Annotated in this window: 57 protein-coding genes; 27 read left to right on the top strand and 30 right to left on the bottom strand. The window is 75.7% G+C overall.

Annotated features, from left to right (window positions below; genetic code table 11):
* Positions 1 to 55: 55 nt before the first annotated feature.
* Together H7K62_RS18305 and H7K62_RS18300 are read left to right on the top strand one after the other, a co-directional pair.
* Positions 56 to 559, top strand: a complete 504-nt coding sequence (locus tag H7K62_RS18305; protein WP_370591843.1) for a MarR family winged helix-turn-helix transcriptional regulator — start codon at positions 56 to 58, stop codon at positions 557 to 559.
* Positions 560 to 636: 77 nt separating this feature from the next.
* Positions 637 to 1710 (top strand): alkene reductase, encoded by a 1074-nt coding sequence (locus tag H7K62_RS18300; RefSeq protein ID WP_186721285.1) that lies wholly within the window; start codon positions 637 to 639, stop codon positions 1708 to 1710.
* A gap of 69 nt (positions 1711 to 1779) precedes the next feature.
* On the opposite strand, the gene H7K62_RS18295 is transcribed toward H7K62_RS18300, so the two are convergent.
* Both H7K62_RS18295 and H7K62_RS18290 read right to left on the bottom strand, forming a co-directional pair.
* Complete coding sequence (locus H7K62_RS18295; protein ID WP_186721283.1) at positions 1780 to 3333, bottom strand: AAA family ATPase; 1554 nt, start codon at positions 3331 to 3333, stop codon at positions 1780 to 1782.
* Between the two features lie 35 nt (positions 3334 to 3368).
* A complete protein-coding gene (locus tag H7K62_RS18290; protein WP_186721281.1) occupies positions 3369 to 4358 on the bottom strand; it encodes a squalene cyclase in 990 nt (329 codons plus the stop codon).
* 299 nt (positions 4359 to 4657) lie between these two features.
* Here H7K62_RS18290 and H7K62_RS18285 point away from each other — a divergent pair, with 299 nt between their 5' ends.
* From H7K62_RS18285 to H7K62_RS18275, 3 genes are read left to right on the top strand one after another with little or no spacing between them, the layout of a single operon-like run.
* Entirely contained in the window at positions 4658 to 5134 is a 477-nt protein-coding gene (locus H7K62_RS18285) for a GntR family transcriptional regulator (RefSeq protein ID WP_186721280.1), read from the top strand.
* Positions 5131 to 6072: an ABC transporter ATP-binding protein gene (locus H7K62_RS18280; protein WP_186721278.1), complete on the top strand. Its 942-nt coding sequence runs from the start codon at positions 5131 to 5133 to the stop codon at positions 6070 to 6072. The genes H7K62_RS18285 and H7K62_RS18280 overlap by 4 nt, the downstream gene beginning before the upstream one ends.
* Entirely contained in the window at positions 6069 to 6839 is a 771-nt protein-coding gene (locus tag H7K62_RS18275; RefSeq protein WP_222437848.1) for a hypothetical protein, read from the top strand. The genes H7K62_RS18280 and H7K62_RS18275 overlap by 4 nt, the downstream gene beginning before the upstream one ends.
* Before the next feature lie 170 nt (positions 6840 to 7009).
* On the opposite strand, the gene H7K62_RS18270 is transcribed toward H7K62_RS18275, so the two are convergent.
* The 3 genes from H7K62_RS18270 to H7K62_RS18260 form a co-directional block, all read right to left on the bottom strand.
* A complete protein-coding gene (locus H7K62_RS18270; RefSeq protein ID WP_186721276.1) occupies positions 7010 to 8704 on the bottom strand; it encodes a bifunctional 3'-5' exonuclease/DNA polymerase in 1695 nt (564 codons plus the stop codon).
* Positions 8705 to 8795: 91 nt separating this feature from the next.
* Positions 8796 to 10466: a methyl-accepting chemotaxis protein gene (locus H7K62_RS18265; RefSeq protein ID WP_186721274.1), complete on the bottom strand. Its 1671-nt coding sequence runs from the start codon at positions 10464 to 10466 to the stop codon at positions 8796 to 8798.
* 28 nt (positions 10467 to 10494) lie between these two features.
* Entirely contained in the window at positions 10495 to 11787 is a 1293-nt protein-coding gene (locus tag H7K62_RS18260) for an MFS transporter (protein ID WP_186721272.1), read from the bottom strand.
* Positions 11788 to 11932: 145 nt separating this feature from the next.
* On the opposite strand from H7K62_RS18260, the gene H7K62_RS18255 reads away from it, so the two are divergent.
* Positions 11933 to 12775: a class I SAM-dependent methyltransferase gene (locus tag H7K62_RS18255; protein ID WP_222437847.1), complete on the top strand. Its 843-nt coding sequence runs from the start codon at positions 11933 to 11935 to the stop codon at positions 12773 to 12775.
* A 24-nt stretch (positions 12776 to 12799) separates the two neighbouring features.
* On the opposite strand, the gene H7K62_RS18250 is transcribed toward H7K62_RS18255, so the two are convergent.
* Together H7K62_RS18250 and yczE are read right to left on the bottom strand one after the other, a co-directional pair.
* On the bottom strand, positions 12800 to 13135 hold the full coding sequence (locus H7K62_RS18250) for an MmcQ/YjbR family DNA-binding protein (RefSeq protein WP_186721270.1): 336 nt from the start codon (positions 13133 to 13135) through the stop codon (positions 12800 to 12802).
* 88 nt (positions 13136 to 13223) lie between these two features.
* A complete protein-coding gene (gene yczE, locus H7K62_RS18245; RefSeq protein WP_186721268.1) occupies positions 13224 to 13904 on the bottom strand; it encodes a membrane protein YczE in 681 nt (226 codons plus the stop codon).
* A gap of 60 nt (positions 13905 to 13964) precedes the next feature.
* Between yczE and H7K62_RS18240 the strand changes: the two genes are divergently transcribed.
* From H7K62_RS18240 to H7K62_RS18230, 3 genes are all read left to right on the top strand, one after another.
* A complete protein-coding gene (locus H7K62_RS18240) occupies positions 13965 to 15425 on the top strand; it encodes an aminotransferase-like domain-containing protein (protein ID WP_186721266.1) in 1461 nt (486 codons plus the stop codon).
* Between the two features lie 128 nt (positions 15426 to 15553).
* On the top strand, positions 15554 to 16747 hold the full coding sequence (locus H7K62_RS18235) for a benzoate/H(+) symporter BenE family transporter (RefSeq protein ID WP_222437846.1): 1194 nt from the start codon (positions 15554 to 15556) through the stop codon (positions 16745 to 16747).
* Entirely contained in the window at positions 16744 to 17604 is an 861-nt protein-coding gene (locus tag H7K62_RS18230; protein WP_255480727.1) for a YoaK family protein, read from the top strand. The genes H7K62_RS18235 and H7K62_RS18230 overlap by 4 nt, the downstream gene beginning before the upstream one ends.
* A gap of 46 nt (positions 17605 to 17650) precedes the next feature.
* Here H7K62_RS18230 and H7K62_RS18225 read toward each other — a convergent pair whose 3' ends face one another.
* On the bottom strand, positions 17651 to 19375 hold the full coding sequence (locus tag H7K62_RS18225) for a GAF domain-containing protein (protein WP_186721258.1): 1725 nt from the start codon (positions 19373 to 19375) through the stop codon (positions 17651 to 17653).
* Between the two features lie 262 nt (positions 19376 to 19637).
* Between H7K62_RS18225 and H7K62_RS18220 the strand changes: the two genes are divergently transcribed.
* Genes H7K62_RS18220 through H7K62_RS18205 form a run of 4 tightly spaced genes read left to right on the top strand, consistent with a single transcriptional unit; the run spans position 19638 to position 23525 of the window.
* On the top strand, positions 19638 to 20441 hold the full coding sequence (locus tag H7K62_RS18220) for an N-acyl homoserine lactonase family protein (RefSeq protein ID WP_186721409.1): 804 nt from the start codon (positions 19638 to 19640) through the stop codon (positions 20439 to 20441).
* The gene (locus tag H7K62_RS18215; RefSeq protein WP_186721256.1) at positions 20441 to 20878 is read left to right on the top strand and encodes an FmdB family zinc ribbon protein; all 438 of its coding nucleotides are present in this window, start codon (positions 20441 to 20443) and stop codon (positions 20876 to 20878) included. Before H7K62_RS18220 ends, H7K62_RS18215 begins: the two co-directional genes overlap by 1 nt.
* A complete protein-coding gene (locus H7K62_RS18210) occupies positions 20875 to 22038 on the top strand; it encodes an alcohol dehydrogenase catalytic domain-containing protein (RefSeq protein WP_186721254.1) in 1164 nt (387 codons plus the stop codon). The genes H7K62_RS18215 and H7K62_RS18210 overlap by 4 nt, the downstream gene beginning before the upstream one ends.
* On the top strand, positions 22035 to 23525 hold the full coding sequence (locus tag H7K62_RS18205) for an NAD-dependent succinate-semialdehyde dehydrogenase (protein WP_186721252.1): 1491 nt from the start codon (positions 22035 to 22037) through the stop codon (positions 23523 to 23525). Before H7K62_RS18210 ends, H7K62_RS18205 begins: the two co-directional genes overlap by 4 nt.
* Before the next feature lie 89 nt (positions 23526 to 23614).
* On the opposite strand, the gene H7K62_RS18200 is transcribed toward H7K62_RS18205, so the two are convergent.
* From H7K62_RS18200 to H7K62_RS18185, 4 genes are all read right to left on the bottom strand, one after another.
* Positions 23615 to 24640: a hypothetical protein gene (locus H7K62_RS18200; RefSeq protein ID WP_186721249.1), complete on the bottom strand. Its 1026-nt coding sequence runs from the start codon at positions 24638 to 24640 to the stop codon at positions 23615 to 23617.
* Positions 24641 to 24643: 3 nt separating this feature from the next.
* Complete coding sequence (locus H7K62_RS18195; protein ID WP_222437844.1) at positions 24644 to 24964, bottom strand: PadR family transcriptional regulator; 321 nt, start codon at positions 24962 to 24964, stop codon at positions 24644 to 24646.
* 74 nt (positions 24965 to 25038) lie between these two features.
* Entirely contained in the window at positions 25039 to 25935 is an 897-nt protein-coding gene (gene yidC, locus H7K62_RS18190; protein WP_186721247.1) for a membrane protein insertase YidC, read from the bottom strand.
* A 63-nt stretch (positions 25936 to 25998) separates the two neighbouring features.
* Entirely contained in the window at positions 25999 to 26334 is a 336-nt protein-coding gene (locus H7K62_RS18185) for a hypothetical protein (protein ID WP_186721245.1), read from the bottom strand.
* A gap of 69 nt (positions 26335 to 26403) precedes the next feature.
* On the opposite strand from H7K62_RS18185, the gene H7K62_RS18180 reads away from it, so the two are divergent.
* The 5 genes from H7K62_RS18180 to H7K62_RS24250 all read left to right on the top strand — a co-directional run bounded on the left by H7K62_RS18180 (position 26404) and on the right by H7K62_RS24250 (position 31174).
* Positions 26404 to 26889, top strand: a complete 486-nt coding sequence (locus H7K62_RS18180; RefSeq protein WP_186721243.1) for a GNAT family N-acetyltransferase — start codon at positions 26404 to 26406, stop codon at positions 26887 to 26889.
* Positions 26890 to 26953: 64 nt separating this feature from the next.
* Positions 26954 to 27811 carry an ABC transporter permease gene (locus tag H7K62_RS18175; protein WP_222437843.1) on the top strand — a complete coding sequence of 286 codons (858 nt, stop codon included), beginning with the start codon at positions 26954 to 26956 and terminating at the stop codon, positions 27809 to 27811.
* Entirely contained in the window at positions 27804 to 28619 is an 816-nt protein-coding gene (locus H7K62_RS18170) for an ABC transporter permease (RefSeq protein WP_186721235.1), read from the top strand. The genes H7K62_RS18175 and H7K62_RS18170 overlap by 8 nt, the downstream gene beginning before the upstream one ends.
* Positions 28616 to 29584: an ABC transporter ATP-binding protein gene (locus H7K62_RS18165; RefSeq protein ID WP_186721227.1), complete on the top strand. Its 969-nt coding sequence runs from the start codon at positions 28616 to 28618 to the stop codon at positions 29582 to 29584. The genes H7K62_RS18170 and H7K62_RS18165 overlap by 4 nt, the downstream gene beginning before the upstream one ends.
* 81 nt (positions 29585 to 29665) lie before the next feature.
* Complete coding sequence (locus H7K62_RS24250) at positions 29666 to 31174, top strand: GGDEF domain-containing protein (protein ID WP_186721219.1); 1509 nt, start codon at positions 29666 to 29668, stop codon at positions 31172 to 31174.
* A gap of 39 nt (positions 31175 to 31213) precedes the next feature.
* On the opposite strand, the gene thpR is transcribed toward H7K62_RS24250, so the two are convergent.
* The 6 genes from thpR to H7K62_RS18130 form a co-directional block, all read right to left on the bottom strand.
* A complete protein-coding gene (thpR, locus tag H7K62_RS18155; protein WP_255480738.1) occupies positions 31214 to 31777 on the bottom strand; it encodes an RNA 2',3'-cyclic phosphodiesterase in 564 nt (187 codons plus the stop codon).
* A gap of 51 nt (positions 31778 to 31828) precedes the next feature.
* Entirely contained in the window at positions 31829 to 33328 is a 1500-nt protein-coding gene (locus tag H7K62_RS18150) for an NCS2 family permease (protein WP_186721209.1), read from the bottom strand.
* A 131-nt stretch (positions 33329 to 33459) separates the two neighbouring features.
* Positions 33460 to 34536 carry an isopenicillin N synthase family dioxygenase gene (locus H7K62_RS18145; RefSeq protein ID WP_186721207.1) on the bottom strand — a complete coding sequence of 359 codons (1077 nt, stop codon included), beginning with the start codon at positions 34534 to 34536 and terminating at the stop codon, positions 33460 to 33462.
* A 61-nt stretch (positions 34537 to 34597) separates the two neighbouring features.
* A complete protein-coding gene (hisD, locus tag H7K62_RS18140) occupies positions 34598 to 35920 on the bottom strand; it encodes a histidinol dehydrogenase (RefSeq protein ID WP_186721403.1) in 1323 nt (440 codons plus the stop codon).
* A 175-nt stretch (positions 35921 to 36095) separates the two neighbouring features.
* A complete protein-coding gene (locus tag H7K62_RS18135) occupies positions 36096 to 36431 on the bottom strand; it encodes a hypothetical protein (protein WP_186721204.1) in 336 nt (111 codons plus the stop codon).
* 72 nt (positions 36432 to 36503) lie between these two features.
* Entirely contained in the window at positions 36504 to 37427 is a 924-nt protein-coding gene (locus H7K62_RS18130; RefSeq protein WP_186721202.1) for an ArgP/LysG family DNA-binding transcriptional regulator, read from the bottom strand.
* Positions 37428 to 37509: 82 nt separating this feature from the next.
* On the opposite strand from H7K62_RS18130, the gene H7K62_RS18125 reads away from it, so the two are divergent.
* Positions 37510 to 38136: a LysE/ArgO family amino acid transporter gene (locus tag H7K62_RS18125; RefSeq protein ID WP_370591842.1), complete on the top strand. Its 627-nt coding sequence runs from the start codon at positions 37510 to 37512 to the stop codon at positions 38134 to 38136.
* Between the two features lie 29 nt (positions 38137 to 38165).
* Here H7K62_RS18125 and H7K62_RS18120 read toward each other — a convergent pair whose 3' ends face one another.
* The 6 genes from H7K62_RS18120 to H7K62_RS18095 all read right to left on the bottom strand — a co-directional run bounded on the left by H7K62_RS18120 (position 38166) and on the right by H7K62_RS18095 (position 44332).
* Positions 38166 to 38621, bottom strand: coding sequence for an HIT family protein (locus tag H7K62_RS18120; protein ID WP_186721190.1), 456 nt, complete (start codon positions 38619 to 38621; stop codon positions 38166 to 38168).
* A gap of 23 nt (positions 38622 to 38644) precedes the next feature.
* A complete protein-coding gene (locus H7K62_RS18115; RefSeq protein WP_222437841.1) occupies positions 38645 to 40291 on the bottom strand; it encodes a DUF2252 domain-containing protein in 1647 nt (548 codons plus the stop codon).
* Between the two features lie 83 nt (positions 40292 to 40374).
* The gene (locus H7K62_RS18110) at positions 40375 to 41388 is read right to left on the bottom strand and encodes a FecCD family ABC transporter permease (protein WP_222437840.1); all 1014 of its coding nucleotides are present in this window, start codon (positions 41386 to 41388) and stop codon (positions 40375 to 40377) included.
* Between the two features lie 5 nt (positions 41389 to 41393).
* Entirely contained in the window at positions 41394 to 42476 is a 1083-nt protein-coding gene (locus H7K62_RS18105; protein ID WP_186721188.1) for a FecCD family ABC transporter permease, read from the bottom strand.
* Positions 42476 to 43453: an ABC transporter substrate-binding protein gene (locus tag H7K62_RS18100; protein WP_222437839.1), complete on the bottom strand. Its 978-nt coding sequence runs from the start codon at positions 43451 to 43453 to the stop codon at positions 42476 to 42478. Before H7K62_RS18100 ends, H7K62_RS18105 begins: the two co-directional genes overlap by 1 nt.
* A 93-nt stretch (positions 43454 to 43546) precedes the next feature.
* The gene (locus H7K62_RS18095) at positions 43547 to 44332 is read right to left on the bottom strand and encodes a metallophosphoesterase family protein (RefSeq protein WP_186721186.1); all 786 of its coding nucleotides are present in this window, start codon (positions 44330 to 44332) and stop codon (positions 43547 to 43549) included.
* A gap of 242 nt (positions 44333 to 44574) precedes the next feature.
* Between H7K62_RS18095 and H7K62_RS18090 the strand changes: the two genes are divergently transcribed.
* The 5 genes from H7K62_RS18090 to H7K62_RS18070 all read left to right on the top strand — a co-directional run bounded on the left by H7K62_RS18090 (position 44575) and on the right by H7K62_RS18070 (position 49059).
* Positions 44575 to 45585 (top strand): aminoglycoside phosphotransferase family protein, encoded by a 1011-nt coding sequence (locus tag H7K62_RS18090; RefSeq protein WP_186721184.1) that lies wholly within the window; start codon positions 44575 to 44577, stop codon positions 45583 to 45585.
* A 241-nt stretch (positions 45586 to 45826) separates the two neighbouring features.
* The gene (locus H7K62_RS18085; RefSeq protein ID WP_186721182.1) at positions 45827 to 45997 is read left to right on the top strand and encodes a hypothetical protein; all 171 of its coding nucleotides are present in this window, start codon (positions 45827 to 45829) and stop codon (positions 45995 to 45997) included.
* A gap of 195 nt (positions 45998 to 46192) precedes the next feature.
* Complete coding sequence (locus H7K62_RS18080) at positions 46193 to 46828, top strand: cysteine hydrolase family protein (protein WP_186721180.1); 636 nt, start codon at positions 46193 to 46195, stop codon at positions 46826 to 46828.
* 5 nt (positions 46829 to 46833) lie between these two features.
* Positions 46834 to 47868: a phosphotransferase gene (locus H7K62_RS18075; protein WP_186721178.1), complete on the top strand. Its 1035-nt coding sequence runs from the start codon at positions 46834 to 46836 to the stop codon at positions 47866 to 47868.
* 120 nt (positions 47869 to 47988) lie between these two features.
* On the top strand, positions 47989 to 49059 hold the full coding sequence (locus H7K62_RS18070; RefSeq protein ID WP_186721172.1) for a GGDEF domain-containing protein: 1071 nt from the start codon (positions 47989 to 47991) through the stop codon (positions 49057 to 49059).
* Here H7K62_RS18070 and H7K62_RS18065 read toward each other — a convergent pair.
* The 6 genes from H7K62_RS18065 to H7K62_RS18040 all read right to left on the bottom strand — a co-directional run bounded on the left by H7K62_RS18065 (position 49049) and on the right by H7K62_RS18040 (position 53620).
* Positions 49049 to 50149 (bottom strand): hypothetical protein, encoded by a 1101-nt coding sequence (locus H7K62_RS18065; protein WP_186721171.1) that lies wholly within the window; start codon positions 50147 to 50149, stop codon positions 49049 to 49051. The genes H7K62_RS18070 and H7K62_RS18065 overlap by 11 nt on opposite strands.
* 61 nt (positions 50150 to 50210) lie before the next feature.
* The gene (locus tag H7K62_RS18060; protein ID WP_186721170.1) at positions 50211 to 50735 is read right to left on the bottom strand and encodes an AAA family ATPase; all 525 of its coding nucleotides are present in this window, start codon (positions 50733 to 50735) and stop codon (positions 50211 to 50213) included.
* 40 nt (positions 50736 to 50775) lie between these two features.
* Entirely contained in the window at positions 50776 to 51171 is a 396-nt protein-coding gene (locus H7K62_RS18055; RefSeq protein WP_186721169.1) for a hypothetical protein, read from the bottom strand.
* 3 nt (positions 51172 to 51174) lie between these two features.
* Complete coding sequence (locus H7K62_RS18050) at positions 51175 to 51936, bottom strand: methyltransferase domain-containing protein (RefSeq protein ID WP_222437838.1); 762 nt, start codon at positions 51934 to 51936, stop codon at positions 51175 to 51177.
* 252 nt (positions 51937 to 52188) lie between these two features.
* On the bottom strand, positions 52189 to 52506 hold the full coding sequence (locus tag H7K62_RS18045) for a putative quinol monooxygenase (RefSeq protein WP_186721167.1): 318 nt from the start codon (positions 52504 to 52506) through the stop codon (positions 52189 to 52191).
* 79 nt (positions 52507 to 52585) lie between these two features.
* Positions 52586 to 53620, bottom strand: a complete 1035-nt coding sequence (locus H7K62_RS18040) for a substrate-binding domain-containing protein (RefSeq protein WP_186721166.1) — start codon at positions 53618 to 53620, stop codon at positions 52586 to 52588.
* A gap of 223 nt (positions 53621 to 53843) precedes the next feature.
* Between H7K62_RS18040 and H7K62_RS18035 the strand changes: the two genes are divergently transcribed.
* The 3 genes from H7K62_RS18035 to H7K62_RS18025 all read left to right on the top strand — a co-directional run.
* A complete protein-coding gene (locus tag H7K62_RS18035; RefSeq protein WP_186721159.1) occupies positions 53844 to 55181 on the top strand; it encodes an NAD(P)H-dependent oxidoreductase in 1338 nt (445 codons plus the stop codon).
* Between the two features lie 113 nt (positions 55182 to 55294).
* The gene (locus H7K62_RS18030; protein WP_186721157.1) at positions 55295 to 56359 is read left to right on the top strand and encodes a sugar ABC transporter substrate-binding protein; all 1065 of its coding nucleotides are present in this window, start codon (positions 55295 to 55297) and stop codon (positions 56357 to 56359) included.
* Positions 56360 to 56401: 42 nt separating this feature from the next.
* Positions 56402 to 56865 (top strand): ATP-binding cassette domain-containing protein (locus H7K62_RS18025; protein ID WP_186721155.1); only part of this gene is annotated, 464 nt, incomplete at its 3' end.

Here is a 56865-nt window from a genome sequence, read left to right as displayed (position 1 = left end):
CCTGATCGGTTGTGTACAACCAGATGGTACGCCACTGGTCGGTAGGCTGGCCCCTGTGACGACCAGCGCGCCCGGTGCCCAGCCGGCCCCGACGGAGCCGACGGACCTGCTCGCCCTCGACCAGCAGGTCTGCTTCGCGCTGGCGGTGGCCGCGCGCAGCGTCATCGCGCTCTACCGGCCGGTCCTGGAGCCGCTGGGCCTCACCCACCCGCAGTACCTGGTGATGCTGGCGCTCTGGCAGCACCGCCGCCTGACCGTGAAGGAGCTCGGCGGACTGCTCCAGCTCGACTCCGGCACCCTCTCGCCGCTCCTCAAGCGCCTGGCCGGCACGGGCCTGGTCACCAAGGCCCGCGACGAGCGGGACGAGCGCGTCGTCGTCGTCGAGCTCACCGAGCGGGGGGCGGCACTGCGCGAGGAGGCGCTGGCCGTGCCGCGCGCGGTGATGGCGCGACTGGGGATGGACGTCGGCGACCTCGTGGCCCTGCGCGACTCCCTCACCGCGGTGATCTCCGCGGCCACGGCCGCCGGGCCTCCCCCGCCGGGCCGGCCCCAAACCTGACGACGCCGATCTGTGGCGATCGCCACTGTCGTTGAACGTTGGAACACATCGCCCACGGCCGGTCGTTGGCACACACCGTGGATCTCTTCACCCCCGCCGTGTTCGGCGACCTCAAGCTGTCCAACCGCATCGTCATGGCGCCCCTGACGCGCCTGCGCTCCGGCGAGGCCGGGGTGCCGGGTGACCTGGTGGCCGAGATGTACGCGCAGCGCGCGAGCCTCGGCCTGATCGTCACCGAGGGCACCTACCCCGCCAAGGAGGGCCAGGGCTACCCCGGTCAGCCGGGCATCACCACCGACGAGCAGCAGGACGCCTGGGGCCGCGTCGCCGAGGCCGTGCACGAGGCCGGCGGCACCATCGTCATGCAGGTCATGCACGCCGGCCGCGTCTCGCACGTCGACATCACCGGCACCGACCGGATCGTGGCTCCCAGCGCGGTCGCCATCGACGGCGAGGTGCACGGTCCCCACGGCAAGCAGCCGTACCAGGCGCCCCACGCGCTGACCCTCGACGAGATCGAGGAGGTGCGCGAGCAGTTCGTGACCGCCTCGAAGCGCGCCGTGGCCGCCGGCCTGGACGGCGTGGAGGTGCACGGCGCCAACGGCTACCTGCTGCACGAGTTCCTCTCCCCCGCCTCCAACACCCGCACCGACCTGTACGGCGGCTCGCCGGAGGCCCGCGCACGCTTCGTGGTGGAGACCGTCCGCGCCGTGGCCGAGGCCGTCGGCGCCGGCCGCACGGGGCTGCGCATCAGCCCCGCCCACAACATCCAGGACGTCTGGGAGAAGGACGCCGACGACGTCGCCGCCACCTACGCGGCGCTCGCCACCGGCATCGCCGACCTCGACCTGGCGTACCTGTCCGTGCTCCACGCCGACCTCGGCGGCCACCTCGTGCAGGACCTGCGCCGCCGCGTCGGCGCCCCGCTCGTGGCCAACAACGGCTTCGGCGCGCCGAGCACCCGCGAGACCGCCCAGCAGCTGGTGGCGGACGGCGTCGCCGACGCCGTGGCGGTGGGCCGCCCCGTCATCGCCAACCCCGACCTCGCGGAGCGCTGGCGCGTGGGGGCCGACGAGAACGAGCCTGACAGCTCCACGTTCTACGGCGGCGGCGCGCAGGGCTACACCGACTACCCGCGCCTCGCCCTCTGACCCACCTCCCCGTCCGTGATCATGGGCGTCGTGCGCACTCCTGCGCACGACGCCCATGATCACGTGGGGTCAGTGCGGGTCCTGGCGGGGCCCGGCCGCCCGCGAGCGCTCCTCCTGCTCCGTCACGACGTCGTCGACGGCGGACACCAGGCCGTCCCGCGCCGGTGACAGCGGCTGCGCCCCCTCACCGACGGGGACGCCGAGCAGGGCTCGGGTGAGGGTCTGGGTGGAGTCCAGCAGGTCGTCCAGGGCGTTGCGCAGGTTCTGGCCGCTGACCTCGCGGACGGCGGCCCCTCCGCTCGCGGCGTCTTCGTGCGCCAGCGCCGCGTCGAGCACCGCCCGGCGGACCAGCTCCTTGACGAAGGACGCGGTCACGCCCTCGGTGCGGGACACCACCTCCTCCACCACGTCGTCCGCCGCCGTCAGCGGCACGGAGCGGGCGTAGAGGCGCAGCAGGCGCCGGCGTGCGTCCGCGTCCGGCAACCCGATCTGCAGCGCCACGTCCACGCGCCCCGGTCGCGCCGCGAGCGCCCGCTCGAGGGCCTCGGCGCGGTTGGTGGTCAGCAGGAACAGCAGGTCCGCGTCGGCGGCGGCGCCGTCCATCGCGTCGAGGAGCTCGAACAGGACGGGGTTGGTCTCGCCGCCGTAGGAGCGGTCCTCGGCGACGAGGTCGACGTCCTCCAGGACGAGCACCGCCGGCTGGAGCTCGCGGGCCATCTCCGCCACCGCCCCGATGAGGTGCAGGGCGCGTCCGGACAGCAGCAGCGCCGTGGTGCCGGGCAGGTGCGTCACGACGTAGCGGGTGGTGTGGGTCTTGCCGGTGCCCGGCGGCCCGTAGAGCAGCAGACCGCGCTTGAGGTGCTGGCCGCTGGCCCGGAGCACCTCGCGGCGGGCGGCGACGGCGAGCGTGTGCCGCTCCACCCGCGCGAGCACCGCGTCGGGAAGGATCACGTCGTCGCGCTCGGTGCGCGGCAGCTCGGGGAAGCGGACCGTGAGGCAGCCCTGGGGGTCCGCTCCCAGCTCGAGCACCTGGCCGCGGTAGACGTTCCTGGAGGAGCGCAGGGCCTCGAGCTCGCCCAGCAGCGCCTGCGCCTGGTCCGTGGGCAGCCCGGCGACCTCCACCGTCAGCGACTGCTGCCCGTGCCGCGCGTCGGGCGCCCTGACGTGCACCACGTGGCGGCCCCGGTGGTCGTCCACCAGCAGGAGCACCGCGCTCCACACGGCCGTGGTGCGACCGGGCCCTGACGGGAGGTCGTCGACGGCGGGCGCCGTCGCGCGCATCGGCGGCAGGTGCGCGCCGTGCAGGATCTGCAGGACGTCGACCTCGGCCCAGCCCGGCGGCATCGAGTAGCCCAGGACCTCCACCGAACGGGCGGGCTCGGCGAGCCACTGGTCCAGCGCCAGCTGCAGGTTGACGCGCTCGAAGGCGGACAGGTCCTTGGTGACCACCGGTTGGTCGAGCGCCCCCTCGCCCACGTGGTCGCGCAGGCGCCGCACGAGGGGCTGCAGCCGCTGGCCGCTCGTCTCGTGCGCCCACTCGATGAAGCCGACGACGGCGCGGGCGAGGTCGGCGCGGTCGTCGCTGGGGCTGGCCGTGCTGTCGGGGCTGTCGGCGTCCGTCACCCCTGCATGGTGGGGGCGGTGATCACCTCTGCGCGTCATCCCCCAGCCGGATGCTCCTCGACGACCGGCCCGTCCCACCACGCCAGCAGCCTCAGCGCGTGGAACGTCAGCCACCGCGACGGCTCACCGACCCCGCTGTCGACGTCGAACCACACGCGTCCGGGATGGCGTCCCTGCTGGTGCCAGGTGCCGTCGTCGTCGCGCGCGGCACGGACCACCGCGATCGCCTCGGAGAGCCGCGGGTCGGGAGTGCGCCCGTCGCGCAGGGCCGCCGCGCGCAGGTGGTCGGCGGCGCGCAGGGCGCTGTAGGTCCACCGGTACGGGTAGGCGAAGTGGGTGGCCCAGGGCCCCAGCGGCTCCCCGGTGCTGAGCCGACGCAGGAGGTGGCGGTCGAGCAGGTACTGCTCGCCGCGGTGGCGGGCGGCCCGCAGCGCGTCGGAGCCGCCGGTGCGCTGCTCGTGGTCGAGCAGGCCGACCACCGCGTTGAGGGTGGAGTGGAAGGAGCCGTGGGTCGAGCCCTCCACCCACTCGCAGTTCCACCCGCCGTCGTCGAGCTGGTGGGCGGGGAACCACGCCTCGACAGCGGAGACGTCGGCGCCGAGCCACGCCCCGTTGGCGAGGGTGAAGGCGTTGATGCACACGTCCACCTCGCCGCCCCAGAACGGCAGGTCCTCGTACTCCCAGCGCACGGCGGCGAGCAGCTCGGCGGTGCCGGGCCGCAGCGCGGAGGCGGGCACGCCCCACTCCCGCAGCTGGTTCAGCGACCACGTGGTGGCGGTGTAGGGCTGGCCGGGCTCGTCGGGGAAGGTGCCCTCGCGGACCTCGCGGGGGAAGAAGGGTCCGCCCGCCCACTGGCCGTCGTCGTCCTGGAGGGCCAGCAGGCGGGCGCCGAAGCCCTCGGTGGCCGTGCGGGCGCGCGTGGCCTCCCAGACCTCCTGGGGCTCGCCGGCGAGATCGCGCTGGACCTGCCAGCGCAGCGCCGGGTCGGAGTCGAGCAGCCACGTGAGGACCTCGTCGTCGGTCACACCCACCGACGCTAGACCCGCACGGTGACAGCGGGCCGCTGCGCGCCCAGCAGCACCTGCGGCGGCAGTGCGGGCCGGCCGGCGGGTGGCGGCCGGCGGGTGGCGGGCGCGATCTGCCGAGTCGCTGTCAGGAGGTGTCGGAACCCCGTCGCGTCGTGCCGGAACGGGGCCCGGGTTCCGACACCTCGCGACGGGGTTCCGACACGTCGCGGCAGCGCACACCAGAGAACGCACCGCGGGGTGTTGACGCCGCCCCGGTTACCTGGTTAGTTACTCGACTAACGAACCAAGGAGGCAGTGTGATCGACGACGGACGACCGATCTTCCAGCAGATCGCCGACCAGGTCGCCGACGGCATCGCCGCCGGCGCCTACCCCGAGGGCGCGCAGGTGCCCTCCACCACCGAGCTCGCGGCGTTCCACCGCATCAACCCGGCCACCGTCGGCAAGGGCGTGAACCTGCTGGTGGAGAGGGGGCTGCTGCACAAGCGCCGCGGGCTCGGGATGTTCGTCAGCGAGGGCGCGCGCGCCGCGCTCCTGGCCGACCGCACCGCCCGGTTCTCCGACGCCTTCGTCGCACCGCTGCTCGACGAGGCCCGGGCGCTGGGCCTGGGCCTCGACGAGGTCCAGCGGCTCATCACCGAGCGCGCAGCGCAGCCCGCAGCCCAGCCCGCAGCCCAGCCCGCAGCCCAGCCCGCCGCAGCGCCGGTCCCGCCGTCCTCAGGAGCCCCCCAGCAGCGAGGGCCCGCCACCACCCGCGAGAGGAGTCCCCTGTGACCACCGACGAGCCAGCCCTCCGCCTCCGCGGCGTCAGCCGGACCTTCGGCCAGACCGCGGCCCTGAGCGACGTCAGCCTCGAGGTGCCGCACGGCACGGTCTGCGGCCTGCTGGGGCGCAACGGCGCCGGCAAGACCACGCTGATGTCGCTGGCCGCCGGGCACGACAGGCCCACGGCCGGACGGGTCGAGGTGTTCGGGCGGGACCCGTTCACCCACGCGCCCACCACCAGCGCGGTGAGCCTGGTCCGGGACGACCAGCGCTACCCCGACGACTTCCGCCTCCGGCACGTCCTGGCCGTGGCCCCGCGCTTCCACGAGCGGTGGGACCGCGAGCGCGCCGCCGAGCTGGTCGACGCGTTCAGGCTGCCGGCGCGCACCGACGTCAAGAAGTACTCCCGCGGTCAGCTGTCCGCGCTGGGCATCGTGCTGGGGCTGTGCTCGCGGGCGCCCCTGACGGTCTTCGACGAGCCGTACCTGGGTCTGGACGCAGGCGCGCGGCGCACCTTCTACGCCCAGCTGGTGGCAGACCTCGCCGAGCACCCGCGCACGGTGCTGGTCTCCACCCACCTGGTGGACGAGATGGAGGCGCTGCTCGACCACGTGGTGGTGCTCGAGGGCGGCCGCGTGGTGCGCGACTGCAGCCTCGACGAGGCGCGCAGCGCCGCGTACACGGTCAGCGGCCCCGCCGTCGTCGTCGACGGTCTCACCGCGGGGCTGCCGGTGCTGACGAGCAGCCGGCTGGGCGGGCTGCGCTCCACCACCGTGGAGGCACCGCTGACGCCGGAGGCAGCAGCAGCCGCACGGACCGCGGGCGCGCAGGTCGAGCAGGCGAGTCTGCAGGACGTGGTCGCCGCCCACGGCGCCGACCAGGACGACGACGACCCCACCCACCGCACCGCGCACCCGACCCTCGAGACGGCAGGAGCCCGCGCATGACCACCACGGCAGCCCCCGACCTCGACACCCCGGCGCAGGCTCCCACCGCGGTGCGGGCGGTCTCCGCGCTCGACGTGGTGGCCCTGCAGACCACCAAGCGCTTCATGACCTTCGCGGTGCCGCTCGTGACGCTGGGGCTGGTGCTCGTCGTCTCGGCGGTGATCGCCGGGTTCTTCTACCAGCTGGGGTCGCGGCCGGGCACGCCCGAGTGGGTCAGCAACAGCCGCAACAACCCCGGTGTGCTGTGGGCGCTGCCTGGCTTCCTGGGGTACTACGGCGTCCAGTCGGTGGCCACCACGTTCCCGCTGGCGCTCGCGCTGGGCACCGGGCGGCGCGCCTTCACCACGGGCACGCTGGCGTTCCACGGGCTGCTGTCGGCGTACGTCGCCGTCGCCGGCCTGGCGCTGCTGGGGGTGGAGCGGCTGACGGGGCAGTGGTTCGTGGGGCTGTACCTCATGGACGTGGTGGTCCTCGGTGGCGGTGACCCGCTGCGGCTCGTCGCGGTGCTGTTCCTCGGCAGCCTCGCCGTGCTCTCGCTGGGCGCGCTGTTCGCCGCGGCGTGGGTGAGGCTCGGGGCGCGGGGGCCGCTGCTCCTGGGGCTCGGGAGCGGCGCCCTGCTGGCTGTCAGCGCCCTGCTGCTCGCCCCGCACCTGGGCGAGCTCGCGGTCAGCTTCCGACCGTGGTGGCTCGCAGCGCTGGCCGCGCTGGTCACGGCCGTGGCCTGCACCGGCGAGCTGGTGCTCCTGCGGCGGGCCTCGGTGCGCTGACGCGCTGCACCTGCCGCACCTGCCGCACCTGCCGGCGAGCTCCGCCCCGCGGGACGCGCTTCCGCCCCATCGCGCGGCTTTCCGCCCCATCGGCCGGCCCGATGGGGCGGGAGCTCGCGTGATGGGGCGGAAGCTCGCGTGATGGGGCGGAACTGCGCGTCGTCCACCTCTCAGGCCGGCGCACCGGCGTCGGCGTCGTCGGCGGCGTCCGCCCAGGAGCTGCCCACGTGCACGTCCAGCGGGAACGCGATCGGGAACTCCCCGTAGAGCAGCCGCCCCGCGCGCTCAGCGGCGCCGCGCACCGCGTCCGCCACCTCCTCCGCCAGTGCGGCGGGGGTGTGCACGAGCACCTCGTCGTGCAGGAAGAGCACCAGGTGCGGCCGCTGTTCCACCCGACCGGCACCGCCGATCCGCCACAGCTCCTCGCGCAGCAGCGCGATCCAGCTGGCGGCCCACTCGGCTGCCGAGCCCTGCACCACGAAGTTGCGGGTGAAGCGCCCCCACGAGCGCCGCTCGCGCAGGTCCGCCTCGCTGACCGGGACGTCGGGGGCCTGCTGCGTCCACGCGCCGCCCGGCCGCGGCGACCCCCGGCCGAGCCACGTGCTCACCACCTCGCCGCACTCTCCCGCGGCCGCGGCCAGCTCCAGGTGCTCCACGGCGCGCGGGTAGCGGCGCGCGAGGTGCTCGACCATTCGCCCGCCGCTGCCGGCGGTGGCGCCGTACATGGCCCCGAGCACCGCGAGCTTGGCGTCGGAGCGGGTCGCGACCGCGCCGCTGTCCACCACGCCCTGGTACAGGTCGCCGCCGGCCGCAGCGCGGGCGAGGTCGACGTCCCCGGAGACCGCAGCGAGCACGCGCGGCTCGAGCTGGGCCACGTCGGCCACCACCAGGCGCCACCCCTCGTCGGCGGCCACCGCCGGGCGCAGCACCGCCGGCACCGACAGCGCGCCCCCGCCCTGCGCGGCCCAGCGCCCGCTGACCACGCCGCCGGGCAGGTGGTCGGGGCGGTAGCGGCCGTCGTGCACCCACTCGCGCAGCCAGCGCCAGCCGTTGGCGGCGTGCAGCCGGGACAGGCGGCGGTGCTCCAGCAGCGGCGCCACCGCGGGGTGGTCGAGCTGCGAGAGGGTGCCGGAGCGGGTGTCCGGCGGCTCCAGCCCCACCCGCCGCAGGGCGCGCAGCAGGTCGGCCGGGCTGTCGGGGTTGAGCGACGGCGCCCCCAGCGCCTCCCTCGCCCGCGCGAGCAGAGCGGCCAGCACGGCCGGTGGCTCCCCCGCGGGCGGGCGCGGCCCGAGCTCGGCGGCGAGCAGCGCCTCGTGGACGTCGGCGCGCCACGGCAGCCCGGCGTGCGTCATCTCCGCGGCCACCAGCGCGGCGGCGCTCTCAGCGGCCACCAGCAGCTGGAGCCGGCCCCGCTGCAGCGACGCCGCCAGGGCCGCCTGCTGGGCCGCGTGCTCGGCGGCGGCGTCGAGGGCCGCGACGTGCACGTGCAGGTCGAACAGCCCCTCGGCGCCCCCACCGGCGGACCCCGCGGCCGCGGACGTGGCGCTGCGCGGCACCAGCTCGTCCCACGCCGCGGTCTCCGGGCCGGTCAGCAGTCCCTGGTCGACCAGCGGCGAGCGCCGCAGCAGTCGGTGCACCAGCCGCAGGTCGAGGCAGCGCCGCACCCGCAGGCCGGCGGCCAGCAGCGCCGGGTACCAGCGCGTGGTGTCGTCCCAGACCCAGCGCGGCCCGGCACCCGCGGCCTCCAGCCGAGCGACGAACCGGGACAGGTCCGCCTCCTGCAGGTGCTCCGGCGCACCGTCCACCAGCGCCACCACGGCGTCGGGACCCCGGCGCTGCAGCAGCACCTGCCGGGGTCCCGTCACCCCTCCAGTCTCGGCGCCCGCACCGCCCGCCGCGGTGGCGGGGCGGCGGCGGGCGGTGCGGGGCGTGGCGGTGAGGTGCGGTGCGAGCGCCTCAGATCCTGAACCCACCGACCAGGTGGTCCAGCTCGCGCGACATCCGGGCCAGCTCGGAGGCCGCCTCCTGGGACTCCTTGACGCTCGCGGTGGTGTCGCGCGCGCTGGTGGCGACCCCCTCGATGGTCGCCACCATCTCGTCGGTGCCTCCGGCGGCCTGGGCCGCGCCGCGGGTCATCTCCTGCGTGGTGGCCGTCTGCTCCTCCACCGCCGACGCGATGGTGGTCTGGAAGTCGCTGATCTTGGCGATGACCTCGGTGATGCGCGCGATCGCGTCCACGGCGCTGCTGGTGTCCCCCTGGATCGCCTGCACGCGGCGGGCGATGTCGTCGGTGGCCCGCGCCGTGCCCTGGGCGAGGTCCTTCACCTCGGTGGCGACCACGGCGAAGCCCTTGCCGGCCTCTCCCGCCCGGGCGGCCTCGATGGTCGCGTTGAGGGCCAGGAGGTTGGTCTGCTCGGCGATGCTCGTGATGACCTTCACCACCGCACCGATCTCCGACGACGAGCGCCCCAGCCTGTCGACGGCCTCGGACGACGTGGTGGCCAGGGCGACCGCCTCGGAGGCCACGCGCGCGGCCTCCTGGGCGCTGTTGCTGATCTCCAGGATGGAGGCGCCCATCTCCTCGCTGCCGGCGGAGACGGTGGCGACCTCCCCGGCCACGCTGGAGGCGCTGGCGGTCAGCTGCACCGCACGACCGGCGGTGGCGTCAGCGGCCTCGGCGATCGCGGAGGAGGAGGCGGTGAGCTGGGCGGAGGCGCTGGCCAGGGACTGGGCGGACTCGCGGACCCGGCTCATGCTGGTGCTGAGGGCGCTGGTGGCGCGGTTCAGCGAGGACGCCATGAGCGCGGTCTCGTCCGTGGTCCGCACCGCGACGGTCTGCGTGAGGTCGCCCGCAGCGAGCGCCGCCAGTGCGGCGGTGACCTCGCGCACCGGCCTGACGATCTTCCGGATCACGAGGGTGCCGCCCACGGCCAGCACCGCCACGACCACGAGCCCCCCACCGACCTGCAGTCCCTGCGCCAGGGCCGCAGAGCGGTCGCTGGCGGCGTTGCGGGTGACCAGCAGGCCCTCCTCCTGTCCGGAGACGTCGGCGAGCAGCTGAGCGATCTGCCGGCCGGAGGCCGCGCCCGCATCGGTCAGGACGATGCTCTGAGCGGCGGTGAAGCCGCCCTCGCCGCGGCGGGCGTCGATGGTCGACTGCATCTCCGCGAGCTTGGCGGTCAGCAGCGGTCCGAGCTGGTCGAGGCGCTGCTGCTGGGCCGGGTTGTCGGCCGTGAGCTGGCGCAGCTCCTCCTGCGCTGCCCGCAGGTCGCTGGAGGCGCCGGAGAACCCGGTGAGGTACTCGTCCTTGCCGGTGATGACGAAGCCGCGCTGGCTCGACTCCGCGCGCGCCAGCAGCTCCGAGGTCCGCGAGACCTCCTCCAGCACCCGGTGGGTGTGGTCGACCCGGCCGTTGGCCACCCCGAGCTGCCGCTGGGTGCTCACCGCACCGGCGACCAGCAGCACGACGGCCACTCCGACGGCCACGAGCAGGGCGCCCAGGGTGCGTGCGATGGTCCAGCGCTGGGTGGTGACCGGCCCCGTGACGTCCATGCTGCTGCGCTCCTTCGATCGAGGTGTGTTCGCGCCGTGCGGCGGCGACGTGTCCTTGATCGACGCGGTGAGCACCTTCGTGATCCTTCGCTCCAGACATTGTTCAGTGATGTCGCTCACTCGGGTGACACGGGCGCTGCGCCTGCGCTCCCGAGACCACCCCCGCCAGCAGGACCGCGACGACGACGAGCGCCGACGCGCCCGCCCCCGCTCCCGCGGCGTCCACCACCCGGCCCACCGCCACCGCCCCCACCGCGCTGCCCGCGGCGCTCGCCGAGCTGGTCCAGGCCAGCGCCTCGGTGAGCACCGCGCGCGGCACCTCCCGCTCCAGCACCACGCCCACCTGGACCACCACCACGGGGACGACGACGCCGGCCAGCGCCAGCCCACCCACCAGCAGTGCGGAGGAGGCGGTCCCGGACACGCGCTCGGCAGGTGCCGCGAGGGCAGCCGCGCCGCAGCCCACGGCGAGCGATCCGGCAGCGACCACGACCTGCACCAGCGGCGGCGTCCGCCAGCTGCGCAGCCCGAAGACCCACGCGCCGAGCAGCCCCGCCCCGCTGCTGACCGCCACCAGCGGAGCGGCCGACGCCGGGCCGCCGAGCACGTCCCCCCAGGCGGCCGTGACGATCGGCAGCCCGCCGAAGTGCACCCCCAGCAGGCAGCTCGCCGCGACGAGCAGCAGCGGCACCGGCCTCGCGAGAGACCGCCGCGCAGGCGCAGCCGACGACGGACCGGGAGGCCGTCGTCGTCCTGCTCCCGCGGCCGGCGCCGTGCGGCGCTGCAGCGAGAGCAGCGCCCCGCCGCCGAGCACCACTGCCAGCGCCGCCGCGCTGCCCGCCCAGGGCGCGCCCCGCGCGGCCAGAGCGCTGACGAGCACCGGCCCCACGAGGAACGCGACGGCGTTGGCCAGCGACTCCAGGGCGAACGCCCGCGGCAGATCCTCGCGGTGGTCGTGGAGAAGCACCGTCCAGCGCACCGCGGACAGGGCGCCGAGCTGTGGCGCGCTCGCCCCGGCAGCGGCCGCCGCGACCACCACTGCTGCCCCCCGAGCCCCCGGAGCCCCCGCGGTGGCCAGGGCCACCACGGCGACGACGGCGGCCGCGTGCACGGCCAGCACACCCGGGAGCACCGCGGTCTGGCCCCACCGGTCCACGGCGCGGGCCACCTGCGGACCGGCCAGCGCCTCCGCCACGGCGAACGCCGCGACGGTCGCCCCCGCCGCCCCGAAGGACCCGCTGGTCCCGTGCACGAGCCACACCAGGCCCAGGCCGGTGGCGGCCACCCCCACCCGTCCGGTGCTCGCCGCCGCGAAGAAGGCGGCGGCCCCCGGCAGGGCCAGCAGCTGGCGGTACGACTGCGGGCGCTGCGGCGCGCCCGGCGTCCTCGTGGTCACGAGGGTCCCTCTCGCGGCCGGACCGCGGAGAGCTGCTCACGCGGACGGGCGTCTCGGTGCGGCCGGGCAGGCGCCTCGACGAGCACCACCCTGCCACAGCCGACCGGCTGGACGCCCTCGGCGGCGGTCGCCCAGGGTGGTGGTCGTGAGTGAGCGCGACGACGTCCCGGCTCTGCCGACCGAGCTCCGCCTGCACCGGCGCACGACCTTCGACGACGACGCCGAGCGCTACGCCCGCACCCGCCCGACGTACCCGGCGGCGCTGTTCGACGCCTTCGCAGACGCCGCCGGTCTCCGGAACGGCTCGCGGGTGCTGGAGGTCGCTCCCGGCACCGGGCAGGCGACGGTGTCGATGGCCGAGCGGGGTTGGAGCGTCACGGCGGTGGAGCTCGGGGCGCAGATGGCCGCGCTCGCCCGCCGGACGGTCGGTGCCGTGCCGGGTGCTCAGGTCGAGGTGGTGGTGTCGCCCTTCGAGGACTGGCCGCTGCCGGCGGATCCGTTCGACGCGGTGCTCTGCGCCACGGCCTGGCACTGGCTCGACCCGGCCGTGCGGGCGCGCAAGGCCGCCGCGGCGCTGCGTCCCGGCGGGGTGCTGGCGGTGGTGTGGTCCTCGCACGTCGCGGGAGGCTCGCAGGAGTTCTTCGACGCCGCGAGCGCCTGCTGGGAGCGGTTCGGCCAGCGGGGCCGCAACGGGGGCACGCGCTTCACGCTGACGCCGGAGACCGAGGTCTCACCGACCACGGCCGAGTTCGAGCGCCACGACGCCTTCACCGAGGTGAGCCACCAGGGCTTCCCGGTGGAGGTCGAGTACTCCACCGACCAGTACCTGGACCTCATCAGCACCTACTCGCAGGTCGCCGTGCTGGAGCCGGAGGCGCGGGAGGGTCTGCTGGCCTGCCTGGGCGACCTCGCCGACCGGCGCTTCGGCGGCCGCATCAGGCACCGCTACCTGTTCCAGGTGGTGCTCGCGCGCACCCGGCAGCGCTGAGCGGCCGGACGACCGCTCGCGCCGTCAGCGGGTCTGCTCGCGCAGGCGGGCGGGCGCCTGCACCTCCCAGGCCTCGCGGAGCACCTCGGCGAGCTCGTCCACCTCGAGCTCCGCGAGCCGGGCGAGCACGTACGGGTACCCGGCGTAGTGGGGCGTGCGGAAGAAGGCGACCGGGTCAGCGGCGGCGAGCTCCTCGGCGTCCTCGACGCTGGGTCGCCGCAGCACGAGCACGCCGGGCTGGTCGTGCAGGCGGGCGAAGAGCTTGTCGTGCACGCGGAACCCCGGGGTACCCCAGGAGGACTTCTCCGTGGTGTCGGGGAGGGCGAGCGCGAGCCGCCGGACGTCGTCGTCATCAGCCACGGCCAGCAGGGTGCTCCTCCGGCGGCCGCAGCGGAACACCCGTCACCCCCACCGCAGCCGGGCGCGCGGCTGCGACCGGGAGGGGCGGTCAGTGCGCGGGTGCGGCGGCCGGTTCCGGACCGCCGGCGCGCTCGGCGGGGGTGCGCAGGCGGAACGCGGGGATCGTCCGGTGCACCAGCGGGCCGATGGCCAGGGCGTAGACCAGCGTCCCCCACCCGACCGTGCCGCCGAGGGCGAAGCCGATGCCCAGCACCAGCAGCTCCACCCCGGTGCGCGCCACGCGCAGCGGCAGGCCCTTGCGGGCCAGGCCGATGCTGAGTCCGTCGCGCGGTCCCGGGCCGAGGCCGGCCCCCACGTACACGCCGGTGGCGAGGGCGTTGAGGACGACGCCGGCGAGCAGCAGCGACCAGGCGGCCACCGCGCCCTCGCCCGCGCTGGCCGGGACCAGCGCCAGCGTGGCGTTGATGGACAGGCCCACGAGGACGACGTTGGCGAGCGTGCCGACGCCCGGGCGCTGCCGCAGGGGGACCCAGCACAGCAGCACGACAACACCGGTGAGGATCGACCAGGTGCCGACCTCGCCGCCGAAGGTCCGGGACATGCCCTGGTCGAGCACGCTCCACGGCATGACGCCGAGGTCGGAGCGCAGCATGAGGGCGATGCTGGCGCCGTAGCCGGCCAGGCCCACCGCGAGGACGAGGGCGCGCAGCGGCCGGCGGTCGGGGACGACGGGCAGCAGCACGCGGGAGAGGAGGCGGGGCGTCGGCACCCAGCCACTGTCTGCCACTTGGCCCTGCCGCAACAGGGCCAAGTCCGCCACGATGGACGGGTGGACCCCGGCCGACTCTCCTCCCTGCTCGCGCCCTGGCTCGGCGCCGGAGCCGCCTACACGGCGGTCGCCGACGGCGTGCGCGGCCTCGCGCTGGACGGCCGCCTCCCCGTGGGCGCCCGGGTGCCCAGCGAGCGAGCGCTGGCCGCGGCGCTCGGCGTCAGCCGGACCACGGTGAGCGCCGCCTACGACGTCCTGCGCTCCGAGGGGTACCTGCGCAGCGCCCACGGGGCCGGCAGCCGCGTGGCGCTGCCGACCAGCGGCAGCCCCCTGGAGCGGCCCGACGTCGACCCGGGCGGCGAGCGCGAGCCGGAGGGCGTGCTGGACCTGACCATGGCCGCGCTGCCCGCGCCGGCCGCCGTGCTGGACGCGGTCACCGCCGCGAGCGCGGACCTGCCGCTGCAGCTGGCGCACCACGGCATGCACGCCTTCGGGCTGCCGGTGCTGCGCGACGCCGTGGCGGCCCACCTCACCGCGCGCGGCCTGGCCACGCGGCCGGAGCAGGTGCTCGTCACGAGCGGGGCGCTGCAGGGGTGGAACCTGCTGCTGGGGGCCCTGTCGCGCCCTGGCCAGCGGGCGCTGGTGGAGCAGCCGACCTACCCCGCCGTCGTCGACGCCGTCCGCGCCCACCACGTGCGCCCGGTGGCGCTGCCGCTGGGCGAGCACGGGTGGGAGCTGCCGGCGTCACCGGCGGGCCGGCGAGCGGTGGCGCAGACCGCGCTGGCGCACGTCACCCCCGACGCGCAGAACCCCACCGGCCTGGTGCAGGACGACGACGCGCGCACCCAGCTGCTGGCCGCCCTGGCGGGCGGGCCGGTGGTGGCCGCGGACGAGACCTTCGCCGACCTCGTGGACCCCGCCGAGGCCCAGACCCCGCTGGCGGCGCTCGCCGAGTCACGCCGGGGGTCGCCGGGCGAGGAGGTGGTGACGCTGGGGTCGGTGAGCAAGAGCTTCTGGGCGGGGCTGCGCCTGGGGTGGGTGCGCGCCTCCCCGGAGCTGGTGTCACGGCTGGCGCAGGTGCGCGCGGGGCTCGACATCACCTCCCCCGTGCTCGACCAGCTGGTGGCGGTGCACCTGCTGGCGCGGGCGCCGGAGCTGCTGGCCGAGCGACGGGCGCTGCTGGCGCAGCGCCGGGCCGGGCTGCTCGCGGCGCTGGCGGCGGGGGTGCCGGACTGGACGGTGCGCACCGCGCCGTCCGGGGGCCAGGCCGGGCTGGTGCTGTGGGTGGGCCTGCCCACGCCGAGCGCCACGCAGCTGGTCTCGCACGCCCTCGACCTCGGGGTGCGGCTGGTGCCCGGGCCGCGGTTCACGGTGGACGGCACCGGCGACCGGTGGCTGCGCCTACCGCTGACCGTGGCCCCCGAGGACGCGCCGGCGCTCGTGGCGGTGCTGCGCGAAGCGCGGGCGCGGGCCGTGGCGAGCGCCCCGACGTCGCGCACCCCGGCGAGGTGGACCGCATGAGCACCCCACCCGGACCGCAGCCGAGCGCCTCGTTTCGGTTCCCGCCCCCGTCGGAGCCGCAGCCGAGCGCTCGGCCGCGGGAAGGGGCGCTGGGGGGAGGGGCGGGCCGGGGAGGGAGCGGGCGGCAGGTGGCGGCCGGCGTCGTCGGCGCCGTCACCGGGTACGCCAGCTCCTTCACCGTGGTGCTCACGGGCCTGGCCGCCGTCGGCGCCACCCCGGCGCAGGCCGCCTCCGGCCTCGTCGCCCTGTGCGCGCTGCAGGGCGTGCTCGCCATCGCGGTCTCCTGGCGCACGCGCACGCCCGTCTCCTTCGCCTGGTCGACGCCGGGCGCCGCCGTGCTGGTGGCGGCGGGCGCGGGCGGGGTGGCGTTCCCCGAGGCGGTGGGCGCGTTCGTGCTGTGCGGGCTGCTGGTGGTGCTCACGGGGGCGTGGCCGGCGCTGTCCCGCCTGGTCACCCGCGTGCCCGCGCCGCTGTCGGGCGCGCTGCTGGCCGGCGTGCTCCTGCCCCTCTGCCTGGCACCGGTGACGGCCGTGGCCCGCGACCCGCTCGCCGGGGGCGCCGTCGTGCTCGTGTGGCTGGTGCTGCGGCGCCTGGCGCCGGCGTGGGCGGTGCCGTCAGCGCTCGTCGTCGCCCTGGCCCTCACCCTGGAGCGGGGTCCGGCCGCCGGACCCGTCGCCGGGTCGGCCGCCGCTGGCGCTGCCGGCCTCGGCTGGGCGCCCGTGCTCACCTGGACCACGCCGCAGCTGGACCCGCTGGTGCTGCTGAGCATCGGCGTGCCGCTCTACCTGGTGACCATGGCCAGCCAGAACGTCCCCGGCCTGGCGGTGCTGCGCGGCGCCGGCTACCCCGACCCGCCCGCCCGCACCGCGCTGGTCGGCTCCGGCGCCGCCACGGTGCTCGGCGCCCCCGTGGGGGTGCACGCGCTCAACCTCGCCGCGCTGTCCGCGGCGATCATGGCCGGGCCCGAGGTGCACCCGGACACCCGCCGCCGCTGGCCCGCCGCCGTCACCGGGGGCGTGACCTACCTGGGGCTGGCGCTGCTGTCCACCGCCGCGGCCGCGCTGGTCTCGTCGGGGCCGCCGCTGCTGGTGCAGGCGGTCGCGGGGCTCGCGCTCCTGGGCGCCTTCCTCGGCGGCCTGGCCTCGGCGGTGCAGGCGGACCAGCCCGCCGAGCACCGCACCGCCGCCGTGCTGGCGTTCCTCGTGGTGGCCAGCGGCGTGACCCTGTCGGGTGTCGGCAGCGCCGTGTGGGGCCTGCTCGCCGGCGCCCTGTGCTACCTCTGGCTGCGCCCCCGCACCCGATCCGCAGGAGGACGGCCATGACCAGCGGACCCGCCGCGCCCGGCGAGGTCACCACCACGGTGGTCCCGGCGACGACGACGGCGGCGGCCAGCGCCGTCCCCACCCCGGCGGTGGTGCTGCCCCAGACCGGGCGGGCCGCGGTCGGCGGCCCGCCCGAGACGCCGCGCTCCCGGGAGGAGCGCTCCCTGGAGGCGAGCTCGGCGCTGGTGCCCATGCTGCTGGTGACGTTCGGCACGGGGGTGCTGGACGCCGCCACCTACCTGGGCCTGCACGGCGTCTTCACCGCCAACATGACCGGCAACGTCATCTTCATCGGCCTGGGTCTGGCCGGGTACGACGCCAGCACGCTGCTGCGCGCCAGCCTGGCGCTGGCGGGCTTCGTGGTGGGCGCGGCGCTCCTGGGACGCGCGGGCCGCGGCAGGGCCCCGCGGGCCGGTGCGGACCGGCTCTCCGCGTGGACGCTCGTGGCCGTCGCCGCGGTCGTCGGCGCCGTGGCGGTGGCGCTGGCCACCACCGCGCTCAACAGCACCTGGCTCGACGCCGTCACCGCGATCACGGCGGCGGCGATGGGCGCCCAGGCGGTCGCGGCGCGCCGCATCGGCGTCCCCGACGTCCCGACGGTGGTGGTCACCTCGGCGCTGGTGGGCCTGTCCGCCGACCACGGCTGGTCCGGACGCACCCACGACCGGGCGGTGCTGCTGCGCCGGGGCGGCGCCGTCGCGTCGATGCTGGTCGGCGCCCTGGTGGGCGCGCTCCTGCTGCGCTGGCACATCGGCGCCGGGGTGGCCGCCTCAGCGCTGGTGCTGCTCGGGGTGGGCGTGCGCGGCGTCGTCGTCGCCCGGCGCCACCACCGCACGGCGGACCACGCGCCCGCCTGAGCACCGCGTCACCGCGTCACCGCGTCACCGCGTCGACGGGGCGGCGTCAGCCGTCCCGTCGCAGCGCCCGCAGCCGGAGCGCGGCCTGCACGTCCAGGCTGCGCGGCGGGGCGTCCCACCCGGCCCCGAGCAGCGCGTCGAGCCGCTCCACGCGCTGCCGCACGGTGTTGACGTGCACGTACAGGCGCGCTGCCGCGGCGCCGCGCGAGCCCTCCTCCAGCACGGCCGCCGCGGTCTGCTCCAGGTGCGTGCCGTGGGCGGCGTCGTAGGAGAGCACCGGGCCCAGCAGCCGCTCGACCATCGCCTCCACCACGCGCTCGTCGGTCCCGCCCAGCAGCAGCCCGGCGACGCCGAGGCGCGCGCGGTCGGCGTGGCCGGTGCGCCACCCCAGCACCTGCGCGGCCCTCGCCACCTGCGCGGCCTCGGCGTGAGCGCGCCCGACGGGTCCGCCGCCGCGCCGGTCGCCGGGGTCCTCGGCGTCGGCGCACCCGACCACCGCGCTGACCCCGGCCCCCGCCAGCGCCGCCTGCGCCGCGGCGCCCAGCTCGTCAGCGCCCGCACCGCGCCGGGTGCAGACCAGGCACACGTGACCGGCGTGCACGGCCACCAGCCCCGCGCCCTCGACCAGCGGGCGCAGCGCGGCCACGCTGCGCTGGCGGTCGGCCGGGGGCACCAGCGCCACCAGGGACGACGACGGCGACCGCAGGTCGAGCCCCCGCGCCAGCGCGCGCTCCTCGAGCACGTCCCGTCGGACGCCGCGCTCGTCGAGGAGGTCGTCGAGCAGCGCTGACGGCGACCTGTCAGCGGCCTCGGCGAGCTCGTGCTCCACCTGCAGCGCGGCCGCCACGGCCAGAGCGCCCCGCGCCAGCGCACCGAGGGCCCGCTCCCCCACGACTGGGCTGACCAGGCGACCCAGCTCCGCGGCGCCGTCCCCGGGGACGACGACGCAGGCCTCGTCCCCGTCGTCGTCGCGGGCGCCCGCGCCCGGGCCGCGGGGAGGGCCGCCGGCGCTGCAGCGGACGCGCCCGTCGGCGTCGAACAGGGCCACCGGGGCACCGACCTGCGCGGCGAGCTCCTCCACGACCGCGCGGCACCCGCCGCCACCGCCGACCGCGGCGAGCAGCCGCGCGTCGAGCTCGAGCAGGGCGGCGTCCCGCTCGGCGGTGGCGGCGGCGGCGCGCAGCTCGGCGATCTCGCCGGCCCGGCGCGTCTGCTCCAGGGCCACGGCCGCCTGCAGGGCGAGCAGGCGCAGCGCCTCGAGCCCCGCCGACGGCATGGCCACCGGCGTGCGGTGCGCCACGAGCAGCGCTCCCACCAGGTGCCCGTCCACGCGCAGCGGCTCGCCGCTGATGGCGCGCACGCCCTCGGCGGCCACGGCCTCGTCGATGTGGGAGAGGTGGTTGAGCTCGGCGTCGGCGAGGTAGTCGTCGGTGTGCACGGAGGTGCCGCCGGCGGCGACGGAGCCGAGGATCCCCGTGCCCAGCGGCATCCGGATCTCGGCGTAGGCGCGGGTGCGCACGCCGTCGGTGACGTGGATCCAGGTCTCCCCGGCGTCGAGGTCGTTCAGCGACAGGTAGGCCATGTCGGCGCCGAGCAGAGCGCGGGTGCGCCGCACGAGGGCCCGCAGGATCACCGTGCGGTCGCGCACGCTGGCGAGGTCGGTGGCGGAGTCGTGGACGGCGCGCAGCAGGTCGGTCGGTGACGGCGCGGCGAAGGACCCGGGCACCGCGGCCGCCGCCGTCGTCGTCCCCGCGCCCTCGAGGGTGGTCACGGGCAGGTGTCTACCGCGCACACCCGGAGGCTGCCACTGTGTGGGCCGCCTCCATGGTCTCCGCCGCCGTCGTCGTCCCCGCGCCCTCGAGGGTAGTCACGGGCAGGTGTCTACCGCGCACACCCGGAGGCTGCCACTGTGTGGGCCGCCTCCATGGTCTCCGCCCCGCGTCCGACGCAGGGTGGTCGTGCGCCGCGCACCGCGCGGCGGCTCCGCGACGACGCGAGACGAGGAGTACCCCGTGACTGGTGCCGCTCCCGAGATGAAGCTCCACGTGCTCTCCACCGGCGTGATGGAGACCGACCTGACCTGGCTGCTGCTCAAGGGCGGTCGCACCATCCGCGACCGCCACCACAGGGACGACCCGGTGGTCTGGGGTGACTGCCCCACCCACGCCGTGCTCATCGAGCACCCCGAGGGCCGTGTGCTGTGGGACACCGGCGTGCCGCGCGACTGGGAGGAGCGCTGGGCGCCCACCGGCTTCCACGACTTCTTCCCCGTCAAGGAGCCGGTCGACGGGCCCGGCTACCTCGACTCCTCGCTGGCCTCGCTGGAGCTCACCCCGGACGACGTCGACATCCTCGTGCTGAGCCACCTGCACTTCGACCACGCCGCGAACGCCCGGGACTTCATGAACGGGAAGACGCGGATCATCGCCAACGACAAGGAGGTCGAGGGCGCTTCCAGGATCCAGGGGTACAGCCAGGGCGCGCACATCGTCAGCGACTACCAGGGCCTGCCCATCGAGACGGTCAGCGGCGACGTGGAGATCCTCCCCGGCATCTCCGTGATCGAGACCCCCGGCCACACCTGGGGGACCATGTCGCTGAAGGTGGACCTCCCGCAGGAGGGCACCAAGATCTTCACCTCCGACGCGGTGTACCTGCGCGACTCGTGGGGCCCGCCGGCCGTCGGCGCCGCCATCGTCTGGAACAACCTGGCGTGGCTGGAGAGCGTGGAGAAGCTGCGGAAGATCGCCGAGGCCACGGGCGCCGAGGTCATCTTCGGGCACGACGGCGAGCAGGCCGCCCAGCTGCGCTACGCCCCCGACGGGGTGTACCGCTGATGGTCCTGCACGACTTCACCTGCGAGCAGGGCCACCGCTTCGAGGCGGGCGTGCCGTCGATGACGTCGCCCGACCCGGCGTGCCCGGCGTGCGGCGGCGCGACCCGTCGCCGCCCGTCGCGCCTCAACATCGGAGGGCGCGCCTCGACGGGCGTGCCGCGCGAGGCGATGCCGCGCAGCTGGGAGGGCGTCGGCCGGGGTGACCGGGAGACGGTCGCCCACTGGCGGTCGGTGGCCGAGCGGCGCGAGAGGCTCGAGGAGCGCCACCCGGAGCTGGCCGGTGACCGCCGTCCGGTGCTCGCCCACGAGGGCGTCTTCGCGGGCCGGCCGCTGCGCGCCGGGGACGACGTCGTTGCCTCGCTGGCCGCGGCGAAGGCCGCGAAGGCCGCGAAGGCCGCCGCCGCCGGGGGCACCACCTCGGGCGGAGCGGCGTCATGAGGGCGCGCGGCGCCGTGCTGGTGGAGATCGGCAGGGAGCGCCCGTACGCGAGCAGCCGGCCGATCGAGGTGGTCGACGTCGAGCTCGACCCACCCGGGCCCGGCGAGCTGCTGGTGCGCATGGAGGCGGCGGGCGTCTGCCACTCCGACCTGTCCGTGGTGGACGGCAACCGGGTGCGTCCCGTGCCGATGCTGCTGGGCCACGAGGCCTGCGGCCGCGTGGAGCAGGTCGGTGAGGGTGTCGACGACGTCGCCGTCGGGCAGCGCGTGGTCATGGCGTTCCTGCCGCGCTGCGGGGAGTGCGCCGGCTGCCGCACCGAGGGGCGGCTCCCCTGCACGCCCGGCTCGGCCGCGAACAACGCCGGTGAGCTGCTCGGCGGCGGGCGGCGCCTGCACTGGGCTGACGCTGGCGACGGGTCTGGTCGCCGCGGCGACGTCCACCACCACCTCGGCGTCAGCGGGTTCGCGACGCACGCCGTCGTCGACCGCCGCTCGGTGGTCCCCGTCGACGACGACGTGCCGCCCGAGGTGGCGGCCGTGCTCGGCTGCGCGGTGCTGACCGGCGGGGGTGCCGTGCTCAACGCCGGCAAGCCGGCCCAGGGCGACACCGTGGTGGTGGTCGGCCTGGGCGGCGTGGGCATGGCGGCCCTCATCACCGCGGTGTCACTGGGCCTGGGTGACGTCGTCGGTGTCGACGCGGTGCCGGAGAAGCTGGCCCGCGCCCGCGAGCTGGGCGCCTCGGCGGTGTTCACCCCCGCCGAGGCGCTCTCATCAGGCCTCAAGGCGCCGGTGGTCGTGGAGGCCGCAGGCAGCGCCAGGGCCTTCGAGACGGCGGTGGCCCTCACCGGCGTCGGCGGCACCACCGTCACGGTGGGGCTGCCCGCGCCGACCGCCGAGGCGACCATCAAGCCCCTCGGCATCACCGCGGAGGCCCGCACGATCGTCGGCAGCTACCTGGGGTCGGCGGTGCCCGCGCGCGACATCCCCACCTACGCGCAGATGTGGCGCGAGGGGCGGCTGCCGGTCGACGCGCTGATCTCCTCGCGGACCACGCTGGACGGCATCAACGAGGCGATGGACGCCCTGGCCGAGGGCCGCGCGGTGCGCCAGGTGGTCCTCTTCGGCGACGAGAGCGCGACGGGTGGAGGATCGCAGGCATGAGCACCGACACCTCCACGCAGCAGGGCCGTGAGGAGGCGCTCGTCGCGAGCGTCCCCACCGACCTCCTCATCGGCGGGCGCTGGGTGCCCGCGTCCACCGGCCAGCGCTTCGACGTGGAGGACCCGGCCACCGGCGCCGTGCTCACCACGGTCGCGGACGCGTCGGTGGAGGACGGCGCCGCCGCCCTCGACGCCGCCGTCGCCGCGCAGGCCTCGTGGGGCCGCACCGCACCGCGCGAGCGGGCGGAGCTGCTGCGCCGCGCGTTCGACGCCGTCACCGCCCGCGCCGACGACCTCGCCCTCCTCATGACCCTGGAGATGGGCAAGTCCGTGGCCGAGGCCCGCGGGGAGGTGGCCTACGGCTCGGAGTTCCTGCGGTGGTCCAGCGAGCAGGCCGCGCACGTGGCCGGGCGCTACCTGCCCGCCCCCGACGGCAAGCAGCGGCTGCTCGTGGTGAAGAAGCCGGTGGGCCCGTGCCTGTTCATCACGCCGTGGAACTTCCCGCTGGCCATGGCCACCCGCAAGATCGCCCCGGCGCTGGCGGCGGGCTGCACGGTGGTGCTGAAGCCGGCGGCGGAGACGCCGCTGACGGCGCTGCTGTTCGCCCAGATCCTGCTCGACGCCGGGCTGCCGGACGGCGTGGTCAACGTCATCCCGTGCACCAGGGCCGGTGACGTCACCGGGCCGCTCATCGCCGACCCCCGCCTGCGCAAGCTGTCCTTCACCGGCTCCACGCCGGTGGGCAAGACGCTGCTCAAGCAGGCCGCGGAGGGCGTGCTGCGCACGTCGATGGAGCTGGGCGGCAACGCCCCGTTCCTCGTCTTCGAGGACGCCGACGTCGACGCCGCCGTCGAGGGGGCGCTGCTGGCGAAGATGCGCAACGGCGGGGAGGCCTGCACCTCGGCCAACCGGTTCTACGTGCACTCCTCGGTGGCAGCGGCGTTCTCCGCGAAGCTGGCGGCGCGCATCGGCGGGATGAAGGTGGCGCGCGGCACCGAGGACGGCGCGCAGGTGGGCCCGATCATCAACGAGAAGGGTCGCACCAAGATCGCCGACCTCGTCGACGACGCGGTCTCCCGCGGCGCGAAGGTGCTGACGGGCGGCGGACGCGTCGAGGGGCCGGGCTACTTCTTCTCCCCCACCGTCCTCGCCGACGTGCCGCTCGGCTCGCGGCTGCTCAAGGAGGAGATCTTCGGCCCGGTCGCGCCGGTGACGACCTTCGAGACCGAGGACGACGCCGTGGCGCTGGCCAACGACACCGAGTTCGGGCTCATCGCCTACGCGTACACGGGCTCCACGGCCCGGGCGCTGCGGCTGACCGAGCGGCTGGAGACGGGGATGCTCGGCATCAACGCCGGCGTCATCTCCAACCCGGCGGCGCCGTTCGGCGGGGTGAAGCAGTCGGGCCTGGGCCGCGAGGGCGGCGAGGAGGGCATCGAGGAGTACCTCGAGACGCTCTACGCCGGCATCGCCGACCCCTGGGCCTGACCCGCCACACCGGCGCGTGACGCCGGACATGCAGAAGTCCGCCCGGACCCCTTCAGCGGGGGTCCGGGCGGACTTCTGCATGTCGGTGGTCACACCCGGGCGGGCCGCCCCTGCCCAGCCAGCCGCCACCAGCGCGCCAGCGCCACGACGACCACCAGCCCGGACGCGGTGGTGACCGCTGCGCCCACCAGCCCGTAGACCTCCGGCAGGCCGGTCAGGTACCCGAGCGTCGCGAGCGCGCGCACCAGGGCCACACCGCCGAGCAGCACCGCGGCGCCGCACCACCCGCGGTCGTGGCGCCACCACCCGACGGCCAGGGCCGCTGCCGCCACCACCAGGTCGGGGGTGTCCAGGGCGCCCACCGCACCGACGAGCTGGAGACCCGCGAGGCCGAGGAGCACCACCGCGGACGCCGGCAGCGCCCACCACCACCGCCTCGCCGGGGGCGGGGCGTCCCGGTGCCAGGCCGCCGTGCAGAGCAGCGGCACCAGCAGCACCAGCCACACCACCAGCTCGCGCGGCTGCAGCGCCCAGAGCGGGAGCTGCGCTCCCCCGGCCACCCAGGGCGCCACCACGCCGGCCAGCGCCACGCCGACGGCCGCGCGCCGGTGCCCCGCCACGAGCAGCGTCCACGTCAGCAGCGCCACCAGGCCGCTCGCCACCCACCAGGTGCCGTCAGCCCGTGTGACCTGCGACCACCCCGGCTGCCGCGCCCACCAGGGCAGGAGCACCAGCTGCTGGACGCCGAACGCCGCCGGCACCAGCAGTCCGAGCAGCGCCGTCAGCCGCACCGCGTCACCGACGGCACGGCTGCGCGCCGTCGCCCCAGGGGTGGAGGGAGCCGCCAGGTGGAGCCTCACCGCCAGCCCCAGCACCCCGGCCACCTCGCGCAGCGGTGGGCGCTGCAGCAGCACGAGCTCGCGCTCCTCGTCCTGGCGCGCTGGCCCCTCGGCGGCCACGGCCCGGGCGGCGGCCTCCTGCTCGGAGTCGAGCAGTGCGGCGACCATGTCCTCCTCCCACTGCGCGCGGTAGCCGCGCGGCAGCACGCGCAGCACCCGGCGGTAGCCGCGCTCGAGCGGCGAGGGCACGGCCCGGGAGGACGACGACTCGGCCACGGCTCACACCGCCCGGGCGGCGCGCAGCCGCGCCGAGGCCGCGCGGGCCAGCTGCGCCAGCCGCTCCGCCTCGGCGGTCAGAGCGGCGGCGCCGTCGTCGGTGAGGCGGTAGTAGCGGCGCGTCCGCCCGGCGTGGACCTCCTCGCGGTCGCGCGCGATGAGTCCCTCTCCTGCGAGCCGGTCGAGCAGGCCGTAGAGCGTCCCCACCGACAGCGTCACACGCCCGTCTGACAGGTCCTGCACCTCGCCGATGAGCGCGTACCCGTGCCGCGCCTCCCCCACCAGCGCGGTGAGCACCAGCACCGCAGGCTCGGTCAATGCCATGCCTGACGATACATCGCCGGACGAGTGGTGGTGGCCGCGTCCCGCCGGGCATGCAGAAGTGCGCTGGGAGCGCCTCAGCGGGCCTGCCGGCCGACTTCTGCCCGCTCGACGGGACGCCCCAGCCCTGCGAGGCGCTGCTCCCGCGCGGCGGCGGCCGGCGTCCCCGGCGTCGGCAGCCACCGCAGCAGCGCAGCGCTCTGCCCGAGCGACCACACCGCCGAGCTCGCCCAGTACACGAGCAGCCCCAGCGGGACGGCGGCGCTGGTCGCGGCCATCACCAGCGGCACCAGCCACACCGTCATCCGCTGCGCCTGCCCGACCGGCCCGTCCAGCGCCTCGGGCGCCGTCCCCCGGGTGAGCTGGCGGCGCGTGGTCACCCAGGTGCACAGCGCCACCACCGCGACGAGCACCACCGCCAGCACCGCGCCCTCCCCGCCGCCGAGCAGCGAGCCCGACAGCGGGGCGCCGAGCACGGTGGCCGCTCCGGCCTGCGCGGCGAGCAGAGGGGTGAGCAGCCCCACGGCGTGCCCGCGGGCGGCGCCGTCGAGCACCCGCGCGAGGGCGATCATCACCGGCAGCTGCAGCAGCACCGGCAGGAACGACAGCGGTGAGGCCCCGGCCTCGGCGTGCAGCGCCTTCTGCTCGGCCCGCCACCGGGCCAGCTCGGCGGGGTCGCGGGTCAGCTGCTGGCGCCCACCGGGCCCGGACGGGCGGGAGTAGCGCCCCTGCAGCTCGCGCAGCTGCGGGGCGATGCGCGCCAGCCGGTGCGAGGCCCGCACCTGCCGGAGCACGAGCGGCAGGAGCGCCAGCCGCACCAGCACCACGAGGACGACGACGGCGCCGACCCACGCGGCGCCCGAGGAGGGGTCGAGCCCGAGCGCGCCGAGCAGCGCGTGGGCGGCCACGAGCACGCCGGACACGGCGGACTCCAGCCAGGCGAGGGGGTTGAGCAGGGACCAGGACGAGGGCATGCGGACGCTCCGGACGGGTGAGGGGGACGGGTGGTCCCCCGCGCCGGGTCGCCTGACGGTCGGTCAGAGGGCGAGGCGGCGCGGGGAGGTCCCCGCGCCCGGCGCCCGCGAGCGCGTGCGGCCGGGACGTCCCGGCCGGTCCTCGAGGCGGACGACGACGTCCGCCAGCCAGCGCACCGCCGCGGGCGCCCGCGGTGGCGCGGTGAGCAGCAGGACGGCGACCGCCGCCACCACCGCCAGGCCCCCGCCGAGGGCGGAGCCCGCCAGGACGGCCGCGACCAGCGCCCCTCCCGCGAGCACGTGGCCGTCGGCCAGCTGCGGGCCGAGCAGGAGCAGCGGCCCCAGCAGCACGGCGAGCGCGACGACGAGCCGCCCCACCGCACGCCGCTGCTGGTCCACCCGCCCACTGTGCGGCCCGCTCCCCCTCCCCCGCAACCACCCCGCCGGTGGCGCGCCAGGATGTGGAGCATGGCCAGCACACCCACCAGCGTCCCGAGCGGCGGCCTCGTGGTGCGGACGGCGACCGTCGACGACGTCGAGGCGGTGGCGCGGCTGTTCGCCGGATACCTCGACTTCTACGAGCACCCGCGCGACCCCGCCGACGTGACCTCGTACCTGGCGGCGCGGATCGGGAACGGGGACAGCGTCGTCCTGCTCGCCGAGGACCCCACCCGCGACGGGGCCGCCGTGGGCTTCGCGCAGTGCTACCCCACGTGGGCCTCCCTCGAGCTCGCTCCGGCGTGGGTCCTCTACGACCTCTTCGTCGCCCCCGCCGCCCGCGGCCGGGGCGCCGGGCGGGCGCTGCTGCGCGCCGTCGCCGAGCGGGCCCGGGCCGCGGGCGCGACGACGGCCGTCCTGGAGACGGCGCACACCAACACCGCCGCGCAAGCCCTCTACGAGAGCGAGGGCTGGGTGCGCGACATCACGTACCGCACCTACGCGCTGGAGCTCTGACCCCCCCGCCGCGCCGAGGTGGCGATCGGGGGTTGGCGCGCGGCGATCACAGGAGTACGTTCCTGTGACCGTGCGTCACGACGGGCAGCCAGCGCAGGCGGGCCCGCTTTCCGGCGCAGCGACCTGGCTGCGCGTCCACGGGCGCCTCGTCGCCGCCGGCTGGCGCCGCGGGTCGACCTACCGGGCGGCGGCCCTCGGCGGCCTGGTCGCCAACGTGACGTTCGGCTTCCTCAAGGTCAGCGTGCTCACCGCCGCCGTCGCCGCGGGCGGTGGCGAGCTGGCCGGGTACGACACCCGCGCCGTCATCGCCTACGCCTGGCTCAGCCAGGCGCTGCTCGGGTCGGTGAACCTCTTCGGGCGCATCGACCTCGCGGGGCGCATCAAGGACGGCAGCGTCGCCGTCGACCTGCTGCGCCCGATCGACCTGCAGACCTCCACCACCGCGCAGGAGGTCGGCCGGGCCCTGTTCTCGCTGCTGCCGCGCGGGGTGCCGATCGTCGTCCTGGCCGTTCTCGTCGGGGGCATGCGCCTGCCCACGGACCCGCTGGTCCTGGGGGCCGGGCTGCTCAGCGCGCTGCTGGCGGTGGTCGTGTCGCACCTGGTGGTCTACCTCGTCGCGGCGACCGGCTTCTGGACCGTCGAGACGCGCGGGCTGCAGGTCTTCTACATGGTGGTGGCGGGCTTCTTCGCGGGGCTGTTCGTCCCGGTGTCGATCTTCCCGGGCTGGCTGTTCGCGCTGGCGCAGGCGACGCCGTTCCCGTCCATGCTGCAGATCCCGGTGGACCTGCTGTCGGGGCGCGTGGCCGGCGGGGCCGCCGCGGGAGCCCTGCTGGTGCAGCTGGCCTGGCTCGTCGTGGCGCTGGTGCTCGGCCAGCTGATGACCCGCGCGGGGCGCCACCGGCTGGAGGTGCAGGGTGGCTGAGCCGCTCTCCTCGCGGTGGAGGCCCTACCGCGCCGTGGTGGCCAGCCGGGTGCGCAGCCAGACCAGCTACCGCGGCGGCTTCGCGCTGGACCTGGTCAGCTCGCTGCTGGTGGGCGTGGTCCAGCTGGCCGAGGTGCTGGTGCTCTTCCGCTCGGTCGACTCCCTGGGAGGCCTCGACCTGGCCGCCGTCGTCCTGGTCTTCGGCATCGCGGACCTGTCGTTCAGCCTGGCCGACCTCGTCGTCGGCCACCTCGACACCCTGCCGGTCTACCTGCGCTCGGGCACCCTCGACGTCTTCTACCTGCGCCCCCAGCCGCTCCTCGCGCAGCTGGTGACCAGCGACGTCAGCCTGCGCCGCGTCACGCGCATCGCGGTGGCCGCGGTGGCGCTCGGGGTGGGCGTGGCCGTCAACGACATCGCGTGGACGCCGCTGCACGTGGTGTTCCTCGCCGTCGTCGTCCTCACGAGCGCGCTGACGTTCGCCGCGGTGTTCGTGGCGGCGGCGGGCGTGCAGTTCTTCCTGGTCGACGCCGCCGAGGCCACCGCCGCCGCCGTCTACGGCGGCCGGTACGCCGCCACGCAGCCGGCGTCGGTGTGGGCGAAGCCGCTCGTGGCGGTGTTCGGGTTCGCCATCCCGATCGCCTTCACGGCGTACCTGCCGGTGGTGGCGCTGCTGGGCCTGCCGGGCCCGGGGTGGCTGCCGGGGTGGGCCGGCTGGCTGGCACCGCTCGCGGCGGTGTGGATGTGGGCCGTGGCGGCGCTGGCCTGGCGCACCGGGGTCAGGCACTACCAGGGAGGCGGAGGATGACGACGACGACGCCCGCGGTGCAGGTGGAGCGGCTCACGCGCACGTTCCGCGTGCGGTCCGGGCTGCTCGGTCGGCGGGAGGTGACCGCCGTCGACGACCTCACGGTGACCATCGAGCGCGGGGAGTCGGTCGGCTACATCGGCGCCAACGGCGCGGGCAAGTCGACCACGATCAAGATGCTCGCGGGCATCCTCGTGCCCAGCGCCGGCACGGTGCGGACGTGCGGGCTCGAGCCGGTCGGGCAGCGGCGGGCGCTGGCGCGGCGGCTCGGGGTGGTGTTCGGGCAGCGCTCGCAGCTGTGGTGGGACCTGCCGCTGGCCGAGAGCTACCGCATCCTGGCGGCGGTGCACGGGCTGAGCGCCTCGCGCGAGCGGGAGCGGACCGCGGAGCTGGTCGAGCGCCTGGAGCTGGAGGAGTTCCTCTCCTCACCGGTGCGCCAGCTCTCGCTGGGCCAGCGGATGCGCGGGGAGGTGGCCGCGGCGCTCCTGCACTCCCCCGACCTGCTGGTGCTCGACGAGCCGACCATCGGCCTGGACGTGCTGAGCAAGCAGCGGCTGCGGGAGTTCCTCCTGGCCGAGCGCGCCGCGCACGGCACCACGCTGCTGCTCACCACGCACGACATGGGCGACGTCTCGCGGCTGTGCGAGCGGGTGCTGCTGGTCGACCACGGGCGCCTGGCCTACGACGGGTCGCTGGCCGGGCTGTCGAAGGAGGTGGGCGCCCGGCGGGTGCTCGTGGTGGACCTCGCCGCGCCGACGGCCGACCTGCACGGTGTGCCGTACGCCGAGCACCTGGGCAGCGAGGCCGGCGGGCTGCGCCAGCGGCTGGCCTTCGACGACTCCGCCACCACGGCCGCGGCGGTGCTGTCAGCGGTCAGCGAGCGCGCGCAGGTGCGGGACCTGTCCGTGGAGGAGCCCGACGTGGAGGACGTCGTCCGGCGCGTCTACCTCTCCCGCGGCCGCTGACCGCTCCACGCCCGTCACCGGCGAGCACCCGGCCGGGGTACCGCGATCAAGGCCGGTGCGTCGTGCGCCGACCAGCAGGGGGTGACCCACCGCACGACCGGCACCGCCGTGGAGCTGACCGCGGCCGCCGCCTGCACCTGCGCCGCGGTCGCCGTGGCCGCCGCTCCGGCAGGAGCCGTGCCCCTGCTCGTGGTGGCGGCCATCGCCATCGCACCCCCCGCTCTGCTGGGGGTGGTGGCCGGCCGCCGGCGGCGTCCGTGGGCGGCGGCCGGCGGGAGCCTGATCGCCGCGGCGAACGTCCTGTTCTACGGCTCGTGGGTCAGCGGTGGCGCGCCACCGCAGACACCCCTGGTCCACGTCGGCTACGTGCTGGGGTACGCCGCGCTGGTGCGCTCCGCGGCGCTGAGCGCCCGGGTGGGGCGCCGGGGGACCACCCTCGACGCGACCATCGTGGTCAGCGGCCCCGCGCTGGTGGTGCTGTCCGCGCTCGCGCGCCCGCTGCTCGCGCAGGAGCCGTCCCTCGCGACCGCCACCTCGCTGCTGTACCTGTGCCTCGACCTGGCGCTCCTGCTGCTCGTGGTCCGCGCGGCGATCGGCGGGAGCACGGCCCGGCTCCCGGCGGCCGCCGTGGTCCTGGCCACGGTGCTCCTCCTGGGCGGCAACCTGGCCTACCTGCTGAACATGGTGTGGCTGCCGCCGTCGCTGGTGCCGTGGCTCGCCGTGCCCTTCGCCGTCGCCTACTCGCTGCTGGCGGCGGGGTGCGCGCTCGTGCCCCGGGAGGCGTCCGCCACCGCGGGGACCTCGTCGCGGGAGACCGCCGCCCGCTCCTGGCGCACCGCCCACCAGACCTCCGCGGGAGCGTCCCGGACGATGCTCGTGCTGCTGCCGACAGCCGCCTGCCTCCCCGCCGCCGCCCTGGTGGTGCAGGGGGCCACCGGGCACGCGGCCGACTGGCTGGTGCTCGGCTGCGGTGCGGTGTTCACCGCGGTGCTGAGCACGGTCCGCCTGCACGCCGCACTGCGCGTCGCGGCGGACCAGGCGCTGCGCCTGGAGCAGCTGGCGCACCGGGACGAGCTCACCGGCCTGCCCAACCGCCGCCGCTGCAGCGCCGCCGCCGACGCCCTGCTCGCGCGGGGCAGCGACCCCGCGGCGCTCGCGGTGCTGGACCTGGACGGGTTCAAGGCCGTCAACGACACCCTGGGCCACGACGCCGGGGACGCCCTGCTGCGCGAGGCCTCCGCGGCCTGGCGCCGCGTGCTGCCCCCCACGGCGGGGCTCTACCGGTGGGGCGGCGAGGAGTTCGTGGTGCTCCTCGCCGACGCCGACGTAGCGCGGGCCGAGGACCTCCTCGACGACGTGCGCCGGGCGGTGCCCCGTCCCCGCACCGTGTCCGCGGGGCTGGTGCACCGGCGTCCGGGCGAGGACTTCCACGCGCTGCTGGGGCGCGCCGACGACCTGCTCTACGCAGCCAAGGCCGCCGGCCGCGACCGCGTGCGCTCCGACACCGGCGCGCCCGACGCACCGGCGTCCGGGCCCGCGTCCGGGCCGGCAGCGCTCCCGGGTCTCGCCGCCGGCCGCGCGCTCGCCTGACGGCGGTCCGGCGGTCGCGGCACGCGCCACCACCCCGGGTCACGCCGGGGGCAGGAGGGGCAGGTGCTCCAGCACCTCGTAGCGACCGTCGGAGGTGTGGCTGCGCACGAGCCGCGCCTCGACGGCCGTCCAGGTCGGCCCCCGCACCCCGGCCAGCTGGTCGGCCAGCTGTCCCAGCGCACCGGCGCCGCCGCGGCCCGCGGCGCGGGCCAGCGTGACGTGCGGCCGGTAGGGACGCTCCTCGAGCCCCAGCCCGGCCGCTCGGGCCGCCCCGGCGACGCCGGCGGCGAGCGACGACAGCCGCTCGACGTCGCCGGCGACCCCCGCCCACAGCACGCTCGTGCCGAAGGTGCCCGTGCCGGCCAGCCGCAGCCGCACCGGCCCGGCCGCCGCCACCGCGGAGCGCAGCGGCGGCGCGAGGCGGCGGACGTCGTCGTCGTCGAGGTCTCCGAGGAAGGCGAGCGTGACGTGCCAGCGGGACGGCGGCGACCACCGGACCCCCGGCACCCGGCCGAGCTCGACGACGGCGTCCGCCACCGGCTGCAGCGCTTCCGGCGGCGGCTCGAGGGAGACGAAGAGCCTCATGGTGTTCGGGAAGTCCATGATCACGGTCGGAAAGTGCTTCGGAGGTCCATGATCACGGACGGGAGGGGGTCAGCGGACGCCGAGCAGCGACTCGATCGGGGCGATCGCGAAGTACACGACGAACAGCGCCGCCAGCAGCCACAGCAGCGGGTGCACCTTCCTCGCCCGCCCGGTCACCGCCATGAGCAGCGCGTACGAGACCAGCCCCGCGCCGATGCCGTTGCTGATCGAGTACGTGAACGGCATCACCACCATGGTGAGAAACGCCGGGACGGCGATGGTGAGGTCGCTCCAGTCGAGCGAGCGGATCTGCGTGGCCATGAGGAACCCGACGACGACGAGCGCCGGCGAGGCGGCCTCGAACGGCACGATCTCCACCAGCGGGGTGAAGAACACCGCGAGCAGGAACAGCACGCCCGTGACCACGCTGGCCAGGCCGGTGCGGGCGCCCTCGCCGACGCCAGCGGCCGACTCGACGAACGTGGTGTTGGACGAGACCGAGCCGATGCCACCGGCCGCGGCCGCCACGGAGTCGACCAGCAGCACGCGCTGCACGCCGGGGACCTGCCCGTCGGCGTCGAGCAGCCCGGCCTCGGCGGTCACGCCGGTGACCGTGCCGACCGTGTCGAAGAAGTCGGCCAGCACCAGCGTGAAGATGATGAGGACGGCGGCGACCACGCCGACGCGGGCGAACCCGCCGAAGAGGTCGACCGCGCCGATGATGGACAGGTCGGGCGTGCCCACCAGCTGCTCGGGCAGCTTCGGCACCACGAGGCTCCAGCCCGAGGGGTTGGTGGCGCCGTCGGCCGCCGTGCGCGGCCCCACGCCCGTGATGGCCTCCACGACGACGGCGAAGACGGTCGCCGAGATGATGCCGATGAGGATCGCGCCCTTGACCTTGCGGGCCATGAGCACGAGCGTCAGCAGCAGGCCCACCACGAAGGTGACGGTCGGCCAGCCGGTGAGGCTGCCCCCGACGCCCAGCTCCAGCGGCGTGCCGCCGCCGGCGGGGGTGCGCACGAAGCCGGAGTCGACGAAGCCGATGAGCGCGATGAACAGGCCGATGCCCACCCCGATGGCGGTCTTGAGCTGCGCGGGGACGGCGCGGAAGACCGCGGTGCGGAAGCCGGTCAGCACCAGGACGGTGATGACGATGCCCTCGACCACCACCAGGCCCATGGCCTCGGCCCACGTCATCTGCTTGGCCACCGAGAACGTCACGAAGGCGTTGAGGCCGAGCCCGGCCGCGATGGCGAACGGGTACTTGCCGACCACGCCCATGAGCAGGGTCATCACGCCCGCAACCAGCGCCGTGGCGGCGGCGACCGCGGGCACGCCCAGCACGCGGCCGTCGGCGTCCGCCGCCGTGCCGATGATCAGCGGGTTGAGGACGACGATGTACGCCATCGTGAAGAAGGTCGCGAAGCCTCCGCGGACCTCCCGCCCGACCGTCGACCCGCGGGCCGTGATCGAGAAGTACCGGTCGAGGCCGCTGGGGCCGCCGGGACCGCCGGAGTCGGGTGAACGCCCGTCGCGCGTGCTGGTGGGCGTGGGTGCTGCGTCTGCCACGTGGTCGGATTCTGCCCTGAGTCCGTGACCGGGTCGAACACCGCGCTGGTCGTGGCGCTCATGCGCATGATCGTGGGAGGGAGGAGGGTCGCCGCCACCTCCCCGCCACGATCACGCGCGTCCGCGCCACCTCAGCGGGTGGAGGCGAGGACGCGCGCGGCCTCGCGCGCCGCGTCGGCGTTCTTCTGCAGGTCGCGCGAGCCCGCGAGCTTCGCAGCGATGTGCTCGCCCACGGTGGTCGGCGGGTAGAGCGGCTCCTCGCCGTCCTCGACGGTCCCGGGCAGGGCGGTGATGACGGCGTCGACGTCGCCGTCGTGGAAGAACGCCGCCGAGCGCCGCCGCTCGATGGTCCCGTCCACGATCGGCGGCTTCACGCGGTGCAGCGTCGACATCCAGCGCTCGTTGGTCCAGCGGGCCATGACGTCGCCGAGGTTGACGAGCAGCGCGCCGTCGGCGGGCACGACGTCGTGCCAGCCGCCGTCCGCGCCGAGCACCTGCAGGCCGGGCACCTGGTCGGCCCACAGCACGGTGACGATGCCGAAGTCGGTGTGCTCGCCCATGCCGGTGAGGTCGCCGTCGAGGTCGACCGTGCCCGGCGGCAGCGCGTAGTTGTTCATGCGCAGCACGTCGAGGCTGTGGCCGGTGGACCCGCGGAACCAGCCCGGCTCCAGGCCGAGGGCGTCCGCGAAGACGTCGGTGAGGGTCCGGGCGACCCTCCCCGCTTCCCGTTCCCACGCCTGGACGCGCTCCCTGAAGCGCGGGACCAGCTCCTCGGAGGGCCAGAGGTCCTCGGGGTAGTGCGCCGGGTCGAGCGGGACGGGCGCGTCGGGGTAGTCGCTCACGGCGGCGCCGGTGTTGAACGCCTCGAAGAAGTCGTTCATGCGGCTGGCGGCCTCCACCCCCAGCGACAGCGAGAGGTTCTCGCTCTTGGGCGGGGTGTAGCCGCGGTTGACGCCCTTCGGCGCGCGCAGCAGCTTCTTGGTCTCCAGCGGCAGGCCGAAGAAGTCGTCGATGGCGGACGCCAGCCCGGCGGCGACGCCGTCGGGCACGCCGTGGCCCACCACCTGCACGAACCCGACGGTCCTGCAGGCGGCGTCCATGGCGGCGGCGGTGGTCGCACGCTCGGCGGCCGTGCCACCGGTCGCGTACGAGGAGATGTCGACGACGGGGACCTCGAAGCCAGCGCTCACCCCTGTGACGCTAGGCATGCGCGGCGGCCCGTGGGTGACGGTGCTGTTACGCCGTCACCGGGGACCGCCGACCGCGGTCTCAGGGAAGGCGGGCGGAGACCGCCTCGCCGTGCGCCGGCAGGTCCTCGGCGCTGGAGAGGGCCAGCACGTGGGGGGCGACGTCGGCCAGGGCGGCCTGGGAGTACTCGACCACGTGGATGCCGCGCAGGAACGTCGCCACGCTCAGTCCCGCGGTGTGCGCGCACGTGCCGCCCGTGGGCAGCACGTGGTTGGAGCCTGCGCAGTAGTCGCCCAGCGACACCGGCGAGTACGCGCCCACGAACACCGCGCCGGCGTTGCGCACCCGCGCCGCCACGCTCACCGCGTCGCGGGTCTGGATCTCGAGGTGCTCGGCCCCGTAGGCGTCGACGACGGCGAGACCGGCCTCGACGTCGTCGACCAGCACCACGAGGGACTGCGGACCCGCGAGAGCGACCGCGATCCGGTCGCCGTGCCGGGTGGCCGGCACGCGGCGGGCCAGCGCCTCGTCCACGGCGTCGGCCAGGTCCGCGCTGTCGGTGACGAGCACCGCCGCGGAGGCCTCGCCGTGCTCGGCCTGGCTGATGAGGTCGGCGGCGACGTGCTCGGGGTCGGCGGTGTCGTCGGCGAGCACGGCGACCTCGGAGGGGCCGGCCTCGGCGTCGGTGCCGATGACGCCGCGCAGGAGGCGCTTGGCGGCGGTGACGTAGATGTTGCCGGGGCCGGTGACGAGGTCCACCGGGGGGCAGCTCTGGGAGCCGTCGGCCTCGCGCGCGCCGAGCGCGAGCATGGCCACGGCCTGCGCGCCGCCGACGGCGTAGACCTCGTCCACCCCGAGCAGCGCGCACGCGGCGAGGATGGTCGGGTCGGGCAGGGCGGCGTCGGGGCCGCTGCCGCGGCGCGGCGGCGTGGCGACGGCGAGGCTCTCCACGCCGGCCTCCTGCGCCGGGACGACGTTCATCACCACGCTGCTGGGCAGCGGCGCCACGCCGGCGGGCACGTACAGGCCCACGCGCTGCACGGGCACGAAGCGCTCCGTGACCGTGCCGCCCTCGACCACCTGCGTCACGACGTCGGTGCGGCGCTGATCGGCGTGCACGAGGCGGCTGCGCCGGATCGACTCCTCGAGCGCCGCGCGGACGGCGGGGTCCAGAGCTGCGAGGGCGTCGGTGAGCGCCTCCGCCGGGACGCGCAGGGCGCCCACGCGCACGCCGTCGAACCGCTCACCGAGGTCGCGGACGGCGTCGGCACCCCCCTCGCGGACCTGGTCGACCACGGGACGGACGACGGCGAGCGCCGCCTCGACGTCCACCTCGGCGCGCGGCATCCGGGCGCGGAGCTCGCGGGCGTCGACGTGGCTGCCGCGCAGGTCGAGGCGCTGCATCGCCGCTGCGGCCGTCGTGGGGGCGCTCGTCGAGGAGGTCGCACTGCTCACGAGCCCCAAGCCTACGGGCGCTCCCCCACCCCCTCCGTGATCATGGGCGTTGTGCGCACGACCCCCCGTGATCATGGGCGTTCTGCGCACCCGCGCGCGCTCAGCACCAGGACCAGGCGCACCGTCAGGACCTGACACTGCGCCGGTCACGCACCCAGACACCGGCGACGACGACGATCGCAGCGCCCAGCGAGGCTGCTCCCACGGCGGCAGCAGCGAGGCCCGCGACCCACAAAGGCTCTCCCCTGGCGTTGCAGGCGGCGTTCTCCTGCTCTTCGACTGGGTCCAGAGGGCCGTCGAGGTAGCGCCACTCGACACCGGCGTGGCTGTCAGCGGCGTCCCCGCACCCCGTGTTCCCCGCCCTGATCGGCACATACCAGAGCAGGACGGCAGCGAGCAGGAGGGCGAAGACGCCACCGACCAGCAGCACGCTCACTTGGCTGAGCCGCCGCTCGCTCACGATCGGGACGGTCGTGCCGCAGGTGTGCACAACGCCCATGATCACGGCGGGTGGTGCGCAGAACGCCCATGATCACGGGGAGGTGGGGGGCGGGACGAGGGCGGTGCGCGCCGCGGAGAGGAGCGCCGCCGCCACGGCGTCCAGGGCCGGGCTGCGCAGCTTCCACTGCTGCCAGAACAGCGGCACGTCCACCGGCGCCTCGTCGAGGAGCACGAGCCTCCCGGCGGACAGGTCAGCAGCCGCGTGCACCCGCGGCAGGAGCGCCCACCCCCACCCCAGCCGGACGGCCTCGGAGAAGTCCACGGACGCCGGCACGTGGTGGCGCGGCGGGTCGAGCCGCTCCCCCGCCCCGGCGCGCGCGGCCAGCCAGTCGTCCTGCAGCTCGTCGTCGCGGTCGAAGACGACCACGGGCGCGCTCTCCGGGTGCGAGCGCCAGCGCTGCGCCACCTCCGGGGCGGCCACCGCCAGGTAGCGCATGGCGCCGAGCGGGCGCACCGAACAGCCGGGGACGGCGACGGCGTCCGCCGTGATCGCGCCGACCACGGTGCCGTCGCGCAGCAGCCGGGCGGTGCGCGCCTGGTCCTCGCGACGCAGGTCGAGGCAGACCTCCGCGTCGGTTCCGGCGAGGTGGGCGAGCGCCGGCAGCACCCAGGTGGCGAGGGAGTCGGCGTTGACGGCCAGCGGGAGCACGGGCGGTCGGGCCTTCCGAGCGCTGGCAGCACCCTCGGCGTCGTCGCCAGGCGCCCCGAGGGCGGCGGAGGCGTCGGCGACCAGCAGCGACACCTGCCGGGCCAGCTGCAGCACCCGCTCCCCCGACGCCGTCGGGCGGACGGGTCGCGAGCGCACGAGGAGCACCCGCCCGGTGGCGGACTCCAGCGCCCGCAGCCGCTGGCTCACCGCGGACGTGGTGATGTGCAGCTGGCGGGCTCCCGCCTCGAGCGTGCCGGCGTCGACGACGGCGGCCAGCGCCCGCAGCTGCCCGAGGTCGAGGTCCACACGACCGACGTTAAGCGATCCTTCACGGCGTGCAGGAGGTGTCGATCGACTTCACCCCGCAGCGCTGCCTAGCGTCACCTGCGTGAGCGACGCCCACCTCCTCGCCGCCGCCGCGGGCCTCGGCCTCGGCCTGTCCCTCATCGTGGCCATCGGCGCCCAGAACGCCTTCGTGCTGCGGCAGGGCCTGCGGGGAGAGCACGTGCTCGCCGTCGTCGCGGTGTGCGCGCTGTCGGACCTGGTGCTCATCGTCGCGGGGGTCGCCGGCGCGGGAGCGGCGCTGCAGGCGTGGCCGGCGGCGCTCGTCGTCGTGAGGCTGGCCGGCGCGCTGTTCCTGGCCGGCTACGCGGTGCTCGCGGCCCGCCGCGCCCTGCGCCCGGCGGCGGACGCCGCGCTGCGCACGGAGACCGGCGGCACGAGCACCTCACTGGCCGCGGCGCTGGCCACGTGCCTGGCGCTGACGTGGCTGAACCCCCACGTCTACCTCGACACGGTGGTGCTGCTCGGCTCCATCGCCAGCACGCACGGCGAGGAGCGCTGGTGGTTCGCCGCCGGCGCCGCAGCGGGCAGCGCCATCTGGTTCGCCGCCCTGGGCTTCGGGGCGCGCCTGCTGCGGCCGCTGTTCGCCAGGCCCGTCGCCTGGCGGGTGCTGGACGCGGTGATCGCCGTGGTCATGGCTGCGCTGGCGGTGACGCTGCTCCTCGGCCTGTGACCCACGACGACGACGAGCGCCGTCAGGGCTCAGAGCCGCTGCGCGATCGCCCGGCGCAGCGCGTCGTGCTGGGGCCCGCGCGCGGTGGCCGGGTCGTGCCAGCGCTCGACCGGGTAGACCCAGACGGGGCGCCGGACCACGTCGTCAGGCTCCCAGCCGTACCGGGGCCAGACGTGGGTGTGGAGGAACGGGCTGGCGTTGCCGAGGATCTCGATGTTCACGCGCCGGAAGGCCGGGTCGGCCGCTGCGCACGCACGCTCCACCGCCTCGGCCAGCGCCGCGACGCTGTCGAGGTAGTCGCGACGCGCACCGGCGCCGAGGTCCGACAGGCGCGTGGCCGCCGGGTCGTCGGTGAGCAGCACGCAGTACCCGGGCAGGAACTGCGCGTCTCCGAGCGCGGCGAAGGCTCCGGGCAGCCGCGCGAAGACGCTGGGGTTCTCACCCCGCAGCGCTGACCCGACCCGGTCCTCGCGCCAGTCACCCACGGCGTCGGTCCGACCAGGAGCCGTCAGCGGTAGACCCGGTCGACCTTGGAGAACGCCCCGTGCGCGTGGTCGCGCCGGTAGGTGGCGTGGTCGGTGCGCACCCGGTCGGCGGCCTCCGCGGCGAACTCCACGACGTCCTCCACGAACAGGTCCAGCGGGGCCATCGCGGCGAGGATCTCCGGCTCGACGTCGTGGTCCACCCGGCCGGCCTCGTCGGAGCGGGCGTGCAGGTTGGCCAGCACGCGGCCGCAGACGCGGGCGTAGTCGTGCCACCCCTGCCCGGACAGGCCGGTGAGGTCCACGCTGTCGCGGTACCAGCTGCGCTCGCGCACCAGGTAGCTGTCACCGTCGTGCTGGACGCTGCCGTAGAAGACTCCGCCGTTGACCATGGCCACGCGCTGCGCGTGCGCGATGCGGGCGCCGTGGCGCGCGGAGGCACCGCCGTCGGGGTCGTCCCCGCCCACGGAGGGGTCGGCGTGGTCCTCGTGGTCGTCGGGGCTGATGTCCGAGGGCGGCACCAGGCCCGCGAGCGCGGAGCGGCGGGCCTGCTTGACCTCGAGGAGCAGGTCGTCGGTGCCCTTCTCGTCGGCGCCCCCGATGAGCAGGTAGTACCGGGCCAGCCCGAGGGAGGCGGTGCCCTGGCCCTTGCGGACGGCGACGTCCTTGACGCGCATGCCGTCCGCGCGGGGCGGCACCTCGATCTCGTTCTCGGCCACGTAGCGGTCCACCAGCTCCTGGAACTCGGCCAGGCGGCTGCTGACCGGCACGATCTTCTTGCTGGGCGCGAAGCGGCGGCCGGTGTCGTCGAGGTACTTGCTGGTGAGGTAGGCGGCGCGGGAGCCGCGGACGGCGTGGTCGAGCAGGGCGGCGATGAGCGGCGGGGCGTTGTCGCGGCGCATCTCGTCGAAGGCCTCGGTGGCGTCCGCGGCGTAGGCGCGCATCGCGTCGGCGTACCCGCGCACGAACGCCTCCGCGGTGCTCCGCTGCCGCGCCTCGCCCTTGGCGCCCTCGCTCTCCGCCGCGACCATGAAGCCGGTGGCGCCGCGCTTGAGGTCCCACGTGAAGGGGGCGTAGGCGGCCTCGTCGTAGTCGTCGATGCCGAAGACGGGCACGTCGTCGCGGTTGGGCACCACCCCGAAGTTGTCCGGGTGCACGTCACCGGCGGACAGCACCGTCGGCATCCACGGGTCCTCCCCGGCCATGTCGCGGTAGAAGAGCAGCGCTGTGCCGCGGAAGAAGGAGAACGGCGAGGCGGCGAGCTTGTCGAACTTCTCCCGGGCCTCCTCGTCGTGGGTGGCGATGCGGGTCTGGTGGTCCTCGCGGATGGTCTGGCGCACGTGGATGCGGCGCTCGGAGCCGGTGAGCAGCCGCGGCAGCAGCACCATCTCGCCGGCGGCCCGGCGCTGGGCGAGCAGCGTGAACGCCTCCACCCGGGAGGCGGCGGGCGCCTCGCCGTCACCGCCGTGGTCCGGGGCGCCGGGGCCGCCCTGCTCGGCGTCGGCCCCCTGCGACAGCAGGTCGAGCAGGGCCGTCCGCGTCATCCGGCGGGTGACGCGCAGCCCGCGTCGCCGCGCCAGCTGGAACAGCTCCTCGCGGGTGGCGGTGGAGGCGGTGCCCTCCAGCCCCTCCGTCGCGGTGCCGTCGTCCTGGGTGCCCGTCGTCTCGACCACCGCACCGGTGTACAGGTCCCGACGGCTGCGCGCGAGCCGTGCGAGCCCCGTCCGCACCACCTCAGCGCCACGTCAGCGCCACGTCAGCGCCGTCGCACCTCGCGGGCCACGAGGTGCACGAGGTAGGCGCCGCCGAGGGAGACCGTCACCACGCCGGCGGGCAGCGGCACCGGCAGCAGGTGCTGGGCCACCACGTCGGAGGCCAGCAGGAGCAGCGCTCCCGCGGCGCCGGAGAGCAGCAGCGGCTGGTGCGGGGTGCGCGCCAGACGCCGCGCCACGTGCGGGGCGACCAGCGGCACGAACGCCACCGGCCCCACCACCGCGGTGGCGACGCACACCAGCAGCACCCCGAGGAGCAGCGCTGCGGTCCGCACGGCGGGGACGCGCACCCCGGTGGCGGCGGCGACGTCGTCGCCCAGGTCGATCTGCCGCAGGGATCGCGACAGCGCCAGTGCCACCACCACGAGCGCGGCCGTGAGCACCGCAGCGGGCAGGGCCTGCACCGCGGTGACGCCGTTCAGCGACCCGGCGCCCCACGCGGAGGCGAACATCGCGACGTCGAGCTCCACCTGCAGCAGCAGCCACGTGTTGACCGACGCGAGCAGCGCCGACACCCCGATGCCGACCACCACCAGCCGCAGCCCGCCGACCACCCCGCCGCGGGCGAGCAGCCAGACGGCCACGGCAGCGGTGAGACCGCCTGCGACGGCGCTGGCCGTCAGCGCCTCCCAGCTGCCAGCCCCGGCGACGAGCGCCACGAGCACCCCGGTGAACGCGCCGTGAGCGAGCCCCACCACGTCGGGGCTGGCCAGCGGGTTGCGCGTGACGGTCTGGAACAGGGCCCCCGCCACCGCCAGCCCGGCCCCGAGCACCACGGCAGCCAGCGCGCGCGGCAGCCGCCAGCGCACCACCACCACGTGCCCCAGCCCGTCCCCGCCCAGCGCCTGCAGGACCTGGCCCGGGGTGAGCCGGAACTGCCCCAGCCCCAGGCTCACCAGCACCAGGAGCAGGACGACGACGACGAGCACGGCACCGACCACCGCGCTGCGCGGACGCCGTCGCACGGGCCTGCGCAGGCCCGCGGCGAGCCCTGTCACCGGGCTCACCGGGTGCTCTGCCGCGCCACGGCGATGAGCAGCGGCGCCCCGACCACGCCGATGACCACGCCCACCGGCACCTCCGCGGGGGCGATGAGCACCCGCCCGAGCACGTCGGCGAGCAGCACGAGCACCGGCCCCAGCAGCAGGCAGGTGGCGAGCAGCCGCCCCTGGTGCGGGCCGACCAGCCAGCGCGCCACGCGCGGTGCCACCAGGCCGACGAAGACCAGCGGCCCGGCCACCGCGGTGGCGGCCCCGGCGAGCAGCGTCACAGCGGCCACCACGGCCAGGCGCAGCCCCCCGGTCCGCACGCCCTGGGAGCGGGCGAGGTCGTCGCCGAGCGCGAGCGCATCGAGCCCGCGGGCGCACGCGGCGGCCACCACCAGCCCGGCGAGCACGAACGGCACCGCGGGGACGAGCACCTCCCAGCCGCGCCCGAGCACGGAGCCGGCGTTCCAGCTGCGCATCCGGTCGAAGGCGTCGGGGTCGCTGAGCACGAGGCCCGTGGTCACGCCCGACAGCGCCGCCCCCAGCGCCACGCCCGCGAGCACCAGGCGCAGCGAGTCGCCGCCGCGACCGCCGCCACGCCCGCCGCCCGCGCTGCCGACGCCTCCCACCACGACCACGGCGGTGCTCAGCACGCAGGCGCCGGCGAGGGCCAGCCAGAGCACCGACCAGGGGTCACCCAGCCCGAGGAGCGCCACCCCCAGCGCCACGGCGAAGGCGGCTCCGGCGTTGACGCCCAGCAGGCCGGGGTCGGCCAGGGGGTTGCGGGTGAGGCCCTGCACCAGCGCGCCGGCCACCGCGAGAGCGGCGCCGGCGAGCACGGCCGCGGCCGTCCGGGGCAGCCGCAGCCCCATGACGTAGTCGGCCTCCGCCGTGCCGCGCCCGGCGAGCGCGTCCAGCACGGCGGTGGGCGCCAGCGGCTTGGCGCCGACGGCCAGCGACAGCGCCACGGCCAGGGCCAGCGCGGCGAGCCCCCCGACCAGCACGCAGGGCAGGACGACGGGCAGCGGCGCGCGCCGTCGTCGTCCTCGGTCCGCCCGGGACGACGACGGCGCAGCGGCCTCCAGGGGGCGTGCGGGCATCAGGAGCCGGCGCTGAGGGTCCTGTCGAGGTCGTCGAGGACCTTCTGGCCCCCGAGCGGCCCGACGCCGGAGATCCACCAGCTGGTGTCGACGGGCACCACGTGCGGGAAGTCCGCGGCGTTCGCCCGGATGGCCGAGGGGATCGCGGCGGGGTCGGCCGGGTCGGTGGCGGTGACGAAGACGACGTCGGCCTCCGCCTGGGTGATCTGCTCCGGGGAGATGTCCGTCTGGATGGACTGGGCCCACTCGCGCTGCGGGATGGTCAGCCCGACGCACTCGATGGTGCTGCCGGCGAAAGAGGTCGGGCTGTAGAGGCTGAGCGTGGTCTCGTCGCGCGGGCGGACGAGCTGCGCGGTCATCCCGGCGGTGGGGTGCGCGGCGCGGACCTGCTCGCAGCGGTCGGTGTACTTCCGCAGCGCTGCCGTGGCCGCACCGGGCGTGCCGAGGGCCTCGCCGACCAGGCGGACGCTGTCCTGCCAGGGGTCGGTCTGCGACGCCTGGAAGACCGTGGGGGCGATCTGCGACAGCTGGTCGTACAGCTTCGAGTGCCGTGCTTCGGTGCCCATGATGAGGTCGGGCGCCAGCGCGGCGATGGCCTCGAGGTCGGGCTCGCTCACCGTGCCGACGGGCTCCACCCGGTCTCCGACGCCCAGGTAGGCGGGTACGCCGGCGGTCGCGCTGACGACGGCCGCTCCGACGGGCACCACACCGAGCGCCACGGCGGTGTCGAGCTGCACGGGCTCCAGCACCACCACGCGCTGGGGTGCGGCGGGCACCTCGGTGGTGCCGCGGGCGTGCGTGACGGTGCGCGCACCGGTCGCGGTCACCGCGGGCTCGGCGCTGGCAGTCGCGCCGGCGCTCGGCGTGCCCGCTCCCGCGGAGGAGCAGCTGGCCAGCAGGGCGGCGGTGCAGACGAGCGCGGCGGCGACGAGCGGATGGCGTCGGCGGCCAGCGCGGACGCGGGCAGGGGTGGTCACAGCAGTCTCCCAGTGGTTAGGTGAGGCACACCTAACCTAGGGGTGATCGTCAGCCGGCTGCAACGTCCCGGCGGGGAGCCGGCCGGACCCCCGTCAGCCCTCCGGCGGGGGCGTGCGCAGGCCCCGCTCGACGTGCAGCGAGCGGTACACGCCCGTGCGCAGCTCCACCTCGTACTCCGCCGTCAGGGGCATCGCCAGCTCCCGCGCGACCGCCACCTCGGCGTCGACGTCGTACGGCACCCGCACGAACTGGTAGCTGAACGGCGCGGGCTCGGCCGAGTCGAGCTCCCCCTCCAGCAGCAGGTAGCTCAGCTGCGGGTCCTCGTCGAGGGGGTTGCCCGACGAGCCGCAGTTGATGAGCGTCCGCCCGTCGATCACCTCGCTGTAAGCGTGGTGGAGGTCGCCGTAGACGACGACGTCGGGGACGGGCGTCGGCCCGTCCCGCTCCGTCAGCGGCGTCGCGGAGAAGAAGGAGTCGAACTCCTCCTTGCTGTGGTGGCGCCAGATCCGGGTGAACGGGCTGTCGGTGGAGGCGTGCACGAACCGCACCTGCCGGCCCGACAGCAGCAGGTGGTGGGCCAGCGGCAGGGAGCGCATCCAGGCGCGGTCGTCGTCGGACAGCTCCGCGCGCCACCACTGCATGCCCGGGTGCACCATGCGCCGCGACAGGTCCGAGAGCACCACCTCCCAGTTGCCCATCACCGTCAGCGCGCAGCGCTCCCGCGTGAGGGCCACGCACTCCGAGCCCCGGGGACCCTTGCCGGCCACGTCACCGAGGTTGAGGACGAGGTCGGCGCCGCGGCGGTCGGCGTCGGCGAGCACCGCGCGGTAGGCGGTGAGGTTGCCGTGGACGTCCGAGACGACGGCGATGCGCACCACGCCCCCACCTTCTCGCACGTCCTCGGTCGCTGCTGCCCCGCCCCGCGCCCTCGTCTGCTCTGCGCGCCGGTGCTCAGTGGGGAACCCTGCGTCCGGTGGGCAGCCTCACGTCCGCTTCCAGCCCCGGATCCGGACGCCAGCCTGCCCACCGGACGCGAGCCTGCCCATCCCGGGGGCGACAGACCGACCGGTCCTGTGCCACCGTCGGCCGACGACCGCCGCCCCGCGCCGGAAGGGCTCACGTGGACGTCGACGCGACCTCCGCCCGGACGGGCGCCGCTCTGAGGGAGGCGCTGGCGGCGGGGCTCGTCGTCGTCCCCGACCACCGGCTCGACCGTGACGACCTCCTCGTCGAGCTGGTCGGCAGCGGGGAGAGCTACGCGGCGTGGCGCGTGCGGGGCGGGGAGCAGGACGTGCTGTTCCGGTTCCCCCGGCGGCCGCCGGAGGAGATGCCCGCCGCGATGGCGGACGAGCTCGCCGCCCTGCGCCGGGTGCCCGAGCATCTGGGCCCCCGCGGGATCACCGTCGACGACACCACCGACAACCCGCTGGCACGCCGCTACCTCGTGACGAGCTTCGTGGCCGGGAGGGTCGTCGACGGCACGGCGTGGACGCCGCAGGTGCTCGACGCGCACACCCGGCAGCTGGCTCGGCTGCACGACGCCACGCACCAGGCGTCCGGACGGCCGCCCCGGCCCCGCGACCTGGCCGCCGACCTGGCGCGGGACGTCGCCGGGTGGTGCGCCGCCGCACCGGACGTCGCCGCGGACAGCAGCGCCACCGCGCTGGTCCCGGCGGTGGTCGAGCACCTGCGACGCCGGCAGTGGGCGTTCCAGGAACCCGCGGGCCCGGTGCTCGTCCACGGGGACGCGGTCGCCACGAACGTCGTCGTCGACGACGGCTCGGTGCCCCGGTGCATCGACTGGGAGTGGGCGCACGACGGCGACGTCGCCCAGGACCTCGCCTACATCGGCGGGCAGGTGCACGGCGGCCCCTGGTACGTGCCGATGAGCGCCGCGCAGGTGGAGGCGCAGCTGCAGCGGTACCTGGAGGCCCGGACGACGGTGGAGGCGTCACCAGCCGAGCTCGAGCGGCTCGCGGCGCGCCGGCAGGCGTGGGAGGTCTACGAGCGGTTCGTGTCGAGCCTGCACTTCGAGAAGGTCCACCGGGCCTCCAGCGCGAACGCCCGGTACGGACCCTGGGTGGCCACGCAGCGGGCCACGCTCGCGGCGCTCCTGGACGACGAGCGCTGAGCCGGCGTCACTCCTCCTCGCACGGGAGCCCGTCCAGCGCGGCACCGCGAGGCTTGATCGGTCCACCGGGCCTGTGCCAACCTGGAGCCAGCGAGGCCCCTTCCGTCCGCGGACGCGCCCGACGACGAGTCGAGAGGCGCCACAGCGTGGGCACGTCTTCCACCGCCCAGCAGCCGACAGCGGCTGCAGCCCTGCCAGAGATCCCGGTGCCGCCCCGCGGAACCCCGGTCGGTCCGCCCTCGTGCACACCCGCGCCGGCCAGGTGCTGGGCCGGGACCTGCTCCAGTGGTGGCGCGGCGGCGCCCGGGTGACCCCCGAGGTGGTGGGGGTCGACCACCGCTACCGCGACGCGCTCGTGGACTGGTGCGAGCGCACCGCCCAGGCGCGTCGAGGAGAGCCGTCGGAGCCATGAGGGCCTCCCCCGACGGCTGCGGGGATCGGCTCCCTCAGCGTGACCGGGCGACTACGCGCATGGGGGCGCTTCCCGCAGCCTCCGGACGCCGAGGACAGCACTGATCTTGCCCTCGGTGATCACCCGCACCTAGCGTTGCCCGCTCGTGCGGTCCGCGGGACCTCCCGACAGCTGCCGTGCAGGAGGACCAGCGCCATGACCGACTACACGAGCCTCCACCTCGAGCGCAGCGCACTCGTGGTCATCGACATCCAGACCGACTTCATCGACGGCGCCATGCCCGTCCCCGGCACCGAAGCCGCGCTGCCCGCTCTCGAGCGGCTCCTCGACGCCTTTCGCGCCGCCGGGCGACCGGTCGCCCACGTCATCCGCTTCTACGAGCCCGGTGGCTCCGACGTCGACACCGTCCGACGCGCCAGCGTCGAGGCCGGAGCGGTGGTGGCAGCGCCGGGCACCGCGGGCTCGCTGATCCCCGCGCGGCTGACCGGCGGGCGGGTGGTCGAGCTGGACCACAGCGCGCTGCTGGCTGGAGAGCCGCAGCTCCTCGGCCCGCGTGAGGTGGTGCTCTACAAGCCGCGCTGGAGCGCGTTCCACCGCACCGGCCTGGAGCGATGGCTCGCCGAGCAGCGCGTCGACTCCGTCGTCGTCGCCGGCTGCAACCTGCCCAACTGCCCGCGCGCCACCCTCTTCGACGCCGCCGAGCGCGACCTCCGCACCGCCCTGGTCACCGACGCCACCTCCCAGGTGACGGCGGAGCGCCTCGCGGACCTGCAGCTCATCGGCGTCAACCTCCTCACCACGGCAGAGCTCGAGTCCCTGCTGGCGGGATGAGACCGGTGGACCTCGACCGGCTGCGGGAGCGCCTCACCGTCGCCCTGGGCGAGCGCGCGGAGCGCCTCGGCGTCCCCGGTCCCCTGGAGGAGCTCACCGGCGGCTGGGCCAGCACCTCGGTGCTGGCGTGCGCGCTGGCCGTCCCGGTGCCGGACGCCCGCGCCCACCTCGACGCCCACGCGGCCGACGCGCCCTCGACGCCCGCCGTCCTCAAGCTCTACGCCGCCGACCGCGCCGGCGTCGAGCACGCGGCCCGCGAGCACCGCGCGCTCGACTTCCTGCGCGGCAGCGCCTGCCGCGTGCCGGCGGTCCTGGCCCTCGAGCTCGACCCCGCGGTGCTGGGACGGCCGTTCCTCCTCATGGAGCGCGCCCCCGGCCGCTCCTGGTGGTCCGCCTACGAGTCCTCCGACGACGACGGTGAGCGCCGCCGCCTGGTCAGCTCCTTCGTGCGACCGCTCGTGGCGCTGCACGCCCTGGACGCCCACCCGCTCGGGCCTGCGGCGACAGCCGCGGCGCGCGGCCGGGGCGCCGCCGACTCCGAGCTGGCCGGCCTCCAGCGCGACGTCGCGGCCTTCCCCCGCTCCGGGCTCGGCGACGTCGTCGGCTGGCTGCACGCGCACCGCGCGGACCTGGCGTGCGAGCGACCGGTGGTGCAGCACCGCGACTACCACCCGTGGAACGTCCTCGTCGACGACGACGGCGAGGTCTGCGTCCTCGACTGGGACTGGCGGGTGGGGGACGCGCGCTTCGACGTCGCCTGGACGTGCGCGCTGGTGGAGCGCAGCGGCCACGGCGCCGTCAGCGCTGCGGTCCGGGAGGAGTACGAGCGGCAGCGCGGCGCACCGCTCCACCACCTGGGCACCTTCGAGGTCCTCGCCACCGTGCGCTGGCTGCTCAACGTGCTCCCCGCGCTCGGGCCCCGCAGCCAGCTCCCGCCCGGCAAGCGGGAGGACTTCCGAGGCTTCCTCGTGGAGCCCCTGCGCCGCGCGCGCGAGCTGCTGCGCGCACGCACCGACCTCGACGCGCCGCTGACCACCTGAGGCACCGACCCCCTCCTCCGTCCGGGTGTCTCCCGGGAGAGGGGCTCGTCCGTCGGCCGCCGCGTGTCGATGGGGAGGAGTGCGCCGCTCGAGCGCGCTTCGAACCTCGGGAGCGTCTGAGTGATCGTCCAGAAGGCCACAGGATCCGGTGCGCTCGCGGCGCTCTGCCGCGGAGCTGCTGCTGCCGGCCTCGGCTGCGTCGCGCAGTGGCTGCTGCTGCAGGTGGGCCTCGAGCTGCCGCTGCTCCCCGTCGTCGTCCTCGGGGTGCTGGTGGGATCCACGAGCAGCCCCTTCGGCCGCCGGACCATCGAGCGGCTGGCGGGCGGGCGCGCCGCGGTGCCGGTCCTCGTGCTGGGCTGCTCGCTGCTGACCGTGCTGCTGGCGGCCCTGGAGCTGTCGGTGCTCGTGCCCGCGGTCGCCACGTCGGCGTCGATGCACGCCGTGGTGGTGGCGCCCTCGCGCCGGCGGCTGGTGCAGAGCGCCGTCATCACCGCCGGGGCCACGGCCGCCGCGCTGCTGGCCCAGGGCCTCGGGCTGGTGGGTGGTCTCCTGCCCCTGCCCGCCACGGCCCTGCTGGCGCTGGCCTTCCTCGCCGTGACGTGGCCCGCCGTCGCCAACGCCTTCGAGGCCTCCGCGCGAGCCGCCGCCGAGCGGACGGCCCGTGACGCCGAGCGCGCCCAGCACATCGCCGTCCTGCACCACGCCGCCCACCACGACAGCCTCACCGGCGTGCTGAGCCGCCGGGGCCTGGAGGCGCTGGTCGCTGACGCGCCGACGGCCGACGCCGACGAGCTGCACGCCGTGCTCTTCGTGGACCTGGACGGCTTCAAGCCCGTCAACGACGAGCACGGCCACGCCGCCGGTGACGCGCTGCTCGTGGAGGCGGCCCTGCGCATGGGCCGCTGCGTCCGCCCGACCGACCGCATCGCGCGGACCGGTGGGGACGAGTTCGTGATCGTCATGACAGGGCTCGTGCACACGGGCGTCGTGGACCGCGTGGTGGAGGCGCTGCGCAGCGTCGTCTGCGAACCGGTGCTGCTGCCCAGCGGCGCTCAGGTGCGGGTGGGCGTGAGCATCGGCGCGGCCGTGGCCAGCGCCGAGAAGCCCCTGCACGCGCTCCTGCGGTCGGCGGACGAGGCCATGTACGCCGAGAAGCGGTCGCGGCGCCAGCTGCGCCCGCTCAGCAGCTGACGCCGAGCGGCTGCGGCTCCCCCGGGACGCTGGCCGTTCTCGCCGCCGGACGCACGGCGAGGTGGACCCCCAGGACCGCCGCGCCGACCAGAGCGCCCCCGCCGACCACCGGGAGACCGTCGTAGTTGATGGTGGCGCCCGCCGGTCCGGTGACCATCATCGAGAACACGCCGCCCGCCACGGCCGTCAGCCCCAGGGGCATGGGCAGCAACGCCAGCGCTCCCCCGGTGGCCACCAGCCCGGCCCCCGCCGCGGCGCGCCCTCGACGCCGGCCCCACCGCTGCGCCGCGGGGGCCAGCACCAGGGGCGCCGCCGCCAGGGCCAGCACCACCCCGGGGACCCACTGCCCGTCCCGGACCTGCCACACCCCGTCCGCAGGCCCGACGAGCACCGCCAGCGCCGCCGCCGGCAGGGCGACCGCCGCCACCGCCTCCACCAGGTCGCGGGCCAGCAGCACCCCGGCGACGACGACGGCCACCGTCAGCGCCGAGGCGGCCACCACGTTCGAGGACGCCAGGTCCGCGGGCACCCACGGCGCGTAGCGCGGTGAGCCCATGCCCTGGTAGACGAGCACCGGCAGGGTCCCCGCGGCCAGCGCTCCGGCGGCCGCGAGCGGTCCGCGACCACCACCGGGTCCCGCCGGCAGCGACCGGTCGGGCACCGAGCGCCGAGCTCCTACCGCCGAGCCCGTCACGCCCGCAGCGACGGCCGCCCCCACGACCAGGGCCATGGCGGACGCCGCCAGGAGCACGGGTCCGCCGTCCACGGCGCCACCGAGGGACGCGTTGGCGACCACCGCGGCCGTGACGCCGGCCACCCAGCCGCCGACCAGCGACCGCCGGGCCCGTGCGCTCAGGGCGATCGCCAGGCCGGCGGCCACGACGAACAGCGCGGCCAGCCGCGCGTCGTGCGCCACCAGCCCCAGCTCGTCCTGTCCCGGCATCTCCGCGGTGTGCCCGTCCCCGAGGGCTCGTGCCTCCGCCGCGCGCACCGCGGCCATCGAGGTGGCCGCCAGGGCCCACGCCCACGCGCCCAGGCAGACGACCGCTGCTCCGACGAGGGTCGCGGCGCGTCCGCGCACGGTGTCCACGGTCGGAGTGTCGCGGATCACGGGCCTCCTGCGACAGGGGTGTCGCGCGGCGGCCGGCGGGTCAGGCGCCGAGACGCCGCCGCTCCACCTCGGCCACCAGCCGCGACACGCACTCCTCCACGTCCAGCTCGGTGGTGTCGAGCACCACGTCGGGGTCGATCCGCCGCAGCTCCTCCGGCCACCTCGCGTAGACGCCGCTGAGGAAGTCGTGCTGCTTCGACAGGCCTCGGGTGGGGTCGGCCAGAGCCCGCTCGTAGGCGACGGCGAAGCTGGTCGTCACCCCGACCACCAGCACGGCGGTGCCCGCGGGTGCCTGGCGCACCAGGCGCGCGGCCTCTTCCTGCGACGCGCCCCCCTCGGCGATGACGCACGTCGTCCCCGAGCGCAGCCACAGGCCCGTGACGGCCTCGTAGATCCTGTGCGCGACGTCCCAGCCGGGCAGGGTCGGCAGCGCCATGGCGGCGAGGGCGTCGAGCTCGACCACCGCGACGACGTCGCCACCCTCGCGCAGCCGCTCCCCCAGCGCTGGCGCGATGGTGCTCTTCCCGGACGCCTGCGGACCCACGACGACGACGAGGACGCTCACCCCGCGATCTTCCCGCGCCGCACGGGCTGAGCGGCTCTCGTCAGTCGACGATGACGGCGAGGACCAGGGCCTCGTCGAGGGCTCGGCGGACCAGCGCCTGCAGCCGCTCGAGCACCAGCGCGACCTCGGTGCCGGCCTCGAAGCTGGCGGCGGTCCACGTGCGGGCCTGCTCGACCTCCTCGAGGAGCGCCTCCAGCTCTCCCCTGCGGTGGTAGTGGTCGCGGAACTCGTTCCAGCGCGCGAGCACCGGCAGCCGCCGCACGGTGGTGTCCCGGCTGATGAACTCGTCCAGGACCCCGTGGACGTCGTAGAGCGCGTCGATGACCCCGGGCCCCCTCCGACCACCTCGGCCCGGCTTCCTGGCCCAGATCTTCTTGCTGTTGCCACCCAGCGGGTCACCGGGGAACGCCTCGGCGATGAGCACGTCCGTGGCCACGGGTCACGCCCTCCCGTCGTCCGCGGGCTGAGCGCGCCGCAGCACCAGCACGCGGTCGGCTCCGCGCTGGAAGCCGTACCCGTCCGTGGCCCTCAGGTCGACGACGACGTCGTCGCCCAGCCGCCCCAGCAGCGCCTCCAGGCCGGGGTGCTCCCGGACCCCTCCGACGACCACGAGCGGGAACACGCGCACCTCGCCCCGCGAGACGCGCAGGAGCTCGGTCAGGGCAGCGAGGTGGAACGCGTCGTCGAGACGGTCGGCGTAGGTGAAGAGCAGGTGGGAGCACAGCACCAGGTCGAAGGCGCCGTCGGCGAACGGCAGCTGCGGCAGGGCGGCGCGCACGTAGTGCTCCGGCTCCGTCGCCGCGTGGGCGGTGAAGGCGGCTGCGGCGGCGAGGCGCTGGGCGAGGTGGTCCGCCGGGGTGGCGAAGGTGGTCCACTCGAAGTCCGCGGCGTGGTCACGCGCCCACGCCGAGCCCCGCTCGGCCTCGGCCGCCGCGTGCTCGCCGAGCTGGCGCAGCGCGCGGCTGCGCTCCGAGGAGGTCCCGTCCGGCGGGTAGGTGGGGTCGACCGCGATCACGTCCACGCCCTGCTCGCGGGCCTCGGCCGTGAAGGACGCGGCTCCGCCGGGGCAGTCGAGCACGGTGCCGGTCAGGTCGGCGTCGGTGAGCGCGAACATCGCCCGGTACTCGGCGAGCGACCGGGCGCTGACGAGCACGTCGCCGAAGCCGGACGCGCCCTGCTGGGGTGTGGTCGGTGTGGTCACGGGGTGCTCCTGGGTCTGACCGGCCAGGGGCACCGCTCGCGCGAGCCCGTCAGCCGGTGAGGGCTGAGGGACTGCGAAGCGCTGGGTGCGCTGCTGGAGTGCCCGCCCTAGGAGGGCGGCCACCACAGGCGGCGCGCAGCGGAGATCACGGACGCGACGCTAGCGGCTCGCCGCCCGCCCGCACCAGACCCCGCCGCTCGCCACGGGGTACCGGCCGTGCCGGTGGCCGCGGACCCCGTGGCCCCCGAGCCGTCAGAGGGCCCCCTTGCGGGGGTCTCCCACGGGCAGCGGTGCGATCCGGGTGACCAGCGGAGGCTCGGCGACCAGCCCGACGATGGAGGCGTCGAGCCGCTGCACCGGCTCGCCGGCGGCGTGCGCGTCGAGCATCTCGGCGGACGTCCACTTCTCCAGCATCACGACGGTGCCGTCCGGCGCGTCGTGGATGGCGTAGAGCTCACACCCCTGCTCCTCGTGCACCTCGGGGATGGCGCGGGAGAGCGCGGCGACCAGCTCCGGGCGCTTGCCCTCGGCGGGGGTGAAGACGACGGTGACGACGACGGGCTGGGACACGGTGGGACTCCGTCCGGGGTGGGTGGTGAGGGGCGGTGCGGACGCTGGACGCGCGGAGGGCGCCCAGCGGGTCTGCGGGTCAGCGGTGCGCGAGGCGGCGCGGCGGGGCGCAGCTGGAGCGCGAGACGAAGTCGGCCTGCACCTCGAGGCGCTGGGGCGCCTCGGGCAGCCGGCCCTGCATGCGCCCGAGCACCAGGTCGACGCTGTGGCGCGCGAGCATGTCGATCGGCTGGCGCACCACGCTGAGCGGGGGTGAGACCAGCTCGCTCCAGGGGTTGTCGTCGAAGACGACGACGGACAGCTCGTCGGGGATGGCCACGCCCAGCTGGAAGAGCCGGTGCACTGCGCTGCGCACCTGTGCAGTGTTGGCGACGACGAGGGCGGTCGGCGGCTCCGGGAGCGCCAGGAGCGCCGCGACCGCGTCGCCCCCGAGCTCGCCGCGGAAGGGCACGTCGCGCACGAGGACCGGGTCCACGACCTGGCCGGCCGCCAGGAGGGCGGTGCTGTAGCCGCGGATGCGCGCACTGCCGGTCGAGGTCTCGACGGGCCCGGAGATGACGGCGATGCGCGTGTGGCCGAGCCCGAGGAGGTGGTCGGTGGCCCGGGCCGCGGACGCCTCGTTCTGGAGGCTGACGACGTCGACCTCCTCGAGCCCGTCGAGCGTGCGGTCGACGAACACCAGGTCGATGCCCATGGCGCGCAGCCGGTGCCACCTGTCCACGTTCCCGCCGGCGGGGGTGGCGATGACCCCGCCGACGGAGCGGTCGAGGAGGTCGTTGAGGGCCTCGCCCTCGATGTGGGGGTCCTCCTGGGTGGTCAGCAGCAGCACCTGGGCGCCGCGGGAGCGCGCCTCCCAGACGATCCGGTCCGCCAGGCGGGAGAAGAACGGGTTGGTCAGGTCCGGCAGGACCAGGCCCACGGCGAGGGTCTGGCCGTTGCTCAGGTCGCGGGCCGCAGCGCGGCGGCGGAAGCCGAGCTCGTCGATGGCCTGCACCACCTTGCGCCTCGTCTCGACAGCGACCGGCCCGGAGCCGTCGTTGAGGACGCGCGAGACCACGGAGACCGACACGCCTGCGGTGCGCGCGACGTCGCGGATCGTCGGGGCCTTCTTCACGTGCCCTCCTCGTCGTGGGTGGGGCCACCCTACGGGCCCCGCGGTGCTCCTCCGCCGAGTCCGTTGACACTCGGCCAGACCCGATGGTACAAAACTGGTACCGGTTCCACAACGGGCCGGTCACCCGTTCTCCACCAGCCCCACCGCCCGCGACGACGACGTTGCACATCCCCTCGGGGGTGGCTCCTCCGCGTCCGGCGCACCCCGGACCAGAGAGGCCACCGTGAACCTGCACTCACTGCTGAGCGACCGCGAGCGCGAGGGGCGTCCCATCCGCGTCGGCCTGATCGGCGCCGGCCGCTACGGGACGATGTACCTCGCCCAGGCCCGCAACATCCCCGGCGTCCACGTGGTGGCCATCGCGGACATCAACGTCGAGCGCGCTCGCGGCGCCTTCGACCTGGTCGAGTGGCCGGAGGACCAGAAGGCCGCGGACATCCCCGAGGCGCTCGCCCACCGCACCACCACGATCGTCGCCGACGCCTCGGAGCTCTTCGAGCACGACCTCGACGTCATCGTCGAGGCCACCGGCAACCCCATCGTCGGGGTGCGCCACGCGCTGCGCGCCATCGAGACGGGCAAGCACATCATCATGGTCACGGTCGAGGCGGACGCCCTCGCCGGCGCCGCCCTGGCCAAGCGTGCGGAGAAGGCCGGCGTCGTGTACTCGATGGCGTACGGCGACCAGCCGGCCCTGATCATGGAGCTGGTCGACTGGGCCCGCACCAGCGGCTTCGACGTGGTGTGCGCCGGCAAGGGCGCCAAGTACCTCGAGCACTACCACCAGATGAACCCCGACAACGTCTGGGAGAACTGGGAGTTCAGCAAGGAGCTCACCGACTCCGGGCAGCTCAACCCCTACATGCACACCTCCTTCCGCGACGGGACGAAGGCCGCGATCGAGATGGCCGCGGTGGCCAACGCCGCCGGCCTGGTGCCCGCGGACACCGGCCTCACCTTCACCCCCGGTGACGTCGAGGAGATCGCCACGATCAGCCGGCCGCGCGAGGTGGGCGGCGCGCTCTCCCACGAGGGCACCGTCGACGTCATGTCCAGCGTGACCCGGGACGGGCAGCTGATCCCCCACAACACCCAGGAGGGCGTGTACGTGGTGGTCAAGGCCACCAACGCCTACGTCTCCACCTGCTTCGACGAGTACCCCTGGCACCCGGACCCCACCAAGCAGTACGCCGCCCTCTACCGGCCGTACCACTACGTGGGCCTGGAGCTGAACATGTCGATCGCCAACGCGGTGCTGCGCGGGATCTCCACCGGCCACCCGCAGGGCTTCTACGGCGACGTCGTCGCGACCGCCAAGAAGGACCTGAAGGCCGGGGAGCTGCTCGACGGCGAGGGCGGGTACACCGTCTACGGCAAGCTCGTCTCCGCGAAGCACTCCGTGGCCACGGGCGCGCTGCCCGTCGCCCTGGCCCACCACGTCGAGCTGCGCAACGACGTCGCCGCCGGCGCCACCGTCGGGTGGGACGACGTGGTGATCGACGAGTCGCTGTCCGAGGCGCTGGAGCTGCGCCGCGAGACCGAGGCCCTGCTCGCCGACTGAGCAGCCTCCACCCGACCGCTCCGCCTGCTGCACCGCTCGACCGCTCGACCGCCTGACTGCTCGACCCCGCCTCACCGGACCCCCGTGACCTTCCGATGACGAAAGGCCCTTCCATGACCCGCTCCCGCTCCGTCGCCGCCGCGCTGGCCGGCGCCGCCACCATCGCGCTCCTGACGGCGTGCTCGGCCACGCCCGACGGCGGCACCGCCTCCGCGGCCGGCAGCTCCGGAGGCGCCGACATCGCCTCCCTCGTCGACACCTCGGCGCAGACCGACGTCAAGGACGTGTCGAGCAGCCTCGGCCAGCCGACCGCACCGAAGGACGCCAAGCTCTGCTACGTCACCCGCACCCTGTCCAACGAGTTCTGGGGCTACGAGCGGGACGGGTTCGAGAAGCGCGCCAAGGAGCTGGGCGTCAAGTACCAGACCTTCGACGTGACCGACGAGTCCTCCATCACCGAGCAGCTCGACAAGGCCAAGAGCGCCATGAACCAGGGCTGCACGGCCCTGCTCGCCTCCCCCATCTCGGCCACCGGGCTCGACTCGGTCTTCCAGTCCGCGCTCGCTGCCGGCGTCCCGGCCATCGTGCTCAACGACGCGAAGAGCTCCGTGCCCGGCGTGGTGTACGTCGGACCTGACGCCAAGGCCATCGGCGAGACCGCCGCGGACTACATCGCCCAGAAGCTGCCCGGCGGCGGCAAGGTCGCCATGATCGAGGGCGACCCCGGCTCCTCGAACGCCCTCAACCGCGGCGAGGGCTTCAAGACCGGTCTGGCCAAGCACTCCGCCCTGCAGCTGGTCGCCTCCCAGACCGCGTCGTGGGACCAGACCAAGGCCCAGGACATCGCCACCGCGATGCTCACGGCCAACCCGGACATCAAGGCGTTCTACTCCCAGAACGACGGCATGGCGCTGGGCGTCGAGGCGGCCATCGCCGCCAAGGGCCTCACCGGCAAGGTGCTCCTGGTCGGCACGGACGGCATCCCCCAGGGCAAGAAGGAGATCGCCGCCGGGAACATGACGGCCACGGTGAGCGAGCAGCCCACCACCGAGGGGTCCACCGGGGTGGACGCCGCGCTGTGGCTGCTGGCGGGCAAGAAGGTCCCGGGCTGGGTGGACGTGCCGGGCTTCATCATCGACAGCAGCAACGTCGCCCAGTACCCCACCGGCATGCCGTGACGGACGACCTCACCACGTCCTGACGACCAAGGAGGAGGCGAGATGGCCGAGCACCTGCTCGAGGTCCGCGGCATCAAGAAGTCGTTCCCCGGTGTGCGTGCGCTCGACGGCGTGAGCTTCACCCTCCAGCGCGGTGAGGTGCGCACGCTCGCCGGCGAGAACGGCGCGGGCAAGAGCACGCTGCTCGCCATCCTCGGCGGGGCCCTGCGCCCCGACGAGGGGACCGTCACCGTCGACGGGGTCACCCGCACCGAGTTCACCTCGCGGCAGGCCCTTGCCGAGGGGGTGCGGATCGCCCACCAGGAGCCGGCCGTCGTGCCCCAGCTCACCGTGGTGCAGAACCTCCTGCTCGGGCGGACGCGCGCGGAGCGCGCGTCCGCCCAGGCGGACGTCGACCAGGCGCTGCAGGACGTCCACCGCATGGGCTTCCCGCTCCAGGCGCGGACGGTGGTGGGCCGGCTCAGCCCGGCGCAGCGGCACGCCCTGACGATCGCCCGCGCCTTCGC

This window comes from Quadrisphaera sp. RL12-1S (assembly GCF_014270065.1).
In the GTDB taxonomy this organism is placed as follows: domain Bacteria; phylum Actinomycetota; class Actinomycetes; order Actinomycetales; family Quadrisphaeraceae; genus Quadrisphaera.
This window is presented reverse-complemented; position numbering and strand designations above follow the sequence as displayed.

Bases quoted from the DNA above. Each gene is read 5' to 3' on its own strand.
- H7K62_RS18275 (WP_222437848.1), top strand. From the start codon at position 6,069: ATGACCACCACGGCAGCCCCCGACCTCGACACCCCGGCGCAGGCTCCC.
- H7K62_RS18230 (WP_255480727.1), top strand. From the start codon at position 16,744: ATGACCAGCGGACCCGCCGCGCCCGGCGAGGTCACCACCACGGTGGTC.
- H7K62_RS18220 (WP_186721409.1), top strand. From the start codon at position 19,638: ATGAAGCTCCACGTGCTCTCCACCGGCGTGATGGAGACCGACCTGACC.
- H7K62_RS18215 (WP_186721256.1), top strand. From the start codon at position 20,441: ATGGTCCTGCACGACTTCACCTGCGAGCAGGGCCACCGCTTCGAGGCG.
- H7K62_RS18210 (WP_186721254.1), top strand. From the start codon at position 20,875: ATGAGGGCGCGCGGCGCCGTGCTGGTGGAGATCGGCAGGGAGCGCCCG.
- H7K62_RS18205 (WP_186721252.1), top strand. From the start codon at position 22,035: ATGAGCACCGACACCTCCACGCAGCAGGGCCGTGAGGAGGCGCTCGTC.
- H7K62_RS18195 (WP_222437844.1), bottom strand. From the start codon at position 24,964: ATGGCATTGACCGAGCCTGCGGTGCTGGTGCTCACCGCGCTGGTGGGG.
- yidC (WP_186721247.1), bottom strand. From the start codon at position 25,935: ATGCCCTCGTCCTGGTCCCTGCTCAACCCCCTCGCCTGGCTGGAGTCC.
- H7K62_RS18180 (WP_186721243.1), top strand. From the start codon at position 26,404: ATGGCCAGCACACCCACCAGCGTCCCGAGCGGCGGCCTCGTGGTGCGG.
- H7K62_RS18165 (WP_186721227.1), top strand. From the start codon at position 28,616: ATGACGACGACGACGCCCGCGGTGCAGGTGGAGCGGCTCACGCGCACG.
- thpR (WP_255480738.1), bottom strand. From the start codon at position 31,777: ATGGACTTCCCGAACACCATGAGGCTCTTCGTCTCCCTCGAGCCGCCG.
- H7K62_RS18145 (WP_186721207.1), bottom strand. From the start codon at position 34,536: ATGCCTAGCGTCACAGGGGTGAGCGCTGGCTTCGAGGTCCCCGTCGTC.
- hisD (WP_186721403.1), bottom strand. From the start codon at position 35,920: ATGCAGCGCCTCGACCTGCGCGGCAGCCACGTCGACGCCCGCGAGCTC.
- H7K62_RS18105 (WP_186721188.1), bottom strand. From the start codon at position 42,476: ATGCCCGCACGCCCCCTGGAGGCCGCTGCGCCGTCGTCGTCCCGGGCG.
- H7K62_RS18080 (WP_186721180.1), top strand. From the start codon at position 46,193: ATGACCGACTACACGAGCCTCCACCTCGAGCGCAGCGCACTCGTGGTC.
- H7K62_RS18030 (WP_186721157.1), top strand. From the start codon at position 55,295: ATGACCCGCTCCCGCTCCGTCGCCGCCGCGCTGGCCGGCGCCGCCACC.